The organism is Streptantibioticus silvisoli (assembly GCF_027947535.2).
GTDB classification, from domain to species: domain Bacteria; phylum Actinomycetota; class Actinomycetes; order Streptomycetales; family Streptomycetaceae; genus Streptantibioticus_C; species Streptantibioticus_C silvisoli.
Map to the genome: position 1 here is coordinate 1 of NZ_JAAGKO020000049.1, position 57,671 is coordinate 57,671.

Annotated in this window: 42 protein-coding genes and 2 pseudogenes (1 of these 44 running past the window's edge); 10 read left to right on the forward strand and 34 right to left on the reverse strand. The window is 75.1% G+C overall.

Going from position 1 to position 57,671, the window contains the following annotated elements; all coding sequences use genetic code 11:
* Positions 1 to 382: 382 nt before the first annotated feature.
* Positions 383 to 1,582: a type ISP restriction/modification enzyme gene (locus POF43_RS26820; RefSeq protein WP_271318716.1), complete on the forward strand. Its 1,200-nt coding sequence runs from the start codon at positions 383 to 385 to the stop codon at positions 1,580 to 1,582.
* A gap of 89 nt (positions 1,583 to 1,671) precedes the next feature.
* On the opposite strand, the gene POF43_RS26825 is transcribed toward POF43_RS26820, so the two are convergent.
* Together POF43_RS26825 and POF43_RS26830 are read right to left on the reverse strand one after the other, a co-directional pair.
* The gene (locus tag POF43_RS26825; protein ID WP_271325486.1) at positions 1,672 to 2,508 is read right to left on the reverse strand and encodes a class I SAM-dependent methyltransferase; all 837 of its coding nucleotides are present in this window, start codon (positions 2,506 to 2,508) and stop codon (positions 1,672 to 1,674) included.
* Between the two features lie 390 nt (positions 2,509 to 2,898).
* Entirely contained in the window at positions 2,899 to 3,159 is a 261-nt protein-coding gene (locus POF43_RS26830) for a hypothetical protein (protein WP_271318547.1), read from the reverse strand.
* Positions 3,160 to 3,938: 779 nt separating this feature from the next.
* Between POF43_RS26830 and POF43_RS26835 the strand changes: the two genes are divergently transcribed.
* Positions 3,939 to 5,471 carry a CoA transferase gene (locus tag POF43_RS26835; RefSeq protein ID WP_282704794.1) on the forward strand — a complete coding sequence of 511 codons (1,533 nt, stop codon included), beginning with the start codon at positions 3,939 to 3,941 and terminating at the stop codon, positions 5,469 to 5,471.
* A 246-nt stretch (positions 5,472 to 5,717) separates the two neighbouring features.
* Here POF43_RS26835 and POF43_RS26840 read toward each other — a convergent pair whose 3' ends face one another.
* The 6 genes from POF43_RS26840 to POF43_RS26865 form a co-directional block, all read right to left on the reverse strand.
* Complete coding sequence (locus POF43_RS26840; RefSeq protein ID WP_271325885.1) at positions 5,718 to 6,089, reverse strand: GntR family transcriptional regulator; 372 nt, start codon at positions 6,087 to 6,089, stop codon at positions 5,718 to 5,720.
* The gene (locus POF43_RS26845; RefSeq protein WP_271325884.1) at positions 6,086 to 7,246 is read right to left on the reverse strand and encodes a methyltransferase domain-containing protein; all 1,161 of its coding nucleotides are present in this window, start codon (positions 7,244 to 7,246) and stop codon (positions 6,086 to 6,088) included. Before POF43_RS26845 ends, POF43_RS26840 begins: the two co-directional genes overlap by 4 nt.
* 245 nt (positions 7,247 to 7,491) lie before the next feature.
* Entirely contained in the window at positions 7,492 to 9,243 is a 1,752-nt protein-coding gene (locus POF43_RS26850; RefSeq protein ID WP_271325823.1) for a carboxyl transferase domain-containing protein, read from the reverse strand.
* 156 nt (positions 9,244 to 9,399) lie between these two features.
* A complete protein-coding gene (locus POF43_RS26855) occupies positions 9,400 to 10,278 on the reverse strand; it encodes an esterase/lipase family protein (RefSeq protein ID WP_271325725.1) in 879 nt (292 codons plus the stop codon).
* A 262-nt stretch (positions 10,279 to 10,540) separates the two neighbouring features.
* Positions 10,541 to 11,599 (reverse strand): DNA polymerase Y family protein, encoded by a 1,059-nt coding sequence (locus POF43_RS26860; RefSeq protein WP_372516132.1) that lies wholly within the window; start codon positions 11,597 to 11,599, stop codon positions 10,541 to 10,543.
* 266 nt (positions 11,600 to 11,865) lie between these two features.
* Positions 11,866 to 15,453, reverse strand: a complete 3,588-nt coding sequence (locus POF43_RS26865; RefSeq protein ID WP_282704795.1) for a DNA polymerase III subunit alpha — start codon at positions 15,451 to 15,453, stop codon at positions 11,866 to 11,868.
* Between the two features lie 905 nt (positions 15,454 to 16,358).
* Between POF43_RS26865 and POF43_RS26870 the strand changes: the two genes are divergently transcribed.
* Complete coding sequence (locus tag POF43_RS26870) at positions 16,359 to 16,736, forward strand: RNA-binding S4 domain-containing protein (RefSeq protein WP_271317055.1); 378 nt, start codon at positions 16,359 to 16,361, stop codon at positions 16,734 to 16,736.
* Between the two features lie 130 nt (positions 16,737 to 16,866).
* On the opposite strand, the pseudogene POF43_RS26875 reads toward POF43_RS26870, so the two are convergent.
* From POF43_RS26875 to POF43_RS26900, 6 genes and pseudogenes are all read right to left on the reverse strand, one after another.
* Positions 16,867 to 17,208 (reverse strand): annotated as a pseudogene (locus tag POF43_RS26875) (tetrahydrofolate dehydrogenase/cyclohydrolase catalytic domain-containing protein); the annotation flags it as partial.
* A 99-nt stretch (positions 17,209 to 17,307) separates the two neighbouring features.
* On the reverse strand, positions 17,308 to 18,090 hold the full coding sequence (locus POF43_RS26880; RefSeq protein ID WP_372516133.1) for a cytochrome b/b6 domain-containing protein: 783 nt from the start codon (positions 18,088 to 18,090) through the stop codon (positions 17,308 to 17,310).
* A complete protein-coding gene (locus POF43_RS26885) occupies positions 18,074 to 18,790 on the reverse strand; it encodes a molybdopterin-dependent oxidoreductase (protein ID WP_271324911.1) in 717 nt (238 codons plus the stop codon). The genes POF43_RS26880 and POF43_RS26885 overlap by 17 nt, the downstream gene beginning before the upstream one ends.
* A 156-nt stretch (positions 18,791 to 18,946) precedes the next feature.
* Entirely contained in the window at positions 18,947 to 20,041 is a 1,095-nt protein-coding gene (locus POF43_RS26890; RefSeq protein ID WP_271324910.1) for a slipin family protein, read from the reverse strand.
* Between the two features lie 320 nt (positions 20,042 to 20,361).
* Positions 20,362 to 21,435: a S1 family peptidase gene (locus POF43_RS26895; RefSeq protein ID WP_271317052.1), complete on the reverse strand. Its 1,074-nt coding sequence runs from the start codon at positions 21,433 to 21,435 to the stop codon at positions 20,362 to 20,364.
* Between the two features lie 234 nt (positions 21,436 to 21,669).
* Complete coding sequence (locus POF43_RS26900) at positions 21,670 to 23,181, reverse strand: DUF5685 family protein (RefSeq protein ID WP_282704796.1); 1,512 nt, start codon at positions 23,179 to 23,181, stop codon at positions 21,670 to 21,672.
* A gap of 318 nt (positions 23,182 to 23,499) precedes the next feature.
* Between POF43_RS26900 and POF43_RS26905 the strand changes: the two genes are divergently transcribed.
* Positions 23,500 to 23,946 carry a cell division protein SepF gene (locus tag POF43_RS26905; RefSeq protein ID WP_271314909.1) on the forward strand — a complete coding sequence of 149 codons (447 nt, stop codon included), beginning with the start codon at positions 23,500 to 23,502 and terminating at the stop codon, positions 23,944 to 23,946.
* 611 nt (positions 23,947 to 24,557) lie between these two features.
* Here POF43_RS26905 and POF43_RS26910 read toward each other — a convergent pair.
* Entirely contained in the window at positions 24,558 to 26,381 is a 1,824-nt protein-coding gene (locus POF43_RS26910) for an MFS transporter (protein ID WP_271323134.1), read from the reverse strand.
* A 576-nt stretch (positions 26,382 to 26,957) separates the two neighbouring features.
* Between POF43_RS26910 and POF43_RS26915 the strand changes: the two genes are divergently transcribed.
* Positions 26,958 to 27,980 (forward strand): phosphatase PAP2 family protein, encoded by a 1,023-nt coding sequence (locus tag POF43_RS26915; RefSeq protein WP_271323133.1) that lies wholly within the window; start codon positions 26,958 to 26,960, stop codon positions 27,978 to 27,980.
* Positions 27,981 to 28,028: 48 nt separating this feature from the next.
* Here the strand turns inward: POF43_RS26915 and POF43_RS26920 are convergent, their stop codons facing one another.
* The gene (locus POF43_RS26920) at positions 28,029 to 28,244 is read right to left on the reverse strand and encodes an I78 family peptidase inhibitor (protein WP_271316641.1); all 216 of its coding nucleotides are present in this window, start codon (positions 28,242 to 28,244) and stop codon (positions 28,029 to 28,031) included.
* A gap of 530 nt (positions 28,245 to 28,774) precedes the next feature.
* On the opposite strand from POF43_RS26920, the gene POF43_RS26925 reads away from it, so the two are divergent.
* Positions 28,775 to 29,590 (forward strand): DUF8842 C-terminal domain-containing protein, encoded by an 816-nt coding sequence (locus POF43_RS26925; protein ID WP_271316640.1) that lies wholly within the window; start codon positions 28,775 to 28,777, stop codon positions 29,588 to 29,590.
* A gap of 268 nt (positions 29,591 to 29,858) precedes the next feature.
* The gene (locus tag POF43_RS26930; RefSeq protein ID WP_303658402.1) at positions 29,859 to 30,131 is read left to right on the forward strand and encodes a hypothetical protein; all 273 of its coding nucleotides are present in this window, start codon (positions 29,859 to 29,861) and stop codon (positions 30,129 to 30,131) included.
* 33 nt (positions 30,132 to 30,164) lie between these two features.
* Here POF43_RS26930 and der read toward each other — a convergent pair whose 3' ends face one another.
* The 4 genes from der to POF43_RS26950 all read right to left on the reverse strand — a co-directional run bounded on the left by der (position 30,165) and on the right by POF43_RS26950 (position 34,323).
* Positions 30,165 to 31,622: a ribosome biogenesis GTPase Der gene (gene der / locus POF43_RS26935; protein WP_271316638.1), complete on the reverse strand. Its 1,458-nt coding sequence runs from the start codon at positions 31,620 to 31,622 to the stop codon at positions 30,165 to 30,167.
* Between the two features lie 53 nt (positions 31,623 to 31,675).
* Positions 31,676 to 32,347 carry a lysophospholipid acyltransferase family protein gene (locus POF43_RS26940; protein ID WP_271316637.1) on the reverse strand — a complete coding sequence of 224 codons (672 nt, stop codon included), beginning with the start codon at positions 32,345 to 32,347 and terminating at the stop codon, positions 31,676 to 31,678.
* Positions 32,344 to 33,060 (reverse strand): (d)CMP kinase, encoded by a 717-nt coding sequence (gene cmk, locus POF43_RS26945; protein WP_271316636.1) that lies wholly within the window; start codon positions 33,058 to 33,060, stop codon positions 32,344 to 32,346. Before cmk ends, POF43_RS26940 begins: the two co-directional genes overlap by 4 nt.
* Positions 33,061 to 33,228: 168 nt before the next feature.
* Positions 33,229 to 34,323, reverse strand: coding sequence for a prephenate dehydrogenase (locus POF43_RS26950; RefSeq protein WP_271323132.1), 1,095 nt, complete (start codon positions 34,321 to 34,323; stop codon positions 33,229 to 33,231).
* A 228-nt stretch (positions 34,324 to 34,551) separates the two neighbouring features.
* Between POF43_RS26950 and POF43_RS26955 the strand changes: the two genes are divergently transcribed.
* Positions 34,552 to 34,914 (forward strand): DUF952 domain-containing protein, encoded by a 363-nt coding sequence (locus tag POF43_RS26955; protein WP_271317437.1) that lies wholly within the window; start codon positions 34,552 to 34,554, stop codon positions 34,912 to 34,914.
* Here POF43_RS26955 and POF43_RS26960 read toward each other — a convergent pair.
* From POF43_RS26960 to pyrG, 10 genes and pseudogenes are all read right to left on the reverse strand, one after another.
* Positions 34,898 to 35,998: an ADP-ribosylglycohydrolase family protein gene (locus POF43_RS26960; protein ID WP_271317438.1), complete on the reverse strand. Its 1,101-nt coding sequence runs from the start codon at positions 35,996 to 35,998 to the stop codon at positions 34,898 to 34,900. The genes POF43_RS26955 and POF43_RS26960 overlap by 17 nt on opposite strands.
* A gap of 55 nt (positions 35,999 to 36,053) precedes the next feature.
* A complete protein-coding gene (locus POF43_RS26965) occupies positions 36,054 to 37,091 on the reverse strand; it encodes a pseudouridine synthase (RefSeq protein WP_271317439.1) in 1,038 nt (345 codons plus the stop codon).
* A complete protein-coding gene (gene scpB / locus POF43_RS26970; protein WP_271317440.1) occupies positions 37,091 to 37,663 on the reverse strand; it encodes an SMC-Scp complex subunit ScpB in 573 nt (190 codons plus the stop codon). Before scpB ends, POF43_RS26965 begins: the two co-directional genes overlap by 1 nt.
* A 253-nt stretch (positions 37,664 to 37,916) precedes the next feature.
* Complete coding sequence (locus POF43_RS26975) at positions 37,917 to 39,101, reverse strand: segregation and condensation protein A (protein ID WP_372516134.1); 1,185 nt, start codon at positions 39,099 to 39,101, stop codon at positions 37,917 to 37,919.
* A 238-nt stretch (positions 39,102 to 39,339) separates the two neighbouring features.
* On the reverse strand, positions 39,340 to 39,933 hold the full coding sequence (locus tag POF43_RS26980; protein WP_271315877.1) for a hypothetical protein: 594 nt from the start codon (positions 39,931 to 39,933) through the stop codon (positions 39,340 to 39,342).
* A pseudogene (locus tag POF43_RS26985) lies at positions 39,930 to 40,874 on the reverse strand (ParA family protein); the annotation flags it as partial. The pseudogene POF43_RS26985 and the gene POF43_RS26980, both read right to left, overlap by 4 nt.
* Before the next feature lie 506 nt (positions 40,875 to 41,380).
* Positions 41,381 to 42,496, reverse strand: a complete 1,116-nt coding sequence (gene ald / locus POF43_RS26990; RefSeq protein WP_271315879.1) for an alanine dehydrogenase — start codon at positions 42,494 to 42,496, stop codon at positions 41,381 to 41,383.
* A 226-nt stretch (positions 42,497 to 42,722) separates the two neighbouring features.
* Positions 42,723 to 45,251 (reverse strand): tetratricopeptide repeat protein, encoded by a 2,529-nt coding sequence (locus POF43_RS26995; RefSeq protein ID WP_308217770.1) that lies wholly within the window; start codon positions 45,249 to 45,251, stop codon positions 42,723 to 42,725.
* Positions 45,252 to 45,375: 124 nt separating this feature from the next.
* On the reverse strand, positions 45,376 to 46,014 hold the full coding sequence (locus POF43_RS27000; RefSeq protein ID WP_271324318.1) for an NUDIX domain-containing protein: 639 nt from the start codon (positions 46,012 to 46,014) through the stop codon (positions 45,376 to 45,378).
* Positions 46,011 to 47,696 (reverse strand): CTP synthase, encoded by a 1,686-nt coding sequence (pyrG, locus tag POF43_RS27005; protein ID WP_303658403.1) that lies wholly within the window; start codon positions 47,694 to 47,696, stop codon positions 46,011 to 46,013. Before pyrG ends, POF43_RS27000 begins: the two co-directional genes overlap by 4 nt.
* Before the next feature lie 582 nt (positions 47,697 to 48,278).
* On the opposite strand from pyrG, the gene POF43_RS27010 reads away from it, so the two are divergent.
* Positions 48,279 to 50,108, forward strand: coding sequence for a glycoside hydrolase family 15 protein (locus POF43_RS27010; RefSeq protein WP_271316945.1), 1,830 nt, complete (start codon positions 48,279 to 48,281; stop codon positions 50,106 to 50,108).
* Positions 50,109 to 50,332: 224 nt separating this feature from the next.
* On the opposite strand, the gene POF43_RS27015 is transcribed toward POF43_RS27010, so the two are convergent.
* Together POF43_RS27015 and recN are read right to left on the reverse strand one after the other, a co-directional pair.
* Positions 50,333 to 51,466: a glycosyltransferase family 4 protein gene (locus tag POF43_RS27015; protein WP_271324868.1), complete on the reverse strand. Its 1,134-nt coding sequence runs from the start codon at positions 51,464 to 51,466 to the stop codon at positions 50,333 to 50,335.
* 726 nt (positions 51,467 to 52,192) lie between these two features.
* On the reverse strand, positions 52,193 to 53,920 hold the full coding sequence (gene recN / locus POF43_RS27020; RefSeq protein WP_271325063.1) for a DNA repair protein RecN: 1,728 nt from the start codon (positions 53,918 to 53,920) through the stop codon (positions 52,193 to 52,195).
* Positions 53,921 to 54,087: 167 nt separating this feature from the next.
* On the opposite strand from recN, the gene POF43_RS27025 reads away from it, so the two are divergent.
* Positions 54,088 to 56,202, forward strand: a complete 2,115-nt coding sequence (locus tag POF43_RS27025) for a serine/threonine-protein kinase (RefSeq protein WP_282704798.1) — start codon at positions 54,088 to 54,090, stop codon at positions 56,200 to 56,202.
* 162 nt (positions 56,203 to 56,364) lie between these two features.
* On the opposite strand, the gene POF43_RS27030 is transcribed toward POF43_RS27025, so the two are convergent.
* Both POF43_RS27030 and POF43_RS27035 read right to left on the reverse strand, forming a co-directional pair.
* Positions 56,365 to 57,315, reverse strand: a complete 951-nt coding sequence (locus POF43_RS27030; RefSeq protein ID WP_372516135.1) for an NAD kinase — start codon at positions 57,313 to 57,315, stop codon at positions 56,365 to 56,367.
* On the reverse strand, positions 57,312 to 57,671 hold the end of the coding sequence (locus POF43_RS27035; protein ID WP_271315206.1) for a TlyA family RNA methyltransferase. 447 nt of this gene lie beyond the right edge of the window; 360 of the gene's 807 nt are visible here — the last part of the coding sequence; the start codon falls outside the window, past its right edge; its stop codon occupies positions 57,312 to 57,314. The genes POF43_RS27030 and POF43_RS27035 overlap by 4 nt, the downstream gene beginning before the upstream one ends.

The following is a 57,671-nucleotide window of genomic DNA, read 5'->3' on the forward strand; positions in this document are numbered from 1 at the left end:
GGGTGCGGGGGCGGATGCGCTGGCGACGGTGGTGGTGATCGAGGAGGTGGCGCGGGTGTGTGCCTCTTCGTCGTTGATTCCGGCGGTGAACAAGTTGGGGTCGTTGCCGGTGATGTTGTCGGGTTCGCCGGGCGGCGGACGGGCGGGGTGGGGTGGGGCGGGGCGGTCGGATTATCGGGCGGTCGGGTGGTCGGGTCATCGGTGCGGCGGGTCCCCCGGTGCGGCGGCAGGGCACGGGACGGCAGGCGTGGGACGGCGGCGCAGGGGACGGCGTACCGGCGCGACGGCGGGAGGTGGGACGGCTGGGACGGCGGCGTGGCCCGGCGGCGGGGAGGTCGTACCGTGGAGGGCGTTCGAAGCCGGGAGGACGGGTGGGGGCTCGATGAGCGTGCGGGCGGTGCGGGACGACGCGCCTTCGCTGGACGACCTGATGCCCTGGTCCACCGGGCCGCTGCGGCTGGGCCGTTCCTGGGTCGCGGCACCGGACGCGCGGACGTTGCGGGCCCGCTGGGAGGCGCTGGCCGGCTGCGGCGACCCGGCCGAGCGGGCGCGGCTGTTCGGGCCGACCAGGACGCGTACCACCGGCAGCCGGGTGGCGCAGCTGCCCGGCCGGCGAACGGCGACGACGCGGTTCGCGACCGAGGACGGCCCCTGCCCGGAACCGGTACCGCTGCTGCGCGGCGGCTACGACCCGGGCCTGCTGATCCCGGACCACCGGCTCATCGACGCCGCCCGGCCGGAGTTGTGGCGGGTGGCGGACGCGGCCCAGTTCCACGTGGTCGACGCGGGCGGCGAGGTGGTGGTCAGCGCGGTGCTGCCGGACGGCCGGTCGGCGGCCGGCCGGGCGGGACGCGTGCGGCCGCTGTTCCGGCGGCCGGGCGGCCGGGAGCCCAACTGCGCGCCGGGGCTGCTCGACCTGCTGGCCGAACGGCTCGGGCGGCCGGTGACCGCCGCCGGGCTGCTGGCGTGGGTCGCCGCGGCGGCCGTCCCCGCCGCCCGCGGGAGCGCGGTACCGCTGCCCGCCTCGGGCGAGGTGTGGGACGACGGCGTCGAACTGGGCGGCCGGATCGTCGACGCGCAGACCCGCGGCGCCCGGTCCGGCACCCGGCCCAGACTGCCCGGCGGACGGCGCCCCTACGTCCGCGTGCCGCTGCCGGGCCGACCGCGCGAACTGGCCTACGACGCCGGCCAGGAGACGTTGTGCGTCGGCGACGGCCGGATCGCGCCGGTGCCGCGCGGGGCGTGGGACTTCCGGGCGGACGGCGTGCGGGTGCTCGACGCGTGGTTCGCCGCGCGCACCGGCGTTCCGGCGCCCGGCACCCTGGACGCGGTCGGCGTTCCGGCCGCGTGGCCGCCGGAGTGGACGTCGCAGCTGCTCGAACTGATCACGGTGCTCGGCCTGCTGGCGGCCCTGGCACCGCGCAGACGCGCGCTGGCGGACCGGCTGGCCGCCGGACCGCGGATCGGCACGGCGGACCTGCGCACGGCCGGCCTGCTGCCGGTACCGGCCGCGGCCCGCCGCCCGGCATCCGTCCTGGACCACCACGAGGAGGGCCCGGACGGGCAGTTGTCCCTGGTGTGACGGGCGGGGGGTCCCTGGTGTGACGGGCAGTTGTCCCTGGTGTGCGGGACGGGGGTGTCCTTGCTGCACGCTGCGGGGCCTGCGGCGGGTCAGGGGCGGGAGGCGCGCAGGGAGTACATCAGCGGGACGCGCGGGTGGCCGGCCGGGAAGCGGTACTCGCCGTCTTCACCGCGTTCGAGCACGGAGAAGCGCTCGAAGGCGGTCGCGTCGTGCTCGTGCAGGAACTCCACGCGCAGTCCCACCGTCCCCAGCGCGGTGATCACCTCGCCGAGGGTGTGGTCCCACTGGATGCTGACGGTCCTGGTGAGCGGCGGCCCGTCGGTGTAGGTGTACGGCTCGTCCCAGGCCTGGCCCGACGTGGTGAAGTAGTCCCGCTCGACGGTCCGGCCCTCCTCGTCGAGCATGTCGGTGAACGGGTGGAACTCGACGAGGTAGAGCACCCCGCGCTCGGCCAGCAACGAGGAGGCCACCCGGGCCCAGCGGGTCAGGTCCGGCAGCCACCCCAGGGCGCCGAGGCCGGTGTAGACGACGTCGAACCGCTCCCCGGCCAGCGCCCGCACGGCGTCGTGGACGTCCGCGACGACGAACCGCGCCCGGTCCGCCAGACCGATGTCGGCCGCCAGCCGCGTACCGACCTCGACGGCCGGCACCGAGAAGTCGAGACCCGTCACCTTCGCGCCCCGGCGCGCCCACGACAGGGTGTCCTGCCCCATGTGGCACTGGAGGTGCAGCAGGCTCCGGCCGGCGACGTCGCCCAGCTCGGCCGGCTCGAACGGCCGCAGCGTCGAAGCACCAGCCCGGAACCCGGCCAGATCGTAGAAGTCACTGGCCGCGTGCACCGCCACCCGGTCGTCCCAGTTGGCCCGGTTACGGTCCAGCCACCCCTGCTCGGTCGCGGGCACGGTCTCGGACGCGGTCGTTGCCAAGGGGGTCTCCGCCGACGCGGCCGTCCCGGAGTCGGCGGCCGGCTCGGACTTGGCCGTCCCACACGTGGTCATCGCCGACGCGTCGTCCCGGACTCGGTCATGGGACGCGACGGTAACGGGACCGGGGCGGCGGCGCACCGCATTTACCGGCACCCCGGGCGTACGACGCACCGCGCGGCGGCGGAGCACGGGAGCGGGCTGCGGAACGGGATCGACGGCACCGGGCCAGGGCGACCCGACCGGCGGCATCACCACCGTCATGCCCGACGGTATGTCGAACGTCCTAAGGCGTCGTCCGACGGAGCACGGGGGCGGGTCCGCGTCGATCCGGTCGGCGGGCATGCCGAGCGCGCGGCTACCGGCAGGGGGCCGGGCCGCGCGGACGGTGGATCAGTGCTGGTTGCCGAACAGCGAGCGGCGCAGCCGTCGCAGCGGGGCGAACAGGGAGACCCGGGCGCCGCGGTTCTCCCGCAGGTGGTCGGTCTGGCGGGAGGTCAGCTCACGCATCAGCATCGTGGCGTCGGCCGTCTCCCGGCGCGGGACGGCCGGGCCGCCGAGCACCGCGAGGTGGCGGTCGAGCCGCGCACTGGTCGCGCCGCTGCCACAATTGATGGCAGGCACTCGCGGCCTGCTGCGCGCTATCTGCTCCATTGGCGTTAACTCCCCACCCGTACGAGGGCACCCGGTCCGGGCAGAGCCACATTAGCGCCCCGCACCGTCAGCCGCGCATCCCATGCCTCGAAATGACCTATTCGTCAAGGGTGTTGACGCGGAATCCAAGGTGTTGACATGGATTCCGACCGGCGCGCGGACCCCGCGCCACGCCGCCCCGCACGCCCCGGCACCACCCGGGCGCAACGGTCCCCGTCACCGGCGGAGCCGACGGCCCCGACACGCTCCCGTACACCTCCGCCGAACCACGGTCCGACGGACGAACTCCGCGCTCCCTCTCATCCTTCCCCCGCACGCCCCCGTCACACGGCGACAGCGGAATCAGCGCGCGGGCGCCGCGTATGGAGCCGCGTATGGAGGGGATGCCGGGGGCGGGGGCACGCCATAGGCGGAGCGCGGGGAGCGGGAGGCACGCCCGCAGGCAGAGGGCCGACGTGGAGGGTGGCTGACGTGGGAGGCGTGCTGGCGGGAGGCGTGCTGGCGGGAGGGAGGGCTGGCGGGAGGGAGGGCTGGCGGGAGGGAGGGCTGGCGGGAGGGGTGGGTCCGGCAGCGGAGGGGAGTTGGGGCGGAGATGGGGCGTGCAGGGTGGAGGGGGCGCGCGGAGTGGAGGGGGCGCGGCGCGCGGCGGAGCACCGGCCGATCGTCCGCCCCCAGCCGGGCCGCGGCGGCCCGTTCGAAGCCGGTCCGGGGACGCGGCGGGGCGGTCCGGCGGGTGGCCTGCGCGACGGGAGGCGGTCTTCCGGGGGAGGATCGGACGCATGACACAACGGTGGGAATCGGCGACCGAGGAACTCTGGGGCCTGCTCGGCGGGGACGCGTCGGCCACGGCGTCGGTGACGTTCACGCTCCGGCCGGCGGACATCCTCCCCTCGCGGTTGCCGGTGGCGACGATGGCGCGTGCCGCGATCGCCGTCTGCGCGCTGGCCGCCGCCGAACTCGCCGCGCTGCGTACCGGCGGCCCGCTGCCGGCGGTCGAGGTGGACGACGGCGCGGTGGCCGCCGCGTTCACCAGCGAACGCCTGCTGCGCGTCGACGGCGCCGCCCCCATCGGATTCGCGCCGCACTCCGGCTTCTGGCCGGCCGCCGACGGCTGGGTGCGTACGCACGCCAACTACCCGCACCACCGCGACCGGTTGCTCACCGCGCTCGGCCTGCCCGCAGGCACCGACCCGGACGGCCTCGCCACCGCCCTGCGCGGCCTGCCCGCCGCCGCTGTCCAGGAACGCGCCTACGCCGCCGGCGCCCTGGCCGTCGCCGTGCGCGACGCCGCCGCCTCGGAGGCCACCGACCGCGGTCCCCTGCTGGAGACCGGCCGCCTGCCGGGTCCGCCCGCCGCGCCGCGGGTCTTCGGCCCGCTCCCGGCCGGGGTCCTGCTCCCCGCGCACGGCGTCCGGGTGCTCGACCTGACCCGCACCATCGCCGGGCCGATCGCCACCCGCACCCTCGCCCTGCTCGGCGCCGACGTGCTGCGCGTCGACCACCCGGCGCTGCCCGACGAGGCGGCCCACCTCGACAGCGGCTTCGGCAAACGCTCCACCCGGCTCGACCTGGACTCCCCGCCCGACCGTGCCGTCTTCGACGACCTGCTGGCCACCGCCGACGTCCTGGTCACCGGCTACCGCCCCGGCGCCCTGGACCGCTTCGGCCTGACCGCGGACCACCTCGCCCGGCGGCACCCCGGCCTCGTCATCGGCCGGCTCTCCGCCTGGGGACGGCACGGCCGGTGGGCGGACCGGCGCGGTTTCGACAGCCTCGTGCAGGCGGCCACCGGGATCGCCGTCACCGAATCCCGCTCCCCCGGCCGCCCCGGCGCCCTGCCCTGCCAGGGCCTCGACCACGCCACCGGCTACCTCCTCGCCGCCGCCGTCCTGCGCGCCCTCACCGCCCGGTCCACCGCGGGCGGCACCCGCACCGCCTCCCTCAGCCTCGCCGCGACGGCCCGCTGGCTGACGGAGGATCTGGTGGAACGCCGGGAGGGCGGGACGGGGGCCGGGACAGGGGCCGGGGCCGAGACCGGTGCCGGTGAGGTGGCGGACGGCGCGACCGTCGACGGGGACGTGGTCGGCGCGGCGGCTGGCGGGGACGTGGCCGGCGGTTCCGTCTTCGACCCGGCGCCGTGGCTGACGGAGGTGGACGCCGCGGCGGGGCGGATGACGTATGCCGTGCCGGCGGTGCGGTTCGCCGGCGGCCCGGTCAACTGGGCCACGCCGCCCGGCCGTTGGGGTGCGGACGCACCGGTGTGGCTGCCACGCGACGCCCCCGGGGACACACCGGCGCGGCCCCTGGCGTGACGGCACCCCGCCGACGCTCCGACGGTGAGGAACGACCGCGTCGGCCCCTCACCCTCCGACGCTCCGACGGACATCAGCAGCCTCCCGCGCCCGCCGGCCCAGGCCCCCACGGCAGCCCTCAGCCCGGCCCCGGAAGCCGTCGCCGCCCGCACGGCGCCAGGTCCGGTCGACGTCACCCGATCCCAGCCTCCGCCGACCCCAGCCCCCGCCGACGCCGGTCGACACCCACGCCAGCTACTACCGACGTCAGCCGTAGACCGCGCGCAGGGCGTCCTCGACGGCGGATCGGGCGGCGGCGTGGTCGAGGCCGAGGCGGTGGGCGGTACGGGCGAAGTCGGCGGCGGCCAGGGCGGTGCGGCGGTGCGCGGCGTCCCCCGCGGCGGCGATGAACGTGCCGTGGCGGCCGCGGGTCTCGATCACGCCGTCGGCCTCCAGGGCGCGGTACGCCTTGGCGACGGTGTTGGCGGCGAGGCCGAGGTCCTCGGCGAGGCCCCGGACGGTGGGCAGCCGGTGGCCGACCGGGAGGGCTCCGTCGCGGGCGCCGGCGGCGATCTGCTCGCGCAGTTGCTCGTACGGTGCGGTGGCCGAGGTCGCGTCGACGCTGATCTGCAAGGTCACGGGCGGTCTCCGGCGGGCTGGACGGGGGTGACGGAATCATTGTGCGGCAGGGCCACCGCCCGCGAGGGGCCTTCGGGGCTGTGGACGATCGTGTCACCCGCCTCGTGCAGGTGCAGGACGAAGCGGTCGCCGGCCCGGTAGGCGTCGAAGCCGGCGCGGCAGTAGGCGACCATGTCGTCGGGCAGCGCGTCGAGGGCGTACCAGCCGATGCCGGAGCACTTGCCGGGTTCGCGGTTGACCGGCTCGCCCTGCCACGCCCGCGCCTCGAAGAACCACCCGGTGCGGCTGTCGCCGTGCGGTGCGCGGTGCTGCATGACCAGGGCGACACGTATCGCGGAGGGGTCGATGACGACGCCGACCTCCTCCGCGGCCTCCCGGATCATGGCGGTGCGCACGTCCTCGCCGGCCTCGACGTGGCCGCTGGGCGCGTTGAGCAGGCCGTCGGCGTACCCGGTGCCGCAGCGGCGGGCGAGCAGGACGGTATCGTCCGGGCGGCGCAGGATCAGGTGGACGTCGACGATCTCGGCGTGCCGGCGCGGTGGCGGGGGGTGGATGACGGCGGCGTACCGCTCGTCGGCGACCGGGCGGCCCCACAACAGGCTTTCGTGCGCGAGCTGTTCGATCTCGGTGCGTGACGCGATCGGGGCGGCGAGCGCGGCGACATCGGCGGCGGTGAGACCTATCGGGTCGCTCTCGCCCCAGCGGCCCTCGACGAGGATCAGCCGGCCGCCGCGGCGCAGCAGCCGGGCCCAGCGGCGCAGCGCGTCGGCCGGGTCGGGCATCGCCCACAGCACGTGCCGGACCAGGACGGCGTCGAACCGGCCGTCGGCGACCGGCGGCCGGGCGGCGTCGCCGACCAGGACCCGGGCGTCGGTGGCGGCGAGCTTGGCACCGGCCAGCCGGGCCATCCGGGGCGAGAGGTCGACGGCGGTGACCCGGTGCCCCTGTTCGGCGGCGAGCAGCGCCATGCTGCCGGTGCCGCAGCCGAGGTCGAGGACGTCGGACGGCTCGTCGGGCAGCCAGGACCGCAGGCGTGCGGCCCAGCTCGCCCGGGTCGCCGGATCACGCATGCCGTGGTCCGGCTCGTCGTCGAAGGTCGCGGCGGCGGCGTCCCAGAACGCGGCCGTCGTGCTCAGTTCACCACTGTCCGTAGTCATGTAAAAGATCCTCGCACCCGGCACTGACAATCACCCCTGAGCCGCCTCCGGGCCGCCGCTGGGCCGCCCCCGCCCCCACCTCCGGGCCGCCCCGACCTGCCCCTGACCAGCCCCTGACCGGCCTCTGACCTGCGCCTGTCCGGCCTCCAACCGGCCCCACTCGGCCCCTGAGCTGCTCCCGACGTGCTCCCGACCTGTTCCTGAACCGCGGAAGGTCGTCCGTTCCCGGCCGGCGTGCGGCACGCTCACAGCCGTCGGTGGCGGGCCCGTCGGGCGGCGAGGCGGTCACCGGGAGGGACCGCGCGCAGCGCCGCGAGTTCCGCCCCGAGCACGACGCCGAGCCGCCGCAGGAACGGCACCGGATCGTCGGCGGCGTCCTCGCTGTCGTGCCGGGCGCCGCCGTACTCCTCCTCGACGACGCGGTCCACGATGCCGTGGGCCAGCAGGTCGGCGGAGCGGACGCCCTGGCGGGCCGCGACCTCGAAGGCGCGGTCCGTCGTCCGGTACAGGATCGCCGAGGCGCCTTCGGGCGGCAGCGGCGAGAGCCAGGCGTGCCGGGCGGCGAGCACCCGGTCGGCCGGGAGCAGGGCGAGTGCGCCGCCGCCCGCACCCTGGCCGAGCAGCAGGCACAGCGTCGGCGCGGACAGCGTCACCAGGTCGGCGAGGCTGCGGGCGATCTCGCCGGCCAGCCCGCCCTGTTCGGCGTCGACCGACAGCGCCGCGCCGGCGGTGTCCACCACGGTCAGCAGCGGCAGGCCGAGTTCCGCGGCGATCCGCATGCCGCGTCTGGCCTCGCGCAGTCCGGCGGGCCCCAGCGCGGGCACCGGTGCGCCCGGCGGCGCGGTGCCGGGTTCGGGGCGGTCGTGCCCCAGGACGACGCAGGGCGTGCCGCTGATCCGGGCCAGCGCCAGCAGCAGCCCCGGATCGCTCTCCCCCGCGCCCGTCCCGCTCAACGGCGTCACCTCGGTGGCCGCGATCCGCAACAGCGCCCGCACGCCGGGCCGTTCCGGCCGCCGCGACCGCCGGATCGACTCCCCGGCGTCCGGAACGGCACCGTCGGACGCACCGTCGCAGGCGCCGTCGGCGTCAACGGCCACTCCCTCGGCGGCAGCGGACGCACCGGCGGCGTCAACCGACGTACCGGCGGCGTCAACCGACGCACCCCCGCGAGCCGTTCCGCCCCCGAACGCGCCGCCGGCCGGCGCGTCCTCGCCGCCAGCAGACGCATCCGCGGCGTCAACAAACGCACCGCCCGCGTCAACCGACGCACCCCCGCGAGCCGTTCCACCCCCGAACGCGCCGTCGGCGGACACGCCCTCGGCCGGCGCCTCGTTCTCCCCGCACAGCACGTTCAGCGCGCGGCGGGCCACGGCGGCCAGGTCGCGGGTGGGCAGGACGGCGTCGAGCAGGCCGTGGGCCAGCAGGTTCTCCGCGGTCTGGACGCCGGAGGGGAACTCCTCGTCGTAGAGCGCCTGGTGGACGCGGGGGCCGAGGAAGCCGATGAGGGCGCCGGGCTCGGCGGCGGTGACGTGGCCGAGGGAGCCCCAGGAGGCCAGGACGCCGCCGGTGGTGGGGTGCCGGAGGTACACCAGGTAGGGCAGGGCGGCCGCCTTGTGCGCGGCGACGGCGGCGGCGACCTTGACCATCTGGACGAAGGCGATCGTGCCCTCCTGCATGCGGGTGCCGCCGGAGGCCGGTGAGGCGAGCAGGGGCAGGCGTTCGCGGGTGGCGCGTTCGACGGCGAGGGTGAGGCGTTCGCCGGCGTCGACACCGATGGAGCCGGCCAGGAAGCCGAACTCGCAGGCCACCAGCGCCACCCGGCGGCCGGCGATGCGGCCCTCGCCGGTGACGACGGACTCGTCGAGGCCGGTGCGCAGCCGGGCGCGTTCCACGGCGGCGCGGTAGTCGGGGTCGGCGGGCAGCGAGGTCAGGGGCTCGTCCCAGCCGTGCCAGGTGCCGGGGTCGACAAGGGCCTGCCACAGATCGCTGACGGTCATCCCGGACTCGCCTCTCCGCAGGTGGGGTCGGCCTCCCACCCTCGCACAGCGCTCCGCCCGCCGCGGACGTCGGTGTCGCGGCGGGCGGGGGCGCGGCGGGCGGCCGGGCGGGCGGGTCCCGCGAAGGGGGTCGTCCCGGCGGGCCGCCCGGGTCCGTTACGGCAGGTCGCCGGCGTCCGCGCAGGTGGTCGTGGTCGCGGTGGCCGGGTCGAGGGCGTTGGCCACCTCGTGGAAGGCGATCAGGTCGGTGGTGCCGATCAGCACGTGCTCGAAGACGTCGACCGGGCACAGGTCCTGGAGCAGCACGTTGTGCACGTCGGGGCCGGTGAGGAACTCCGACTGGTACGGGGTGACGACCTCGTCGGTGTCGGTGGCGATGACGGTGTACTGCACGCCGGGAACGGTGTCGCCGCCCGCGTTGAGCTTCTGGAGGAACGGGGAGTCGGACAGCTGGTCGGTCAGGCCGGGGGTGACGTCGCCGATCAGGGCCTCGGCGCCGGGGACCTTCTCGGCGATCTTCTGCAGACCGTCCAGCGTGGTGCCGTGGTTGTCGGGGGCCAGGCCGATGAGCGCGTTGACCTTGGCGGCGCCGCCGAGGAACTTCAGGTAGTAGCGCGGCATCATGCCGCCCTGCGAGTGGCCGACGAGGTCGACCTTGGGGGCGCCGGTCGCCGCCAGGACCTTGTCCACCTCGTCGGACAACTGCTGGGCGGAGGCGTCGATCGGGCCGAGTCCGCCGAACGCGCCGAGCGAGTCGATCATCCCGTAGTCGAACGAGAAGACGCAGTAGCCGCGGTCCTCCAGGTAGGGGGCCAGCACCTCCCAGTTGTCGGTGCCGTTCTCGAACGTGCCGTGCACGAGCACCACCGGGCGCGGGTGGTCGGCGGACGGCTTGCAGTTGTAGTCGTTCCAGCCGGAGTTGTCGGCGGCGCTGGCGGGCGCGGCGGTCGCGGTGAGGCCGGCCAGCGCGAGGGCGAGCGCGGGCAGGACGGCCAGCAGGCGGGTGCGGCGGCGCCGCCCCGGGGAGAGCTTCATCTGATCTCCTCGCAGGTCAGAGTGGGGGGTGGAGCACCGGCCCGGAGAACCGGGAATGCATGTGACGCGCATCACATGGACTTACGCCTGGGTAACGTTACGTTCGAGTAGCAAAGCGGGGGAAGTTACGTGCCGGTAAAACTTTCGGCATTCCGCCCCGCCCGCCCAACCTCCTTGTACGGCCGCCGGGTTGACGACTCCGGCCCGGCCACGGCGGCGGGCCGCACGGCGGGCGGGGGTTCGGACGGGCGCCGGGCGGGCGTCAGGCGGAGCGGCGCGGGAGGCCGGCCAGGGAGGCCGGGCCGACCAGCAGGCCGGGCCAGCGGGCGGCGATGCGGTCCGTCACCGACTCGGCCCGGCGGATGTTCTCCGCCCGCGGGTCGAAGGTGAGTTGCCGTCCGGTCCCGGCGGCCCCGGTGAGGTCCTCGGCGCGCAGCGCGACCGCGGTGACCCTGGCCCGTTGCAGCCGCAGGGCGTCGTGCAGCGCGTAGGCGGCGGTGGCCAGCGCCGGGGTGTGCGCGGTCGGTTCGGGGAGCGCGCGGGTACGGGTGGTGGCCGACCGGTCGGCGTACCGGACGGTGAGGGTCAGGCCGCGGGCGACCTGGTCGTCGGCGCGCAGCCGCAGGCCGAGTTCGGCGGCGAGCGCCAGCAGCGCGCGGTGCCGCCGGCCGGGGTCGAGTTCGGGCCGGTCGAAGCGGTGGTCGGCGCCCACCGAACGGGCCGGGGCGTTCGGCGACACCGGGGTCGGGTCGGCGCCGTGGGCGCGGTCGCGCAGCAGCCGGCCCAGCCGCGCCCCCAGCAGCCGCTGCACGGTGGGCAGCGGCGCCGCCGCGAGCCGGTCGACGGTGTCGAGGCCGTAGTCGCACAGCGTCCTGGCGGTCTTCGGCCCGACGCCGTGCAGCGCGCCGACCGGTTTGCCGTCCAGGAACGCCGCCGCCTCACCGGGGCCGCCGCCCACCGCCCGGACCGCGCCCGGCGGACCGTCGTGCGCCGCCATCCGGGCCAGCAGCGGGTTGGCGGCCACCCCGACCGTGCAGTCCACGTCGTAACGGGCCAGCGCCCGCACCCGGATCAGCGCGCCGAGTCCGGCCGCGTCCCGGCCGAAGTACCGCGTGCTGCCGGTGACGTCGGCGAGCGCGGCGTCCGGCGGCAGCGCCTCGACGACCGGCGTGATGTCACGCAGGACGGACAGCAGCACGTCGAACGCGGCGGGCCCGCCGGCGGCCGTGCACACGTACAGCACCTGCCGCCCGACGGCACCACCCTCCCCCGGCTCCGGTCCGGCTTCCGCCGCCTCAGCCCCGGCTTCCCCCAGCTTCACCTTGGCTTCCCGCGACTGCGTCCCGGCTCCCTCCGCCTCCGGTCCGACTCCCCACGGCTCACCCCCGGCTTCCCGCCGCACGGCACCTTCCGCCGGCTCCGGCCCGATTCCCCGCGGCCCAGCCCCGACCACCTCCGCCTCAGCCCCGGCTCCCCCCGGCCGCACGGCACCCTCCCCCGGTCTCCGGCCGCCTCTCCGTGCCTCAGCCCCGGCTTCCCGGCGCCGCACGACACCCTCCGCCGGCTCCGGTCCGCCCTCCCCCGGTCTCATCCCGCGCTCCCCTGGCTGGAGTGCCACAGCTTTCTTCCGGTGGCGGCCTGTTCGCCGGGGGGCTGGAGGTCGGCCCAGGGGTGGAGTTCGTAGCCGGTCGGCAGGTGGATGGACCGGCCGGGAGGCCGGGCGGGGTCCGGGGCCGGCCGGGCGGCGCCGTCGGCGTCCGTCCCGGGGGCGCGGGGCGCGGCGGGCGGGGGCGCGGCCAGGGTGGTGGCGACCGCCTCCAGGCCGCCGGTGCGGCGCAGTTCGGCGAGGTCGGCGAGGTTCCAGGCGGCCTGGCCGACGACGGTGAGGCTGCGCGGGCCGCGCCGCTGGACCACGCCGCGCACCAGCAGCAGCCAGGAGTGGAAGACGGTGTGCGCGCAGGCTTCGTGGCTGTCGTCGAAGAACGCGAGGTCGACCAGGCCGGTGCCGTCGTCCAGGGTGAGGAAGATGACCCGGCGCCCGGAGCGGATCGGCGGGGTCTGGGTGGCCGCCTTGGCGCCGGCCACCAGTACCGTCTCGCCGTGCCGTGCCTCGCGCAGCCGTCTGGCCGGCGTCGCGCCCAGCTCCCGCAGGAACGCGTGGCGTTCGTCCATCACGTGCCGGGAGGCGTCCATGCCGAGGATGCCGAGTTCGGCCTGCGTGCGGTCCCGGTCGTCCAGGTCCGGCAGGCCGGCCGCCGCGACCGGCGCGCCCGGTTCGGCGTCCGGCAGCGCGAGCTGCCCGGCCCGCGCGGCCGCGTCGCGGCCCCGCTGGAGTTCGGCGACCTGGAGCAGCAGGTCGCGGCGGTTGGCGGTGGAACCGGCCAGGAAGGAGTCCAGCGCGCCCACCCGCACCAGCCGTTCCAGCACCGGGCGGCTGGGCCGGGCCCGTTGCCACAGGTCCCGGGGCGAGGTGTACGGGCGGCCGGCGACCAGCCGGGCGGTCTCCTCCTCGCTGATGCCGTGCACGTCGGACAGCGCGAGCCGCAGGCCCCAGACGCCCGACCGGGGTTCGATACCCGACCCGGGTTCGACATCCGACCCGGGTTCGACGCCCGGCCGGGATTCATCGCCCGGCCGGGGTTCATCGCACACCAGTTCGATCTGATAATCCGCACCGGACGCGTTGACGTCCAGCGGCAGCACCGGCACGCCGCGCCGCCGGGCGTCGGCGAGCAGCAGCCGCTTGGGATACATCCCCGGATCGTGCGTGAGCAGCCCGGCGTAGAACGCGGCCGGGCGGTGCGCCTTGAGCCAGGCCGACTGGTAGGTCGGCACCGCGAAGGCGACCGCGTGCGCCTTGCAGAAGCCGTAGGAGCCGAACGCCTCCAGGATCTGCCAGGTGCGGCGGACCTGTTCGGTGGTGCTGCCGCGCTCCCGGGCCGCCGCCGCGAACCACGCCCGCACCCGCCCCTGCCGCTCCGGGTCGGACAGCGCCCGGCGCTTCTCGTCCGCCTCCGCGAGCGAACAGCCGGTCAGCACGTGGAGCATCCGGATGACCTGCTCGTGGAAGACCACCACGCCGTAGGTGTCGCCCAGCACCTCGGCCAGCGCGGGGTGCGGGTACTCGGGCCGCGCCCGGCCGTGCCGCGCCTCGATGAACGGCCGGACCATGTCGGCGGCGACCGGTCCCGGCCGGAAAAGCGATATGTCGACCACGATGTCGTGGAAGGTCGACGGCTGCATCCGGCCGACCAGGTCGCGCTGGCCCGGCGACTCGATCTGGAAGCAGCCCAGCGTCTCGGCGGACCGGATGAGCCGGTACGTCTCCGGGTCGTCGGCCGGCAACCGGTCCAGGTCCAGCCGTTCACCGCCGGCCCGGGCGATCTCCTGGACCGCGTGCGCCATCGCCGACTGCATCCGCACCCCGAGCACGTCCAGCTTCAGCAGGCCGAGCACCTCGACGTCGTCCTTGTCGAACTGCGCCATCGGCAACCCCTCCCCGCTGGTCGGCATCACCGGCGTGCGGCTCAGCAGCCGCGCGTCGGACAGCAGCACGCCGCACGGGTGCATGGCGATCCCGCGCGGCAGCCCGTCCAGCGCCTCCACCAGGTCCCACAGCCGCCCGCCGTACCGGTCGGCGTACCCCTGCGCGTCGACGGCGCGCAGCTCGGGCAGTTCGGCGAGCGCGGCGCGGGCGTCGCGGGCCCGGATGTGCGGGAACGCCTTCGCCAGCCGGTCGACGTCCTGCGGGTCCATGCCGAGCGCGGCGCCGACGTCGCGGATCGCGTGCCGGACCCGGTACGTCTCGGGCATCGCGACGGTGGCGACCCGCTCGGGTCCGAAACGGTCCAGGATCGCCCGGTAGACCTCGATGCGGCGGGCGGACTCCACGTCGATGTCGATGTCGGGCATCGCCACCCGGTCCGGCGAGAGGAAACGCTCCATCAGCAGCCCGTGCTCCATCGGGTCGGCGGCCGCCACGCCCAGCAGGTGGTTGACGAACGAGGACGCGCCCGATCCGCGGGCCGCGACCCGGATGCCCAGGTCACGGGTGTCGTCGACCACCCGTGCGACGGTGAGGAAGTATCCGGCCAGGCCCAGTCGCCCGATGACGCGCAGCTCGTCCTCCAGCCGGTGCCAGCGGTCCCGGCGGTCGGCGCCCAGGTCGTACCGTCCGGTGATCATGGCCGCGGTGCACCGGGACCGCAGCACCCGGTCGGTCCCGCGCCGCCCGGCGCCGACCAGCTCCGGCTCGGGGAAGTGGACGCGGTGGGTGCCGATGTCCTCCTCGGGGTCGACCGCGCAGGCCGCGGCGGTCTCCTCGGTCATCCGCAGCAGGCGGTGCCCGGTGTCCCGGCGGAACCCGGCCGCCTCGGCGACCCGCTCGGCGATCCGGGCCATCGTGCCGGCGTCCTTCAGCCATGCCTCACCGCTGTCCAGCCGCTCCGGCCGCCGGGTGTCGACAGGCACCAGCAGCCGGGCCGCGTCCAGCACGTCGGCGACCTCCCGCTGGCCCGGGTCGGCGTAGCGGACGGCGTTGGTCAGCACCGCCCGGATGCCCCGCTCGACGGCGAACCCCAGGGTGCGGGCCGCCTGCCGCACCGACCCCGGCCCGGTGCCGGTGCGGCCGTGGCAGACCACTTCCAGCCGCAGCGCGTCGCCGTACCGCTCGCGCCACGGCGCCAGCCGCCGCTCCGCCCGGTCCGGCCGCCCGGCGGCCAGCTCCCGGCCGACCTCGGAGTCCGGCCCGAGCAGGACGGTCAGGCCCGCACCGGTGAGGTCCGCCCACTCCGGCCGCACCGGCGTGCCGCCGCGGTGGGCCGCGGTGAGCAGCGCGCACAGCTCCGCCCACCCCGCCGCGCCGTCCCGGGCCAGGAAGACGGCACGCGGCGCCGACTCGTCCACGAACGCGCCGCCGCGCACCGGCGTACGGCGCCGCGCACCGCCGTCCGCCGGCTCCGCGGCCGGCACCGCGATCCCGGCCCCGAACACCGGCCGCACCCCGGCCCGCGCGCACGCTTCGGCGAACCGGACGGCGCCCGCCACGCCGTCCCGATCGGTCAGCGCGAGCGCGTCCATCCCCCGCTCGGCGGCCCGCTCCGCCAGCGCCTGCGGGTGGCTGGCGCCGTACCGCATCGAGAATCCCGAGACGGTATGGAGATGCGTAAAGCCCATGGAACGCACCTCCCGATCCTCACCGTCGTCCCCTTCGCACTCCCCCGGCCCGCCCTCCGGACCTGCTGCTTTCCACCATAGACCACCTATCGAATATCCGTTCGACTCGAATGAGTGAAGTGAAGTCTCAGGGGGTTGACCCTCCGGGGCGGGGCGCGCTTTCTCCGGGGGTGGGGGCGGGGGCGCTCCGCGGGGGCTTCTCCGGGGGCGGGGGTGCATCTCCGGGGGCGGGGAGCTCCGCGGGGGCGAGGGACTCCTCCGGGCGGAGGGGCTTCCCCCGGGCGGAGGTGCTTCCTCCGGGGCGGAGGGCTCCGGGGGCAGGGGTGCTCCTCCGGAGCGGGGGCTCACCCCCGGAGCGGGGCCGACGGTTCGCGCCGGAAGCCGGAGGCGGGGCTGACGGCGTTCACCGGTCCCCCTCCGGCGCGGGACCACCGGAGGACGCTCGTCGGCAACGGACGCGGCGTCGGACAACGGCCGGCGGACGCGGCGTCAACACGGGCGCGGCGTCAACGGTGTCGCCGGAACCGGCCTCTCCGGAGGGAGTTGGCGGCTCCCGCGGGAAGCGGTCACCGCCGGACCGATCGGATGCGGGGACGCGGCGGCGTTCGCCGGAGGACGTCCCCGGCGCCGGGGACGGCCGTTCCCTCCAGCGCCGCTCCCGTCGGCGGCACTCCCGTCGGCGGCACTCCCGTCGGCGGCACTCCCGTCGGCGGCACTCCCGTAGACGGCGCTCGTCAGCCTGCTCCCGCCGTAAGAGACTCCCCCGCCCCGCACTCCTCCACCACCACGCCCGACCACCAGCCCGACCCCCGAACCCCGCCACCCCGCCCCCTTCGAGCGAAGCCCCGCGTACCCCCCGGGAAAAAGCCTGGGAGGTGGTCCGGGGCTCGACTAGAGTCGGTGGCATGGGGTCGGACGAAGCGCCCGTGCGGGTGGACAGCTGGATCTGGTCGGTGCGCCTGACGAAAACCAGGTCGCTGGCGGCCGCCGAGTGCAAGGCCGGCCACGTGCGGATCAACGGGGAACGGGTGAAGCCCGCGCAGCCCCTGAAGACCGGCGACGAGGTGCGGCTCTTCCACGCCGGGCGGGAACGCGTGGTGGTCGTCTCCCGGCTGATCCGCAAGCGGGTCGGGGCGCCGGCCGCCGCGGAGTGCTTCGTCGACAACAGCCCGCCCGCGCCGCCGCGTGAGGACGTCCTCGCCCTGGGGGTCCGCGACCGCGGCGCCGGCCGTCCCACCAAGCGCGACCGCCGCGACATGGAACGCCTGCGCAGCCCCCGCTGACGCGTTCCCCGCAACCCGACGCACCCGAGCCGACGTCGGACGCCGACCGCCCCACGCCACACACCGTCAGGCGGGCCGTCCCCACGTCGTATGCCGTACGCCGTACCCCGCACGCCGTCAGATGCCGTACACCGCACACCCCATGCCGTAAGACATCCGCCGCACGTCGTCCGGCGGGGTCGACCCCGTAGGCGTCGAGCAGCCGCATGATCCCGCCCGGGGTGCAGGAGGCGGAGCCGGGGTGGCCGAACGCCATCGCGGTGAACGACCGCATGGTCACGCCGTCGACGTCCTTGGCCGGATCGATCGCCTCGAACGCGGCCCGCTCATCGCTGTGCGCCGGCACGGGGTGCTGCAACAGGATGCCGTGTACCGACGGATCGGCCGACAGCGCGCGGACGGCCGCCACCAGTTCCGCCGTGGTGGTCGCCGCCGGCAGCGGCAGGTGCCTGAGTCGATGCCCGCCTTGGCGTACTCCGCCCCCGCACCATAAGCCCCCGGGCGGCGGGGCCGGGTCGTGGAACACCCGCACGGCGCGCGGCGAAAGCCCCGCGCCGTGGCCGACGGGGCGTCACTCGCCGGGTGGCGGGTTCTCCTTCTCCCACAGCGGGTGTTCGCGGCGGGCCCAGCGGCGGTCGGCGAAGCCGGTGCGCAGGGCGCGACGGGCGTCGGGGTCGCGGACCGCCATGCCGATGTGGCCGATGACCAGCACGCCGATGAAGATGGCGAGCCAGTCGTGCACGAAGGTCGAACCGGTGCGCCACACCAGCGGGGTCAGGTACGGGAACCACATGACGATGCCGGTCCCCAGCATGACCAGCACGGCGCCGGCCATGAAGGACGCGTACAGCTTCTGGCCGGCGTTGAACTTGCCGGACACCCGCGGTCCGGGGACGCGGCGCACGGCGCGGCTGAGCCAGCGCCAGTCGTAGGTGGCGAAGCGGTTGAGGCGGTCGAGGTCGGCGCGGAACGCCTTGGAGGCCAGCCCGGCCAGCAGCGGCAGCGGCAGCAGGACGCCGGACCACTCGTGGACGATGACCAACAGCCGCCGCCGTCCGACGAGTTCGGCCAGCGCGGGCAGGTAGAGGAACGCGGCGGTGACGATGGCGACGCCCATGAGCGCGGCGCTCGCGCGGTGCACCCACCGCTCGGCGGTGGTGAACCGGCGCAGCAGGTCCGGCGGCACGCCGTCCTCCGAGGAGGAGGCCGCGGCGGAGGCGGAGGCGGAGGCGGAGGCGGCGGCGCCCACGGTGCCGCGAACGGCGCCGCCGGGGCCTGTACCGCTGCCCGTGCCGGCGCCGCTGCCTGCGCCCGTGCCGGTGCCGCCGCCCGCGCGGTCAGGAAGTCGGGTCATCGTCGCGTCCGTTCGATTTACCGACCCAGGCGTCGACGTCGTAACCGTAGTGCTCCCAGTAGCCGGGCTCCACGTGGTCGGTGACGGTGATGCCGGAGAGCCACTTGGCGGACTTGTAGAAGTACATCGGCGCCGCGTAGAGCCGCACCGGGCCGCCGTGCGCGGCGGTGACCGGCTTGTCGTCCATGCGGTAGGCGGCGAGCATGTCGGGGCGGCGGGCCTGGTCGAGGGTGAGGCTCTCGGTGTAGACGCCGTCGAAGCAGGTGAAGCGCAGCGCCTTCGCGCCCGGCTGGACGCCGGCCTTGTCCAGCAGGTCCGACAGCTTCACGCCGGTCCACGCGTAGTGCGGCACCCGCCAGCCGGTCACGCACTGCACGTCGCGCACCAGGCGGGTGCTGGGCATGGCGTGCAGGTCGGCCAGTGAGTACGAGCCGGGGCGGTCGACCAGGCCGTCGACGGTGAGTTTGTAGTCCTGGTCGGAGCGGTGCGGGATGGACTCCGAGACGGAGTAGAAGCGGAACCCGCCGCCGCCGGGCAGCAGGCCGGTCACCCCGGTCGGGTCCCTGGAACTGATCTGGGCCAGCAGGTTGTCGTAACTGTTCTGCACGTACGAGCCGGTGGCGGCGCCGAGCACGCCGAGGCCCAGCACCCCCAGCATCACCCGCCGGCCGACCGGTGCTCCCCTGCCATCCTTCGCCATGTACCGATTCGACCACTTCGACGTCGGGGCGACCAGCGGATACCGGCTTCGCGGCCGGTTCGTCAGCCTTCCGTAATACCTGTGAACCTTGTGGGCGCCGCGGATCGTGTGGTGGCGGCGGAGCGGGCGGGACGACCGCCGGGTACGCGGCCGGGCTCAGCCGCTCCCGGAGCCGGGGGTCGCGGAGCCGGGGCCGGGGCCGGGGCCGGTCTCCGGGCCGGGGGCGGCGAAGCCGGTGCGGTCGGCCTCGGAGGGGGTGCCGGAGGAGTCGTCGGACCATTCGTCCGGTGAACGTTCCGGGGCGGACCGGCCCTCGGCCAGCGGGTCGATCATCGGACCGGGGCCCAGCTCGCCGGGGTCGTAGGCGGAGACCGCGGGCAGGTCGGGCCCGGCCTCCACCTCCTCGTCCCCGTCGTCGTGGTGGGTCACGGCCGCCGGCGGCACGGGTGCGGCCGCGCCGTTTCCGCCGCCGTCGTGTCCTGAGCGTTCGCCGCCGTTCTGCCCGGAGCGTTCCAGGAAGCGCAGCAGTTCCACGGGGAAGGGCAGCACCAGGGTGGAGTTCTTCTCGGCGGCGACCGCGGTGACGGTCTGCAGCAGCCGCAGTTGCAGGGCGGCGGGCTGGTCGGCCATGACGGCGCCGGCCTGGGCGAGCTTCTTGGACGCCTGGAGTTCGGCGTCGGCGTTGATCACCCGGGCGCGGCGGTCCCGGGCGGCCTCGGCCTGGCGGGCCATCGAGCGCTTCATGGTCTCCGGCAGCGAGACGTCCTTGATCTCCACCCGGTCGATCGCCACGCCCCAGGCGAGCGCCGGGCTGTCGATCATCAGCGCCAGGCCCTCGTTGAGCTTCTCCCGGTTGGACAGCAGGTCGTCCAGGTCGCTCTTGCCGATGATGGACCGCAGCGAGGTCTGGGCGACCTGGAGCACGGCGTAGCGGTAGTCCTCGACGTTGATGACGGCGTCGATGGGATGGACGACCTTGAAGTAGACGACGGCGTCGACCCGGACGGTGACGTTGTCGCGGGTGATGCCCTCCTGGGAGGGGATGGGGACGGTCACGATCTGCATGTTGACCTTGACCATCCGGTCGACCCCCGGGATCAGCACGCTGAACCCCGGCGACCGGACCCCGGAACGCAACCGGCCCAGCCGGAAGACCAGCGCGCGTTCGTACTGTTTGACGACCCTGGCGCCGGTCAGCAGCAGCAACACGGCGACGGCCAGGACAGGTATGACGATGTCGACGACCAGCATCACGACCCCCAGTCGTGGGCGCCGTCGCGGTCCGAGGACATCACGGCCGGTCAGGCGCTCGCGGGATGTCTTCCCCCTTCACGGTACGCCCGCGGCCCCGGATCGGCGCCCCTCAGGCCGGACGCGGGCCGTGAGGGGCACCGGGGGCGCGGCACGCCGGCCGCGCGGGACCTGGCAGCGGATGAACCGGATGGGGCGGAACGCCGGCCGCGCGGGGACGCAGCAGCGGGTGACGGCGTACGTCGGGCCGAGCGGGACGCCGCAGCGGACGAGCCGGTACGCCGGGCGACCGGACGCCACAGCAGCGGGCGAGGCGTGGCTCAGCCGAGCGAGACGCCGTAGTGGGTGAGGGCGGCGGTGACCGGCTGGAAGAACGTGGTGCCGCCGGTGGTGCAGTCGCCGCTGCCGCCGGAGGTGAGGCCGAGCGCGGTGCCGCCGTCGTAGAGCGGACCGCCGCTGTCGCCGGGTTCCGCGCACACGTCGGTCTTGATCAGGCCGTCGACCACGTCGCCGTCGCCGTAGTCGATGCTGGCGTCCAGCGCGCCGACCGTGCCGCTGTGCACGCCGCTGGTGCTGCCGCGGCGGGTGACGGACTCGCCCACGTAGGCGTCGCCGGCGGTGCCGATCGTCTGGTCGCCGACCGTACTGGGATGCTCCAGCGCGGTGTTGTCGTAGCGGACCAGGGCGTAGTCGCTGCCGGGGAAGGTGTAGCCGGTGGTCGGGCCGATCTTCGTGGTCTGGCCCTGATCGGTGTACCAGGTGGCGACGGCCTGCCCGCAGTGCCCGGCGGTCAGGAAGTAGTAGGTGGCGCCGTCGTGCACGTTGAAGCCGAGCGAGCAGCGGTACCCGCCCCCGTAGATCGCATCGCCGCCGCTGAGCAGGGTCTGGAAGCGGCCGGCGACCCGTTCGACCCGGACGGCCTTGCCGTAGCCCTTGGCGGCGGTCCGCAGCCGGGTCAGCTCGGCCGGGGTGAGGCGGCTGTCGGCGGTGACGACGAGCTGGTCGGCGCGCGGGTCCGGGGCCCAGGCGGTGCCGGCGATGCCGAGGGTGCGCACCGCCCGCCCGGCCGCCCGGAGCCGCGCGCCGGAGTACGCGACGTGCCGGGGAACCGCGCCGGCGGCCCGCACCGCGTCGGCGGCGGCGTCGGAGGTGACGTTGACGACGGTGGCCGCGGCGGCCGGGTCGTAGTAGGCACCGGCGGTGGCGGTACTGCCGAGGTTCTGGGTGAGCCGGGCGACGGAGGCCGGGTTGGCGTCGACCGGGTCGGCGGCCGGCGCCGCGGTGGCCGCGGGCAGCACGAGGGCGCCGGCCACGGCCAGCCCCACGGCGGCCGCGGCGGCGGTGCGGACGCGCGGGGTCAAGACGGTGCGGCGGGCGGTGTGCGGGGTCCTCACTCGTTCCTCCTGCGGGGGTGGAGGGGCCGCCCTCCGCGACGGCCCGTCGGGCCCGCGGGCCGCGTCACGGACGTCCGCCGGGCGGACAACGGCACTCGGCACGGTCGACACCAGGCCGTCACCTTATGACGAATCATCAGCTTTCGGATGATTCCGACGGTCTGTCAGTCAGGTGGCCGACACGGCGGAACGGACCACCGGGCCACCGACCGGCAGGCGGCGCCGCCCGCCCGTTCAGCAACCCGTTCCGCACTCGCAGCACTGGGCGCACTCCAGGCCGCCCTCGCAGCAGTCACAGCAGTCCACGTCGCCGCAGTCGCAGTCGCAGTCGCGGCACCAGCCGGACCGGGGCTCGCCGCTCCACGGATCGCGATAGGCACCGCGGCAGCACACCTGGCACGTGCAGCACATCCCCAGCCAGATCGAGCACCCCCGCAACGTCCCGCGCCGCGGCGGCGGTTGGGGCGGCACCCGGCCGGGCCCACCGAACCGGTCTCCGGGGCCGAACGGACCACGCGGGCCGCCGACCCCGCCCCCGGAGCCGAACGGACCGCCGGTGCCGCCGAATCCGCCCCCGGAACGGAACCCGTCCCCGGGGCCGCCTGATCCGCCGATCCCGCCCCCGGAGCCGAACGGACCGCCGAACCCGCCCTCCGGCCCGAACGCACCGCCACCGCCTGCGAACGGCTCACCGGGACCGTGCGCCCCGCCGTGCCCCGCCCCGTACGACGTCCGCCCCGAACCGTACGACGCCCGCCCCGATCCGACCACACCGCCGAACGCCCCCGCCTCACCGGCCGCCCGGTCGTGGGGAACGCCGCCGGGCACCCCGCGGACGCCGTGGCTCCCCGGCTCGCCGGGAACCCCCCGCACCCCGAGGACCCCGCAGGGCCCCGTACCGAAGACGCGGTCGACGGAGCGGGCGGGTTCGTGGGCGAGGAGGGTGTGGGCGAGGCGGCCGTCCTCGAAGGCGACGTCGCGCAGGGCGAGCCGGATGCCGCGCACCGCGTCGTCGCAGAGCCGGCGGACCTCGGCGAGGTCGGTGCCGGTGGCGGCGATCGGGTTCCAGGCGCCACCGGCCCGGTCGGCGGCAAGGTCCTCGACGGCGTCCAGCAGGTGGGCGAGACGGCCGAACAGCCGGCCGGCCTCGGTCAGCGGCGGCACGTTGCCGGGCCGGCCGGCCAGCACCGCGGTGTGGGCGAAGGCGGCGGCAGTGGCCGTCCCGGTGGGCTCGGTGACGGTCAGCAGCGGGGTGCCCACTCCGGCGAGCGCCTCGACGCCGGCCTGCCGGTCCACCGCGTCGAGCAGGACCGCGGTGTCGAACCCGACGCCGGCGCCGGTGCCGGCGCCCGCGCGGTCCCAGCGGTCGGCGACCCGGCGGGCCGCGGCGGCCACCGGGCGGCGGCCCAGCAGCCCGTCGCGGTCGGCGACGTGGTCGCGCACCTTCGCCGACGCCAGCAGCAGCGAGACGGCGGCCGCCAGCCGGGCACCCTCCCCGGTGGCCACCGGCGCGGTGCGCATCGCCCGCAGCGGGCACGGCCCGGCCGTCCGGCGCCCGCCGGCCCGAGCCGGTGCCTGCGCCTCCACGAGCACGGATATGACGAGTCCGTCGTAGTTGGTGGCCACCCGGGCGAGTTGGCCGTGGTCGTCGCGCAACGCCAGGCACAGGCCGCACAGGTGCGCGGTCCAGGAGACGGCGAGATGTTCGGACATCCGATGCCGACACGGTCGTATGATCCCGAACAACGCATATCCTCCCTGCGTGTCGCTACGGCCACGACGTCGCAGGTCATGCTAGCGAGCGGCGCCCGTCGGAGGGCTCGTCAACTCACTGGACCGAACAGCCGACTTCGATCACTCTTCCGTGAAATCCCGGGCATATTTTTCCTGGCACCCCGTCACGACGCCCGGGGCGGGCGCCACCTGATGCCAGGCCATGTCCCGCTCTGCACCAGAACAGTCACGAATCGATCGTGGGAGGGATTTCCCCTTGGCGCATTGTCAGCATCATGGTCAACCATAGGAGGGCGGACGGTACGGACCGCGCGGTGAGAGGAGGCGTCCATGGGTTCGGTGCGAAAGGCCAGCGCTTGGCTGGGACTCGTCGACGACAGTGACGACGGGCGTTATTACGACGAGGAGTACACGGACTACAACGAGGAGTCCGAGCCCGCCGACGCGTGGGTGACCGATCCGCGGGTGCGGGTGGCCGGTGAGGCGGCCCAGGACCGGGGCCGCCGGATCGCCACGCTCACCCCGGAAAGCTTCCGGGACGCGCGGGTGATCGGCGAGCTGTTCCGCGACGGCATCCCCGTGATCGTCAACCTGACGACCATGGACCCGGCCGACGCGAAGCGGGTGGTGGACTTCGCCGCCGGGCTCACCTTCGGCCTGCACGGATCGATCGAACGGGTGGCGACCCGGGTGTTCCTGCTCACACCGGCCGCCTACCGGGTGGTCAGCGGCGACCAGGCCGGCCGCCGCTCGGACGGCTTCTTCAACCAGAGCTGACCGCCCCGGGCCCCGGCGCGACCGCCGGGACCGGGGCCGTCGCGCACGCCTGGAGCGGGCCAAACGTCACCCGGGTGATACGCCGTGATCCGCTCTCCGCGATCACGCGCCGACCGCCCGGGCCCGAACGGCCCCGGCGGCCGGGCCACGCCCCCGGCACGGTTCTCCCACCTCACGGACACCGCATCCGCCCACGACACGCACGATCCGGTTCCGCCGCCAGCCTCCGGCTCCGGCTCCGGCCAACCCGGTCAACGGCCCCGCGATCCCCCGGCAACCGCCGCCCGGCCCGCGGCAGCGGCCAACGGTCAACGGCCCCGGCACCGGCACCAGCCCCGTGAGTCCCGGCATCTGCCGCCCGGCCTCCGGCCCCGGCCCCACGATCAACAGCTCCGGCTACGGCTCCCGTCCCCGCGATCCCCCGGCAACCGCCGCCCGGCCTCCGGCCCAACGATCAACGGCTCCCGGTCAACGCCCCCGGCCACCGGTCCCGATCAACGGCCGCGGTCGGCGCCCCCGGACCGCGCTCCTCACCCCGCCGGACGGCGGCTCTCCGTTCAGCCCCGGCCACCGCGCCGAACGCGGCCCACCCCGCCGAACACGGCTCTCCGTCAGACGCGGCTCTTCGCACCGACGCGCCCCTCGGCCTGCGCCCCAACCCGTGCGGCCTCCGCCCCGGACCCCGTCGCGGCCTCGTCGGTGGGTTCGGCGGACCCGGTGGGCCCGGCCGGCTCTGCGGCCTCCGTGCCGGGCTCGGAGGTGCCTCCGCAGGCGTTCGCGTGCGGATCGGCGCTGCCGTCGAAGGCGCGCGGCAGGCGCAGCGCGGCGGCGGCTCCCAGCAGCAGCAGGACGGCGCTGACGACCAGCGTGACGTGCAGGCCGTGCACGAAGGACTGGCGGGCGGCGTCCCGCAGGACGGCGCCGGGGCGGCCGCCGAGCTGGTGGGACAGGTCGTAGGCCTCGCCGAGCGAGTGGCCGGCGCCCCGGCTGTCGGCGCGCGGCACCCCGGGCAGGTGGCGCACCCCGGGCGCGTAGAACGCGTTCATCACACTGCCGAGCAGCGCGATGCCGAGCCCGGCGCCGAGCTGGTACGCGGTCTCGCCGATCGCCGCGGCGCCGCCGGCCTGCCCGGCCGGGCATTCGCTGAGCATCGACTCGTACGCGCCGAACAGCGTGGTCTCCAGGCCGAAGCCCAGCAGGACGAAGGCGGCCGTCAGCAGCAGGGGCCGGTCGTGCTCGCCCATGACGGTCAGCGCCAGCACGGCGGACGCGGTCAGGGTGAAGCCGGTCACGACCATCAGCCGGGGGCCGACCCGGTGCAGCACCTTCGAGCCCAGCAGGCCGGCGGCCATCGCGGCGAAGGTCAGCGGGAGCATGCGCAGGCCGGTCTGCATGGGGTGCAGCCCCAGCACCAGCTGGAGGTACTGCACCGCGATCAGTTCCAGGCCGACCAGCGCGAGCATGGCGACGACGATGCAGCCCACCGACGTGCTGAACGCCGGCCGCGAGAACATGCTCATGTCGATCAGCGGGTGTTTCAGCCGGCGCTGGCGGCGCACGAACAGCACCAGGAGCGCGACGCCCACCACCAGGGACACCAGCGTGGGCGGGTCCAGCGGGCTCGCGCCGGCGCCCAGCCGCTTGATGCCGACGATGGCGCCCAGGATGCCCAGGCCCGCCATGGCCGCGCCCAGCAGGTCCCACGGCCCGTCGCGGTCGCCGGTGGACTCCGGCACCAGCCAGCGGGCCAGCGGCCAGATGGCGGCCATCAGCGGGATGTTGATCAGGAAGACCGATCCCCACCAGTAGTGCTGGACCATGAAGCCGCCCAGTACCGGGCCGACGGCGGCGCCCACCGCGGCCACCGCGCTCCACAGGCCGATGGCCAGCGCGCGTTCCCTACGGTCGGGGAAGACCTGCCGGACGATGGAGAGCGTCGCGGGCATGATCATCGCGCCGCCGGCCCCGAGCAGCGCGCGGGCGCCGATCAGCACCGACGCGTCGGAGGCCATCGACGCCACCGCCGAGGCGACGGCGAACAGCGCGTATCCCAGCAGCAGCACCCGGCGTCGGCCGACGCGGTCGCCGAGGGTGCCGAAGAGTATGAGCAGCGAGGCGGCGGCCAGCGGATAGGCGTCCACGATCCACAGCAGCTGCACCGGTCCCGGCCGCAGCGCCTCGGTGAGCGCGGGTATCGCCACGTGCAGGACGGTGGAGTCCAGCGCGACGAACAGCAGGCTCACGCACAGCACCAGCAGCACGGTCCAGCGGTTCGCGGGGCCGGCGGGGGCCGGGGCGGCGCCGGGGCCGCCGGGCAGGGCGCCGTCCGGCGAGACACGCTGCCGGGGCGTGCCGCCCGGCGGGGACCCGGCGCGACGGCCCGGAGTCGCGGGGGCCTTCGACTTCCAGGATCCGGCCGTGGTGGTCCCGGCCATGCAACACCTCCGCAATCGAGCGCTCGCGTCCGTCGGGAGCCGGGGCGCCCTGCCGTGTTCCCTGGGGACTCCGGCGGAAAAGAGGGCGAGTCGGCCGCCACCCTACGCGAACGGACCCCGCCGGCGGGGTGGCGAGCGGCTCCCGGCCGGGGGCCTGTCCCCCGGTACTACGCCGTCGGGCCGCCGTCGCCCATGGGTCGGGCAGCAGCCTGCCACGTGGTGTTTGTCACACGGTGGCCGGCGGCCCGGGCGGCGGGCGGTGCGCCCGCCCGGGCCCGGCGGGCGCCGGAGCACCCGGTCCGGGTCGGCCGGCGAAATCCCGTCGCCCTCGGCAGCGTCCGGCGGGAATTACGCAGGTCATCATTCACAGGATTCTCCGAGGAAATGCGGGGCAGGAAATGCCGTGGCCCCGGCAGGGCCGTCGATCGCTCCGCCGCGGCGATACCCCGGTGGAACCCCGGCGAAAGTGGAAATGGTGAGACGGCACCCTTGGCGTGACAGTTGCCACATCACATCGTCATCACGAACGTGCTTCTTCGGCCGAACACTGCCGTCACACGCTGTAACGTCCCTTGAGTGCGTACCGACCGAATCGTCGCCAGCCCGACGCAGGAGCGACCCGACGACCGCGAGGTCCCCGGGATGAGCCGAACGCGCCTCGTGCTGTTCGGCACCACGCTGGTGGCCTACGCGGCCACCGTCGTCGCCGTGCTCGCGAACACCGCGCTGGTGCGGCTGGACTGGCAGGTCATGCTGTTCCGGCCGTACAAGCAGTGGCCTCGGTTCCACGCGTTCCTGGACTACTTCGTGGTGCTCGGCCAGCGCGGCCCGACCGCGGTGCTGGTGGCCGCCTGGCTGGGCTGGCGCACCTACAAGCAGCGTTCGCTGCGGCCGCTGCTGGTGCTGGGCACCTCGCTGCTGCTGCTGAACATCACCGTCGGCGCGGTCAAGTACGGCCTGGGCCGCCTCGGTCCGCACTACGCCACCAGCGTCGGGTCCGCCGAACTGTTCATGGGCGGCGACATATTCCCCTCCGGTCACACCGCCAACGCCGTGGTGACCTGGGGCGTTCTGGCGTATCTGGCCTCCACGCCGTTCGCCCGGCGGGTCGGGTCGGTCATCAGCGCGATGCTCGCCATGGGCGTCGGCATGACCACGATCTACCTCGGCACGCACTGGGTCAGCGACGTGCTCAGCGGCTGGTGCGCCGGCCTGCTGGTGCTGCTGGCCCTGCCGTGGTTCGAGCCGGCCGTCGCGCGCGCCGAGGAATGGCTGATGGGGCTGCTGCGCCGGGTGCTGCCCGCCCGCCTCACCGGTGCCGTCGAGGCGCCCGCCGTCGTGCCGGCGGCCGGCCAGGGCGCGCCGGAGCAGGAACCGGCCCCGGCCTGCGGCACGGTCCGCGCGGGCTCCGCGCCCGCCGCCGCGGCCACCGCGGCCCGCGGCACCGCCACGCACCACAGCGGCGTACGCCCCCACGCCGGCCGCTACGAACGCCCGACGCCGCCACCGGGTGCCAACCGCCGGCCGCATCCGGAACGCCCCGCCCGCCCGGCCACCCCGCCGGTGCCGGTGGTGCGCGGCCGGGGCGGCCCGGCCTGACCCGGTCCGCCGCCGGCCCCGCCGCCGATCGGCCCGGCAGCCCTGCCGTCAGCCCCGCCAGCAGCGGGTGACGGCGCCGTCGGCCACGGTGAGGTTGAGCCGGCCGGCGACGTATTCCAGCGTGATGACGGCGTCCGGCGGCAGGACGCGCACGGTCCGCCAGCCGGCGTCCGCGGCGCGTTCCCGCGCCCGGCCGGGGTCCAGGCCGACGTAGGCGTCCAGGTCGTCGTGCGGGTCCTGGGGGATCCCGGGCAGCGGTGTCATGAGCCCCACGGTAGGCCGGACAGCGCCCGGAACGACCGCGCCACGTCACACTTGTGTCACAGTGCGCCGCGAAACGTTTGACATGCGGCATTCACCCGAACGACGGGTGACGCCCGCCCGGATACCGACGACTCCCGCGGCCGTCCGAATTCGACGCGGCGTCAGATACGGCGGCAATTTCCTAAAGCATTGTCGCTGCTCCCGGACGGCTTCGAACGGTTAATACGGGAACGGTATTGCGGGGCATCAAACGGAATCCGCGTTCCGCACGACGGCGCACGCGCACACGTCCTTCACAAAATTGCGGCGAGGGTGCGTCCGTTTTCGTCCCGGACATCCGCCCGTACCGGCGGACCGTTCGACGTGGAGTGATCGATTCCGCCGGAACGGTCACCGTGAGCGCCCGGTGTACCGCCCGCCCACGGTGACGTTCCGCCGCGAGCGTGACCCCGGCGGTGGGTGGCCCGTTGTCACGGTGAGCCGGACGTCCCGCGCTCACCGTGACCGCACCGCACCCCGAGGAGTCATCCGTGCCGCCCTTGCTCGACGTCAGCGACGAGGTACGCGCCGAGATCGGCGATGCGGAGGCCGAACGCCTGCTCGCCGGCGAGAACGCCCCCGGCCCCTACGACTGCACCTCCTGCCGCACCCCCGGCGACACCAACCAGGAACGCACCAGCACGGTGCTGTTCGTGGGCGAGGAGACCGCGGTCCTGGCCTTCGCGCACGCCACCTGCATCCCGTCCCAGGTCGTCCCGGTCTCCGAGGAGCAGGTGCGGTCCGCCGTGCGCAGCATCAACGGCGACGCCGCGATGGCCGCCGGGGCGCCGGCCGCGCCCTCGGTGCCCGCGCAGGGCGGTGGCCAGGACGTGCCGCGGCAGGCGGTGCTGGGCATCACCTGCGGCCTGGTGCTGTGCCAGGGCAGCCTGTACCCCGCGCTGGTCATCGAGCCGACCGGGCCGGTCGGCCGGCCGGGCAGCACCGCGGACGACGAGTTCCTGCTGCTGCTGCACGAGGAGGGCTTCCACCCCGTCCTCGGCCTGGAGACCGCCCCGCCGCGGCTGCCGGGCTGGTCGGTGCTGCTGGCGATGGGCAAGCTGCACGCGGTGCTCCAGGGCGGCACCAACAGCCGCAACTCCACCGCCTGGTGGCAGGCCCACCAGCCGCTGTCGGTCAGCGACGGCTGGCGCAGCGCGGCCAACCGCACCAACGAGGTGTTCGTCTACGCCGCGCCGGTCGGCACCATCGGCCGCCAGCCGCGCGAGGACCTGATGCGCGACGCCCTGGACCGCGCCGCCGCCCGCGGCCTGCTCGTCGGCGGTGTCATGCCGCTGGCCGGCACCTGACCGACGGCTGCGGCCCCCGGCGCCCGCACGGCCCCGTCGGCGGCCTCACCCGTCAGGAGGCCGGGAAACTCCCCCACCCGGGCGTTCCCGGCCTCCTGACGCCGTCCAGGGCGTTCTCGGCGGCGCCGGGGCTGTCGGGGCCGGACGGGCGAGGGAATCGTCATTTCGCCCCTTTGGCCCGCATCCTGGCGGTCGTGGCGATCGTTGGCGTCATGTGCACACCTACGACGCCTTCGCGCGACCCCCCTACCCCTCGCCGATCCCGCCGATGCGCGCGCCGCATGACGCCGTCGCGGGTTCGGGGACGCCGATCTACGACGCGTTGTACTCCGAGTGGCGCAGACTCTTCCGGGCCCTGCCGTACGACCGCACCGGCGAGGAGAACTTCGAGGTGCACGCGCTGTTCCGCGGCTGGCTGCCGGCCTGCGACCACCGGTCGGCCCCGGTGCCGCACGGCAACGGCCGGCACCGCGAGCAGGGGCCCGCGGCGCTGCCGCCGGGACCGTCGGCCGCGCACACCAATCGCATGCGCGGCCTCTAGGCGAGCCGGTGGACGCCGTGACCGGCGCGGACGTTACTTCTTGCGTCCGCGCTTCTCGCGTACCCGGACCGAGACCTGGATCGGCGTGCCCGCGAAGCCGAACTCCTCGCGCAGCCGGCGTTCGATGAACCGCCGGTAGCCGGCCTCCAGGAAGCCGGAGGCGAAGAGCACGAAGCGCGGCGGGCGGACGCCGGCCTGGGTGCCGAACAGGATGCGCGGCTGCTTGCCGCCGCGGACCGGGTGCGGGTGGGCGGCGACCAGCTCGCCGAGGAAGGCGTTCAGCCGCCCGGTGGACACCCGGGTCTCCCAGCCGGCCAGCGCGGTCTCGATCGCCGGGACCAGCTTCTCCATGTGCCGCCCGGTGCCCGCCGAGACGTTCACCCGGGGCGCCCACTGCACCTGGACGAGGTCCTGCTCGATCTCCCGCTCCAGGTAGTAGCGGCGTTCCTCGTCGACCTTGTCCCACTTGTTGTACGCGATGACGCAGGCACGGCCGGCGTCGACGGCCATCGAGATGATCCGCAGGTCCTGCACCGAGATGCTGTCGCTGGCGTCGATCAGGATGACCGCGACCTCGGCCTTCTCCAGGGCGGCGGCGGTGCGCAGGCTCGCGTAGTAGTCGGCGCCCTCCTGGAGGTGGACGCGGCGCCGGATGCCGGCGGTGTCCACGAACTTCCAGGTCTTGCCGCCGAGCTGGATCAGCTCGTCGACCGGGTCGCGGGTGGTGCCGGCCTGCTCGTTGACCACGACGCGGTCCTCGCCGGCCACCTTGTTCAGCATGGAGGACTTGCCGACGTTGGGGCGGCCGATGAGCGCGATCCGGCGCGGACCGCCGAGGACCTCGCCGAACGTCAGCTTGGGCGCCTCCGGCAGCGCCTCGATGATGGCGTCGAGCAGGTCGCCGGTGCCGCGGCCGTGCAGTGAGGAGACCGGGTGCGGTTCGCCCAGGCCCAGCGACCACAGCGTCGCCGCGTCGGCCTCGGCGCTGGGGCCGTCGACCTTGTTGGCGGCCAGCACGACCGGCTTCTTGGCCCGGCGCAGCAGCCGCACCACGGCCTCGTCGGTGTCGGTGGCGCCGACGGTGGAGTCGACGACGAAGACCACGGCGTCGGCGGCCTCGATGGCGAACTCGGCCTGGGCGGCGACGGAGGCGTCGATGCCCAGCACGTCCTGCTCCCAGCCGCCGGTGTCGACGATCTTGAAGCGGCGGCCGTTCCAGTTCGCCTCGTACGTCACGCGGTCCCGGGTGACCCCGGGCTTGTCCTCCACGACCGCCTCGCGGCGGCCGATGATCCGGTTGACGAGAGTCGACTTGCCGACGTTGGGGCGGCCGACGACCGCCAGCACCGGCAGCGGCCCGTGGGCGGCGTCGGCCAGCTCGTCGGCGACCTGCTCCGGGTCGAAGCCCTCCTCGGTCGCCAGCTCCATGAACTCGGCGTATTCGGCGTCGCCGAGCGCGCCGTGGTCGCCGTACTCGTTCTCGTGGTCCATGAAGTCTTCCTCGTCGTCCAGCAGTTCGGGGTGGGGCGGCGGGCCCCGGTGGTTCAGTGGCGCCCGGTGGCGCGGTGCGCGTACTCCAGGTGCCCGGTCAGCCGTTCCTGGAGCCGGACCGTCGCGGCGTCCAGCGCGGACCGGGTGCGGCGTCCGGTGCCGTCGCCGGGGTCGAACGGGTCGCCGAAGACGATGTCGATCCGGCCGCGCAGCGGGGGCAGCGGTGGTATGACCCGCCCGGTGCGGTCGCTGCCCAGCACCGCCACCGGGACCACGGGCGCGCCGGAGCGCAGGGCGAAGTACGCCAGCCCGGCCCGCATCTGGGCGAAGTTGCCGCCGCCGCGGGTGCCTTCGGGAAATATGCCGAGCACACCGCCGCGTTCCAGGACGCCGAGCGCCGAGGTCACCGCGTTGCGGTCGGCGGCGTTGCGGTCGACCGGCAGCTGCCCTATCGACCGCAGGAACGGGTCGAGCGGGCCGGCGAACGCCTCCCGCTTGACCAGGAAGTGCACCGGGCGCGGCGCGGTGCCCATGAGCACCGGGCCGTCGACGTTGTGCGCGTGGTTGCCGGCCAATATCACCGGGCCGGTCGGCGGGACGCGCCAGGCGCCGAGCACCCGGGGGCGCCACAGGCCGTTGATGAGCACGATGCCTATCCGGCGGCCGACGGCGGCGCCGCGCGGGCCGGGGGCCGGCGCGGTCGCCGGGGCCTGCGCCGGGCTCATCGCACGGCCCGCTTCTCCTCGATCAGGGTGACGACGCACTCGATGACCTGGTCGAGGGACAGGCCGGTGGTGTCGACCTCGACCGCGTCGTCCGCCTTGATCAGCGGGGAGGTCTTGCGGCCGGAGTCGGCGGCGTCGCGGCGCACCAGCGCCTCCTGGGTCGCGGCCATCGACTGGCCGCCCTTCAGCTCACCGTTGCGGCGGGCGGCGCGGGCCTCGGCGGAGGCGGTGAGGAAGATCTTCAGCGTGGCGTCCGGCAGCACGGTGGTGCCGATGTCGCGGCCCTCGACGACGATGCCCTGCGCGGCGTGGGCGGCGGCGCAGCGCTGGGCGTCCACCAGCCGCCTGCGTACCTCGGGCACGGCGCTGACCGCGCTGACGGCGGCGGTGACCTCGGGGGTGCGGATCGGGGCGGAGGCGTCAGCGCCGTCGACCGTGATGGTCGGCGCCTTCGGGTCGGTGCCGGAGATGATGACCGGTTTGGTGGCGGCCAGCGCGATCTCGTCCGGGTCCTCGACGTCTATCCCGTTCGACAGCATCCACCAGGTGATGGCGCGGTACTGCGCGCCGGTGTCGAGATAGCTGAGGCCGAGCTCCGCCGCGACCGCCTTCGACGTGCTCGACTTGCCCGTACCGGAGGGGCCGTCGATGGCGACGATGACCGGAGATTCCACTGTGCGGGGCCTTCCTCGGGCGCGGTACGGGGCGTTCATGCGGATGGCGCCCGCGGTGGGCGCCGTCGGGAGCCGGGCCGGCGGAGCCGGGAGCCCTCACTTGCTAGGTTACCGGCCTTCGGCGCCACCGCCTTACCACGGACGGCCCACCCCGCCCCCTGCCCCGGCCGCCGGATCACCGCCGGATCGCACCGGACCACTGCCGGATCACTGCCGGATGGACCAACCGCGCTCGCGCAGCGCGACGCCGAGGACGGGGGCGCTGCGCGGCTCGACCATGAGCTGGGCCAGGCCGGCCTGCTGGCCGGTGGAGTGCTCGATGCGGACGTCCTCGATGTTGACCCGGGCGGCGTGGGCGTCGGCGAAGAGCCGGGCCAGCTCGCCGGGCTGGTCGCCGATGAGGACGGCGACGACCTCGTAGGCGGCGGGGGCGGTGCCGTGCTTGCCGGGGACCCGGACCCGGCCGGCGTTGCCGCGGCGCAGGACGTCCTCGATGCCGGCGCCGCCCTCCTGGCGCTTGCCGTCGTCGGCGGACTCCATGGCGCGCAGGGCGCGGACGGTCTCGTCGAGGTCGGCGGCGACGGCGGACAGCACGTCGGCGACCGGGCCGGGGTTGGCGGACAGGATGTCCATCCACATGCCGGGGTCGGAGGCGGCGATCCGGGTGACGTCGCGAATGCCCTGGCCGCACAGCCGCACGGCCGACTCCTCGGCGTGCTGGAGGCGGGCGGCGACCAGGCTGGACAGCAGCTGCGGGGTGTGCGAGACCAGGGCGACCGCGCGGTCGTGCGCCTCGGCGTCCATGACGACCGGGACGGCCCGGCACAGCGCGACGAGTTCCAGGGCGAGGTTGAGCACCTCGGTGTCGGTCTGCGCGGTGGGGGTCAGCACCCAGGGCCGGCCCTCGAACAGCTCGGCGGTGGCCGCCAGCGGCCCGGACCGCTCCCGGCCGGCCATCGGGTGGGTGCCGATGTACTGGGTGAGGTCGAAGCCGAGGCCGGCCAGGTCACGGCCGGGGCCGCCCTTGACGCTGGCGACGTCGAGGTAGCCGCGGGCCAGCCCGGCGGACTGCGCCTCGGCCAGGGTGCGGGCGACGTGCGCGGGCGGTACCGCGACGACGGCCAGGTCGACCCGGCCCGGCGGCTCGTCGACGACGCCGGCGCCGAGCGCGGCCGCGGTGCGGGCGGCGTCCGGGTCCTGGTCGCGCAGGTGGACGGTGACCCCGCGGGCGGTCAGCGCCAGGGCGGCCGAGGTCCCGATCAGTCCGGTGCCGATGACGGCGGCGGTACGCATGACGGTCATCCTCCCGCACCGCCGGGCCGCCGCGCGCGACGGGCCGCATGCCGGACGGGCCGCCCGCGCGGGTCCGCCGGCCCGGTCGTCCGGCCGGGGGCGGGCCGCGCCGACGGGCGCGTCCGGCCGCGGCGCCGAACACCGCCCGGCCGCCCGCCCGTTCGCGACGACGGAACCCGCCACGGCGGAACGCGGAACACCGGGCGCGACCGGCCCCGGAAGGGGTAGAACGTCGGCATGATTTTCCACGTGGTTCCGCTCGACGACTGGCTGCGCAACCCGGACCGGCCCTACGCGCCGCCGGGCCTGGCGGCGGACGGCTTCGTGCACTGCTCGCCGGACGAGGCGACGGCGCTCGCGGTGGCGGAGGCGTTCTACCGGCAGGCGGCCGGGCCGCTGATGGTGCTGCTGATCGACGAGCACGCCCTCGACTCCCCGGTGCGCTGGGAGGCGCCCGAGCCGGCGCCGCCGCCCGGCAGCGCCGCCGGCGTGCTGTTCCCGCACATCTACGGCCGGGTCAACCGCGCCGCGGTCGCCGGGATGCTGGAGGTGCGGCGGGATGCCGGCGGCCACCCGACCGGGCTCAGGGCCTGGTCGTAGCCGCCGCGTCCCACAGCGCGCCGAACGCCAGGAGTTCGTCACGGTGTTCGAGGCGCTCGATCCAGCCGGCGGGCCAGGCGCCGGCCCCGTGGCGGGCGCCGGCGAAGGCACCGGTGAGGCAGGCGAGGGAGTCGGAGTCGCCGGAGGTGCAGGCGGCGCGGCGCACGGCGGTGACCGGGTCGTCGGGGAAGAGCAGGAAGCACAGCAGGCCGGTGGCCAGCGCCTCCTCCGCGATCCAGCCGGCACCGGTGGCCAGGCAGGGGTCCGTCTCGCGGTCGCCGGCGGCGACGGCGGCGTCGAGGCGGTCGAGGGCGGCGAGGCAGTCGTCCCAGCCGCGGGCGATGTACGCGCCGGGGCCGGCGTCCCCGGCTTGCGCCCACAGGTCGCCGAGCCAGCGCTCGTGGTGCACGCCGCGCTGCTGGTGGGCGTAGTGCCGCAGGGCGGCGGGCAGGGCCGCCGGGCTGGTGCCCTCGTTGAGCAGCCGCACCGCGCGGGCGGTCAGGTCGGAGGCGGCGAGGCCGGTGGGGTGGCCGTGGGTGAGGCCGGACTGGAGCTGGGCGAGGCCGGCGCGCTGCTCACCGGTGAGGCCGGGCACCAGGCCGACGGGCGCGACGCGCATGTTGGCGCCGCAGCCCTTGGAACCGGTGATCGACGCCCGCTGCCAGGGCAGCCCGGCGTCCGCGCGCAGGGTGCGGCAGGCGGTGAGGCAGGTGTTGCCGGGGGCGCGGTTGTTGTCGGGGGACTCGAACCAGGCGATGAACTGCTCGCGCAGCAGCCGGGCGGTCTCGCGCGGCAGGACGTCCCCGCGCCCGGTGCCCCGGGCGTCCCGGGGGTTCTCGGCACCCTGGGTGTTGTCGGCGTCCAGGGTGTCGGCGTCCTGGGCGATCTGGGCCGCCGACCGGTGCAGCGCCCGCGCGACGGCCAGCGTCATCTGCGTGTCGTCGGTGATGAACGCCGGGGCCGGCAGGTCCATCTCCCGCCACGGCCCGCACTTGGCCAGGATGCCCCTGATGTCGTTGAACTCGGTCGGAAAGCCCATCGCGTCGCCGATGGCCAGTCCGAGCATCGCCCCCGTTGCGGTCATGTCGTCAGGTTATCGACAACGCGCGCGGGCTCACGGGGGCGATCGGGGGACGGTGTTACAGGCCGACTTCCTGAAGGAGCATGCCGACCTCGGTGTTGGTCAGGCGGCGCAGCCAGCCGGACTTCTGGTCGCCGAGGGGGATCGGGCCGAAGCGGGTGCGCACCAGCTTCTCGACCGGGAAGCCGGCCTCGGCGAGCATCCGGCGCACGATGTGCTTGCGGCCCTCGTGCAGCGAGACCTCGACCAGGTAGTTCTTGCCGACGTTCTCCACGACGCGGAAGTGGTCGGCGCGTGCCCAGCCGTCCTCCAGCTCGATGCCGTCCTTGAGCCGCTTGCCCAGGTCGCGCGGGATCGGGCCCTGGATGGCGGCGACGTAGGTCTTGATCACGCCGTACCGGGGGTGGGTCAGGCGGTGCGAGAGCTCACCGTGGTTGGTGAGCAGGATGATGCCCTCGGTCTCGGTGTCGAGCCGGCCGACGTGGAACAGCCTGCTCTCCCGGTTGTTGACGTAGTCGCCGAGGCACTGGCGGCCGTCGGGGTCCTCCATGGTGGCGACCACGCCGGCCGGCTTGTTCAGCGCAAAGAACAGGTGGGCCTGGGTGGCGACGGTCAGCCCGTCCACCTTGACCTCGTCCTTGTGCACGTCGACGCGCAGGCCCTGCTCGGCGACGATCTTGCCGTTGACCTCCACGCGGCGCTGCTCGATCAGCTCCTCGCAGGCGCGGCGCGAGCCCATGCCGGCCCGGGCCAGCACCTTCTGGAGCCGCTCGCCCTCCTGCTCGGCGCCGGGGAAGGTCTTGGGCAGGTCGGCCTTCGGCCGGTCGTGCCGGGCCCGGTTGCGCTCCTCGATCTGCGCCTCCAGCTCACGCGGCCGGGCCGGCTTGCCCCGGTTCGCCTTCGCCGTTCCCTTCGCGGGGCCGGCGGGCCGGCGGGCCGGGCCCTTGCGGGGCTTGTCCTCACCGGGGGTGCCGCCCACGTCGTAGCGGCGTTCCTCGGGACGGGGGCGCCCGGCGCGCTTCGCCTTGTCGTCGCGCTGGCCCCCGCCCGCGCCACGGTTGTTCCGGTTTCCGCTGTTACCGCTACTGCTTCGCATCAGGTTTCCGTAGTCGAGTCCGGGTCGAACGACGGAACGCCCTCCAGGGAGTCCGCCTCGACGGCGTCCGCCTCCGGGAGGAACGGTGCCAGTTCGGGCAACTCGTCCAGGCCGCGCAGGCCCATCCGCTCCAGGAAATAGTTCGTCGTCCGGTACAGGATCGCACCTGTACCGTCCTCGGTCCCACTTTCCTCCACCAGACCCCGCTGGAGCAGGGTCCGCATGACCCCGTCGCAGTTGACCCCGCGCACCGCGGAGACCCGCGAACGGCTGACCGGCTGGCGGTAGGCGACCACCGCCAGCGTCTCCAGCGCGGCCTGCGTCAGCCGGGCCTGCTGGCCGTCGAGCACGAAGCGTTCGACGGCCGGCGCGTAGGCGGGGCGGGTGTAGAACCGCCAGCCGCCAGCCACCAGCCGCAGGTCGAAACCGCGGCGCTGCCGGGCGTACTCGTCGGCCAGCTCCCGCAGGGCGTCGGCGATCTGGCGCCGGGGGCGTTCCAGCAGCCGCGCGAGGTGCTCCTCGGTGGCCGGCTCGTCGACGACCATCAGGACCGCCTCCAGAGCCGGCCCCAGCGCGAGCCCGGCGACGTCCGGCGGGGCGGGGTCTTCGGCGGGGGCGTCTTCGACGGAGGCGGGGCCTTCGGCGGAGGCGGGGTCGGCGACGGAGGCGTCTTCTGCGGAGGCGGGGTCGGCGGCGGAGGCGGGGTCGGCGGCGGAGGCGTCCTCACCGGTGAGGTCCCGTGGCGCGGCGGCGTCCTCGGCGGTGGCGGCCCGTGACGCCGCGGTGTCCCCGGTGCCGGCCGGGGCGTGCTGCGGGGGCCGCGGGTCAACGGTCATGGTCGCTGTCCTTCCTGCGGGTGACTGCGGGGGCCGGCGCCGGGGCGGCGGTCTCCGGGTCGAACTCGTCGGTCACCGACGGTGCCGGGTCGTCCCCGGTGCCGCCGGTCCAGCGCACCAGCAGGACGCCGAGGGCCTCCTCCTGGTCGAGGGCCACCGCCTTCTCGCGGTACAGCTCCAGCAGCGCCAGGAACCGGGCGACGACGGTGAGGGTGTCGGTGGCGCCGGCGCTCAGCGTGGCGAAGTCGGCGGTGCCCAGGTCGCGCAGCAGGGCGACGACGACCCGGGCCTGCTCGCGGACGCTGACCAGCGGGGCGTGGATGTGGTCGACGTAGACCTGCGGGCGGGGCTTGGGCTGCATGGCCTTCACCGCGAGCCTGGCGAAGTTCTCCGGCCCGATGCTGATGACGACCTCGGGCAGCAGTTCGGCGTGGTGCGGTTCCAGGCCGACGGTGCGCGGGTGGTTCAGGGCCTCGGCGGCCAGCCGGTCGGCGAAGATCTCCGCGATCCGCTTGTACGCCCGGTACTGCAACAGCCGGGCGAAGAGCAGGTCACGCGCCTCCAGCAGCGCGAGGTCGTCCTCGTCCTCCACGTCGGCGACCGGCAGCAGCCGGGCCGCCTTCAGGTCCAGCAGCGTGGCCGCGATCACCAGGAACTCGGTCGCCTGGTCCAGGTCCCAGTCCGGCCCCATGGCGTGGATGTGCGCGATGAACTCGTCGGTGACCCGCGACAGCGACACCTCGGTGACGTCCATCTTGTGCCGCGAGATCAGCTGAAGCAGCAGGTCGAAGGGCCCCTCGAAGTTCTTCAGCCGAACGGTGAACCGCCCGTCGTCCACAACGGGATCGGCCGCCGGGCCGTCGCCGGGACGGGCCGCGGGGTCGGCCGGCGGCTCGGCCGCCGAACCGGGCGCGGGGCCGGGCGCGGTCGCGGGGCCGGTCGGCGCGCGCTCCTCGGCGGTCCGCTCGGGCGACCCGGCCGGCGCCGGAACGCCGACGGCCCGCCCGGCCGGCTCGACCCGCTGCTCCGGAACGACCCCGGCCACCGGTACGGCCTCAGCCACGTCCCCCGATGCGGCCGACGGCTCCAGCGCGGCCGACGGCTGCTCCGGAACGGCCCCGGCCACCGGTACGGCCTCAGCCACGTCCCCCGGCACGGCCGACGACTCCGGCACGGCCTCCTGCCCCGACTCCGGTGCGGCCGACGACTCCGCCTCCGGCTCCGCCTCGCGCTCCGGCTCCGAGGGCCGTGGAACCGGCGGCGGGGGGACCGGGGGAACCACCGGCGCCGACGGCGGGCCGAGTGCGCCGCGGCCCAGGGGGCGTCGGCGGGCTGGCGGGCGGTCGGCGGCGGTCATCTCGGGCACATTACCGCGTATCCCCGCAGGACGGCCGGGCCGGCCGCGCGACCGGTCAGCGCCCGCGCAGCCTCCGGACCAGGATGCTGGCGTCGCCGCGCGACTCCAGATCGGCGAGTACGACGGCCACCGCCTCGCGCACGATGCGTCCCCGGTCGACGGCCAGACCGTGTTCGCCGCGCAGCACCAGCCGCGCGTGTTCGAGGTCCATCAACTCCTCGGCGGAGACGTAGACGGTGATCTTCTCGTCGTGGCGTTCCCGGCCGCTGGGGCGGCGGTTGGGGGCCCGGCGTTCGCGGCGGCGCTGCTGGGCGGTGTGTTCCTGGCCGCGGCGCGGCGCGGGCGGGACGGCGGACTGCCCGTCGTCGCCCGCGGCGCGGGTGTGTTCGGCGGCGGTGTCGTCCGGCGCGGGGGCGCCGGGCGGCGGCGGTTCGTGGTCGGCGCGGGGCGCCGGGCGGTCGGCGCCGGCCGGTGCCGGGGCGCCGGGCAGCGGCTCCTGGCCGGACCGGGCGGCCTCGGTGGCGGGCCCGGGGACCTGCCGGGTCCGGTCGGCGGCCGGGTCCGCGCCGGAGTGCTGCCGGGGAGTGGACGACTGGAGGGCCATGCCCCCGGTGGTGCGGAACAGTTCGTCGGCCCCGGGCAGGCTCACTCGGCGTGGCACCGGGCGAGCACCTCCCTGGCGAGCTGGCGATAGGCGGCGGCGCCCACGGAGTTGGAGGCGTAGGTGGTGATCGGCTCGCCGGCCACCGTGGTCTCCGGGAAGCGGACGGTGCGTCCGATGACGGTGTGGTAGACGTGGTCGTCGAAGGCCTCGACCACCCGGGCCAGCACCTCGCGGCTGTGCACGGTGCGCGAGTCGTACATGGTGGCCAGGATGCCGTCGAGCTGGAGCTCGGAGTTGAGCCGCTCGCGGACCTTCTCGATGGTCTCGGTCAGCAGGGCGACACCGCGCAGCGCGAAGAACTCGCACTCCAGCGGAACGATCACCCGGTGCGCGGCGGTCAGCGCGTTGACGGTCAGCAGGCCGAGGGACGGCTGGCAGTCGATGATGATGTAGTCGTAGTCGGGCAGCAGCGGCTTCAGCGCGCGCTGAAGCGTCGACTCGCGCGCGACCTCGCTGACCAGCTGGACCTCGGCGGCAGACAAGTCGATATTGCTGGGCAGCAGGTCCATGCCCGGCACCGCGGTCTTCAGCAGCACCTCGTCGGCGGCCATCCCCCGCTCCATGAGCAGGTTGTAGACGGTGAGGTCCAGCTCCATGGGGTTGACGCCCAGGCCCACCGACAGGGCGCCCTGCGGGTCGAAGTCGACCAGCAGGACCCGGCGGCCGTACTCGGCCAGCGCCGCGCCCAGGTTGATGGTGGAGGTGGTCTTGCCGACGCCGCCCTTCTGGTTGCACATGGCGACGATCTGGGCCGGCCCGTGCTCGTTGAGCGGGCCGGGGATCGGGAAGTACGGCAGCGGGCGGCCGGTCGGGCCGACGCGTTCGCGGCGCTGGCGGGCCGCGTCCGGGGCGAGGGTGGCCGCGTACTCCGGATCGGGTTCGTACTCGGCGTCCGGGTCGTAGAACTGACCGTCCGGCAGCTCCTCGTCGTAGACCGACAGGGAGCGCACCTCGCCCGGGGCTCCGGCGCGGCGGGCCTCGAAGGTGCGGACCGCGACCGAGCCGACCGGCTCCAGCACGTCGGTTCCCGCCCGATGGACGGCCTCTCCTGGTTGAGCACCCCCGGGAGCAAATGTCGACTCATTCACAAGTCGTCTTACCTCCTTGGTGACCAGGAAATTTCTCGACAGGTCAGCGTGACACCTTGCCGACGCCTGGCGACTCTATGGCGTGTCGGCGGCCTTCAGCAACACAATCCGCCGGAGAGCGCCCGATGTGTCGGGAACCCAACACCCGTCTGTCAAGGGCGTACACACCGCGCACCCGGGGGTTCACCCGGTGCGATTTCGCGGGTGTGGTCATGTTCCGGCAGGTTGGCGGCAGTTGTGCCGCTTGACCGCCCGGTTCGCCCGCAGGCGTGAACACACCTTCGGCCGGACCCCGTGGAACAGGGCCCGGCCGATGGTGACTTGTTGACAAAGTGTTGACGCGATCAGCCGAGCAGCGTGCCCAGTTCGACGACCGGCAGACCGAGCGCCTCGCCGACCGAGGGGTAGACGACCTGTCCCTCGTGGGCGTTGAGCCCCTTGGCGAGCGCGGCGTCACGGCGCAGCGCCTCGCGCCAGCCGCGGTTGGCCAGTTCCACGATGTACGGCAGCGTGGCGTTGGTCAGCGCGTGGGTGGAGGTGTTGGGCACCGAGCCGGGCATGTTGGCGACGCAGTAGAAGACCGAGTCGTGCACGGTGAAGGTCGGCTCGGCGTGCGTGGTGGGGTGCGAGTCCTCGAAGCAGCCGCCCTGGTCGATGGCGATGTCGACCAGCACCGAGCCCGGCTTCATGCGCGAGACCAGCTCGTTGGTGACCAGCTTGGGGGCCTTGGCGCCGGGGATGAGCACCGCGCCGACCACCAGGTCGGCCTCCACGACCGCGCGCTCCAGCTCGAAGGCGTTGGAGACGACGGTGGAGACCTTGGTGCCGAAGACCTTGTCGGCCTCGCGCAGCTTGCTGATGTCCTTGTCGAGCAGCGTGACGTGGAAGCCCATGCCGACGGCGATCTGGGTGGCGTTCCAGCCGGAGACGCCGGCGCCGATGACGACGGCCTTGCCGGGGTTGACCCCGGGCACCCCGCCGGGCAGCACGCCGCGGCCGCCGGCCGCGCGCATCAGGTGGTACGCGCCGACCTGCGGGGCGAGCCGGCCGGCCACCTCCGACATCGGGGCGAGCAGCGGCAGCTGGCGGCCCGCGGTCTCGACGGTCTCGTAGGCGATCGCGGTGGTGCCGGAGGCCAGCAGCGCGTCGGTGCACTCCCGGGAGGCGGCCAGGTGGAGGTAGGTGAAGAGCGTCTGGCCCTTGCGCAGCCGGTGGTACTCCTCGGCGACCGGCTCCTTGACCTTCAGCAGCAGGTCGGCGGTGGCCCAGACCTCGTCGGCCGTCCGGAGGATCGCCGCGCCGGCCGCGGTGTACTCCGCGTCGGTGATCGACGAGCCGAGCCCGGCCTCCCGCTCCAGGAAGACCTGGTGGCCGTTGCGCACCAGCTCGTGCACGCCGGCCGGGGTGATGGCGACCCGGAACTCGTTGTTCTTGACCTCGCGGGGGATACCGACCTTCACGTGGATCACGGTCCTTGGGGATGGGAGGAGATAGACATCAGGACATTTCCGCGCATGACGGTAGACATCCGACTCGCCGCTCCATTGCGACTGACTGAAGTCTAATGAAGGAGGACGCCGTGTCCAGCCTTACAATGTGACTATTTTCTGTCGGACTATTGGCAGATTCGCAGGCCATGATCGGCGGGAGCCGTTCGCACCCGTCCCGCGGGCCGCGCCCGGCCCGTCATCCGGTGCCGCGACCGCCCGCCCCGCGCGCCGTCCCCCCGCGGGGCGCCCGCCCCTCCGGGGCCGCCGGACCGCGCGCCGGCCGCGATCCGTCCAGCAGCACCGCCGCCGCGTCCCGCTGCAACCGGGCGCCCGCCGGGTCGCCGAGCCGGTCGAGGGTGTCGGCCATCACCAGCAGCACCAGGCCCTCGACCCGGGCGTCGGCCGCCTGCCGGGCCCAGTGCAGCGCCTCGTGGCCGCCGCGCAGCGCCTCCTCCGGCCGGCCGGCCATCAACTGCGTGCGGGCCGCCTCGCCCAGCGCGGCCGCGTACCCGGCCGTGTCGCGCAGCCGGCGGTGCACGGCCGCCGCCGCCCGCCACTCCCGCAGCCCCGCGGTGAACCGGCGGTGATCGCGGTACAGCTCGCCCAGCCTGCCGTGCACGGCGGCCACCTCGGCCAGCTCGCCGCGGGTCTGGCGCAGCGCGAGCGCCCGGCCGAACCAGTCGGCGGACCGCTCCGGGTCGCCGAGCCGCAGGTAGGCGCCACCCAGCGCCTCCAGCGCCCGGCCGGTCGTCGTCGGATCGTCGGCAGTACGGGCGGCGTCCAGCGCGGTCCGGTACCGGCCGACCGCCTCCTTGACCCGGTCCGCCGCCATGTCGAGGTCGGCCAGGTTGATCAGCGCGGCGGCCCGGTCGCGCGGCAGCCCCCGGCGTTCGGCGATCCGCAGCAGCAGGCTGTGCAACGTGTACATGGCCGGCCCGGTCTCCTGCGCCGTGCCGTCGTCGTAGGCGTCCAGCGCGCGGACCAGCGCGGTGATCAACCGCCGTGCCAGCGTGTCGAGTTCACCGTCGTCCGCCGCGATGGCCGCCGCGTCGAGCAACTGCGGGCGGCGGGCGGCCAGCCAGACCTCGGCGTCGTGCCGGGAGGCGAACCGCACCGCGCGCGGCAGGTCCTCCGCCCGGCGCGCGCCCTCCTCCTCGTCGCCGGCCATCGCCCGGCAGGACTGCACCAGCCGCACGGTGCGTTCCAGCATCCGCGCCCGGGCCAGCCGCACCTCCTCGGGCCGCTCCCCGGTCCGCACCAGCGACGCCAGGTGCGGCGCCAGCCACCCCGGCAGCCGGTAACCGTCGACGTCCGGGCGGACCAGGCCGTGCGCGGCGAGGTCGAACAGCGTCTCGCGGGCCACCTCGGGCGTCGTGCCGGCCAGCGCGGACGCCACGTGCGCGTCGGCCAGCCCGCCGGGGGCCAGCGCCAGCAGCCGCAGCATCCGCGCGGTGGCCGCCGGGAAGGTGCCGTAGACCAAGTGGAACGCCCGCATCGCCGGACCGGACGGCGGCTCGGCGGGCGCGGGCGCCGGCACCGCGGACGGCATCCACCGCACCCCTCCCCCGGGCGCGTCGCCGGTCAGCGGCACACTCGCACGCGGTACGCCGAGCACCGGGTGCCCCCGCGCGGCGGACTGCCCGCCGGGCGCGGCGGGGGACGGCACCGCGGAGGCCGGCCCGGCGGCGCAAGCGGAGGAACCGGGAGGAGCCGCATCTGCCGGTACGTGCGGCGCCGGGACGCCGGACTGCCCGGCGGCGGAACCCCCGGCCGCGGCGGGCACCGGATACGGGCCGTCGAACGGGGAGGCCGCGGGATACGAACCCCCGGCGCAGGCGTGACGCGTGCCCGCCGCACTCGCCGCGGAGCCACCGGCGCCCGCGGCGTGGTGGCCGTGCGGGCCCGCCGCCCCCGGCCCCGCGGCGTGCGGGCCGGCCGGCGACGGGTGCGCGGCGTGCGGCGGCGGCCCGGACAGCTCCCGCAGCGCGCGGACCGCGTCGGTGACCGCCTTGCCGGGGCGGGCCGCGAGCCAGCCGCCGACCATGCGCAACGCCGCCGGGTTGCCCGCGCAGGTCTCGGTCAGCGTGCGGGCGGCGGTGGGGTCGACGGTGACCCGGATCTCGCCGATGACCGCGGACAGCAGGTCGACGCCCGCCTCCGGTTCCAGGCCGCCGAGCGTGCAGGGCCGCACGTCGGGGACACCGGACAGCGGTCCGGCGGCGGTGGCGACCACCAGGCAGCCGGGGCCGGCCGGCAGCAGCGGCAGGACCTGGTCGGCCCCGGTCGCGTCGTCCAGCAGCAGCACCGCGCGGCGGCCGGTCAGCGCGGCGCGCAGGGCGGCGGCCGGGTCCTCGCGGTACGCCCCGGACGCGGGGAGCAGGCCCGGTGCGGCGGCGAGCAGGACGGCGGCGGCCCGGTCGGACGGCACCGGTTCGCCGTGGTGATCGGTGAGCCGCGCGTACAGCACACCGTCCGGGTAGCGGCCGGCCAGCGAGCGGACCAGCCGGGCGGCCAGCGCGGTGCGACCGGAACCGGGCCGGCCGGCCACCAGCAGCACCCGGCAGGTGGCGGCGGGCCGGCCACCGAGCGCGTCGAGCCCGGGACGGTCGATGTCGGCGCGCAGTTCGGCCAGTTCACGGCGTCGTCCGGCGAAGTACGGCGGACCGGCCGGCAACTGCGCGCGCCGCTCCGCCGGCCCGGCGCCATCCGCCACCTGATCCGGCACGCGCCCACTCCCGTCTGCGTCCGGGCGGCCACCGGCCACCCGCGAGGTCCGACGTACGGAATGTAGTCGACCCTCCGGCCCGGACCGGGGAAACGGTCCGGGCCGGAGGGCCGATGATCACCCGTCAGGCGGTGAAAGGGCGGGCCGGCCACGGCGCGTCGGCCGGGCGCAGCGCCGCGATCCCGTCACCGGCCCCGGCCGCGGCGAGCGCGAGGACGCCGGCGACCAGACAGGAGTTGTGGAGTTCACCGGAGATGACCGCGCGCACCAGGTCGGCGAGCGGGACGCGGGCGTACTCCAGGTCGGCCTCCTCCGCGGAGACCTCGTACCGTTCCCCGGTCGCCTCCGACAGGCCCCGGGCCAGGAAGACCCGGACCGCCTCGTCGGAGCCGCCGGGGCTGTTGAAGATGTCGACCAGCACCCGCCAGTCGGCGGCCTCGGTGTACGTCTCCTCGAACAGCTCGCGCCGCGCGGCGACCACCGGGTCCTCGCCGGGCACGTCGAGGATGCCGGCCGGCAGCTCCCACAGCTTGTGCCGCACCGGGTGGCGGTACTGGCGCAGGACCAGCACCCGCCCGTCGTCGTCGAGGGCCAGGACGGCGACCGAGCCGGGGTGCACCTGGTAGTCGCGGCGGGCGGTGGAGCCGTCCGGCATGGTGACGACGTCGCTGCGCACGCCGGTGACCTTGCCGGTCCACGGCACGTCGGTCGCGGTGACCGGCCATTCCTCGGCCGTGTCGCGCAGCCCGTCCGCGCCGGTCACGCGCCGGCCTCCTCAAGGCGCCGCACGGCGGCGGCGACCAGGCCGGCGAACAGCGGGTGCGGGCGGGTCGGGCGGGACTTCAGCTCCGGGTGGGCCTGGGTGGCGACCAGGTAGGGGTGGACCTCGCGCGGATACTCGACGTACTCGACCAGCTTGTTGTCGGGCGAGGTGCCGCTGAAGACGATGCCGGCCTTCTTCTCCAGCTCCGCGCGGTAGGAGTTGTTGACCTCGTAGCGGTGCCGGTGGCGTTCCTCCACGTAGGGCTCGTTGCCGTAGACCTCGCGGACGATGGAGCCCTCGGCGAGCTTGGCGGGGTAGATGCCCAGCCGCATGGTGCCGCCCATGTCGCCCTTGCCCTCGACGATGTCGAGCTGCTCGGCCATGGTGGAGATGACCGGGTGCGCGGTGGCCGGGTCGAACTCGGTGGAGTTGGCGTCCTGGATGCCGGCCAGGTTGCGGGCGGCCTCGATGACGACGCACTGAAGACCCAGGCACAGCCCCAGCAGCGGGATGCCGTGTTCGCGGGCGTAGGTGACGGTGGCCACCTTGCCCTCCACGCCGCGGTCGCCGAACCCGCCGGGCACGCAGATCGCGTCGACGCCGGCCAGCTGTTCGGCGGCGCCGGCCGCGGTGCCGCAGTCGTCGGAGGTGACCCACTTGATGGTGACGCGGGCGTTGTTGGCGAAGCCGCCGGCCCGCAGCGCCTCGGTGACCGACAGGTAGGCGTCCGGCAGGTCGATGTACTTGCCGACCAGCGCGACGGTGACCTCGTGCGCGGGGTGGTGGACCCGGCGCAGCAGGTCGTCCCACTGGGACCACTCCACGTCGCGGAACGGCAGGTCGAGGCGGCGCACCACGTAGGCGTCCAGGCCCTCGGCGTGCAGCACCTTGGGGATGTCGTAGATCGACTTGGCGTCGATGGCGGCGACCACCGCGTCCTCGTCGACGTCGCACATCAGGGAGATCTTGCGCTTGATGGCGGTGGGGACCTCGCGGTCGGCGCGCAGCACGATGGCGTCGGGCTGGATGCCGATGCTGCGCAGGGCGGCGACCGAGTGCTGGGTGGGCTTGGTCTTCAGCTCGCCGGACGGGCCGATGTAGGGCAGCAGCGAGACGTGCACGAAGAAGACGTTGTCCCGGCCGACCTCGTGGCGGACCTGGCGGACCGACTCCAGGAACGGCAGCGACTCGATGTCGCCGACGGTGCCGCCCACCTCGGTGATGACCACGTCGACGTCGTCGGTGGCCATCCGGCGGATGCGGGACTTGATCTCATTGGTGATGTGCGGAATGACCTGCACGGTGTCGCCCAGGTATTCGCCGCGCCGCTCCTTGGCGATCACCGAGGAGTAGACCTGGCCGGTGGTGACGTTGGCGGAGCCGTCGAGGTCGACGTCGAGGAACCGCTCGTAGTGGCCGACGTCCAGGTCGGTCTCGGCGCCGTCGTTGGTGACGAAGACCTCACCGTGCTGGAACGGGTTCATCGTGCCGGGGTCGACGTTCAGGTACGGGTCGAGCTTCTGCATCGTGACCCGCAGGCCACGCGCCTTGAGCAGGGCGCCCAGGCTGGAGGCGGTCAGCCCCTTGCCGAGCGAAGAGGCCACACCCCCGGTGACGAAGAGGTGCTTGGTCGTCGTGTTGGTACGGCGGTGAGCAGCCGTGCCGGGGTGCGGCTGTGCCAAGAGGGGCTCCCGTGGTCGCGAGGTGAGAGTCGGACGGCTCCGGCGGTGCGGTCGCCGTCGCGGCGGTTCAGTGGTTCGGCCCACCGGCCCACGGGCTACCAGGGTATCAGCGCCCCTGTCCGGTCCGGTCCGGCGGAACCGCCGATTTCGCCCCGGACCCCCGCGACACGCCGACCGCGTTCGTATGAAGTAATCGGCCGCGGCGTTCGGATCTTGTCCGAAGTGATGGTCGGACGTCCTACCGCCGAGCCGTAGGATGCTCCCAGTTGGCGCGGCGGCACACCGGGCGACGACTGCCACCCGACCGGCTCCGCCAGGCCTCAACCGAGACTCGCGTGTCCCCCGGTCCCCACGTCGTATTCTGCTCGGACACATCGTTGTGAGCCGGCCGGACGGTACCGCCGCCCGCCCCCGTCGCCGCGATGCCCGCACGGCGTGCCGGACCGGGGCGCAGGGCTCACCAGCCACGGGGGCACCGGAGCCAGGTGCGCCGCGGCCATGCCGCCGGGGACCCCACGCGTCCCGCGGGACTTCACAGCTGTTCGACAAGCTCTGCTTGTCACTGTTCGACTGGAGATGCACGTGGCCGGGCGCATCGAGGACTACGCACTCATCGGCGATATGCAGACCGCCGCACTGGTCTGCCGCGACGGCACCGCCGATTGGCTGTGCCTCCCCCGCTTCGACTCCCCCGCCGTCTTCGCGGGGCTGCTCGGCACCGACGACCACGGTTTCTGGCGGGTGGGCCCGGCCCACACGCCGCAGACCGGGCCGCCGGCCGCGACCCGCCGCCGGTACCGGGGCGACTCGCTGGTGCTGGAGTCGGAGTGGGACACCGACCGCGGCACCGTCCGCGTCATCGACTTCATGCCGCCGCGTGACGGCGCGCCGCAGCTCATCCGGATCGTGGAGGGCGTCAGCGGCCGGGTGCCGATGCGCTCGGCCCTGCGGATGCGCTTCTCCTACGGCTGGGTCGTGCCGTGGGTGCACAAGGTGGACAGCTCCGACGCCGACGACGCGCCCGAGGGCCGTACCGTCGCGGTGGCCGGTCCGGACTCGGTGTGGTTCGACACCGATGTCCCGACCTACGGTGAGGACCTGACGACCTACGCGGACTTCACCGTCGCCGAGGGCGACCGGATCGCGTTCACCATCAGCTGGGAGCCGTCGCACAAGCCGGCGCCGCCGCTGCCGGACCCGGAGGGGTCGCTGACGGCGACGGAGGACTTCTGGCGCGAGTGGGTGGCGCAGTGCACGTACCACGGCCCGTACCGGGACGCGGTGATCCGTTCGCTGATCACGCTGAAGGCGCTGACCTACGGCCCGACCGGCGGCATCGTCGCGGCGCCGACCACCTCGCTGCCGGAGGACATCGGCGGCGTGCGCAACTGGGATTACCGCTTCACCTGGCTGCGGGACGCGGCGATCACCTTGTCGTCGCTGCTGCGCACCGGGTACCGCGAGGAGGCCCGCGCCTGGCGCGAGTGGCTGCTGCGCGCGGTGGCCGGCGACCCGGAGAACCTCCAGATCATGTACGGCATCGCCGGTGAGCGGGAGCTGGGCGAGCAGGACCTGACCTGGCTGCCCGGCTACGAGAACTCCACCCCGGTGCGGGTCGGCAACGGCGCGGCCCACCAGCTCCAGCTGGACGTCTACGGCGAGGTCAGCGAGGCGCTGCACCTGGCGCACATGACCGGTCTGGCCCGCAACGACTACGCCAGCCTGCTCCAGCTGAAGCTCATCCACTACCTGGAGGAGCACTGGCAGGAGCCGGACGAGGGCATCTGGGAGGTGCGCGGCCCGCGCCGGCACTTCACCCACTCCAAGGTGATGGCCTGGGTGGCGGTGGACCGCACCATCAAGCTCATCGAGTCCGGCGAGGCCGACGGCCCGCTGGAGCGGTGGCGCGAGCTGCGCGAGGACATCCACCGCGAGGTGTGCGAGAAGGGCTACGACCCGGACCGCAACACCTTCACCCAGTCCTACGGGTCGAAGGAGCTGGACTCCTCACTGCTGCTGATCCCGCAGGTGGGCTTCCTGCCGCCGGACGACAAGCGGGTCATCGGCACGATCGAGGCGATCCAGAAGGAGCTGACCGTCGAGGGCGGCTTCGTGGTGCGTTACCCGACCGAGGGCGGCGACGAGGGCGTCGACGGCCTGCCGGGTGACGAGGGCGCGTTCCTGGCCTGCTCGTTCTGGCTCGCCGACGATCTGGCGATGATCGGCCGGGTCGACGAGGCCCGCCAGCTGTTCGAGAAGCTGCTGTCGCTGCGCAACGACCTGGGCCTGCTGGCGGAGGAGTGGGACCCGCGCCTCCAGCGCCAGGTCGGCAACTTCCCGCAGGCGTTCAGCCACGTGCCGCTCATCGACACCGCCTTGCGCCTGACCGCCTCCGGCGCCTACGGCGGCTGACGGCCGGCCCCACGACGCGAAGACCCCCGGCCCCGGGCACGACAGGGCCGGGGGTCTTCGCGTCCGGGGCGTCTCCAGGCGGCGTTCGGCGGCCGGTGACGCGCGGGTGGCCGGTGGCCGGTGACGTACGAGGGCGGGCCGGCCGGTGACGTACGGCGGTGTGCGGGCCGGCGCGGTCGGGAACGGCCCGGCCGGTGCGGTCAGGAACGGAGATGTCGGCGCGGTCAGGAGCGGGCGGGCGCGTGGGTCAACTCGTCGTAGACGCTGAGGATCTGCGCGATCGTGTCGTCCTGCGTCGGCCAGGTGGCCGCCTGGACGCGGCCCTCGGCGGACAGCCGGGCGCGCAGCGCCGGATCGGCCAGCAGGCAGGACACCGCCTGGGCCAGTGCCTCCGGGTCGTCCTTCGGCACCAGCACGGCGGCGTCGCCGACCAGCTCCGGCACCGCGCCGACCGCGGTGGCCACCAGCGGCACCCCGGCACGCATCGCCTCGTGCACGATCAGCGGATACGACTCGAACCGGCTGGGCAGCACCACCAGGTCGGCGGCGGCCAGGAGTTCCGGCACGTCGTCGCGGTGGCCCAGCAGCCGCACCGGCAGGTCCTCGGCGTCGACCCGCCCCTGCAACGCGGCCCGGTCAGCGCCCTCCCCCGCCACCACGACCGTCGGCCGGGGCCGCAGCCCGCCCCACTCGCGGGCCGCGTCCAGCAGCAGATCGTGCCCCTTGTGCGGCTCCAGACGGCCGACGCTGAGGATCAACGGGCCGTCGAGCGCGCCGAGTCCGGCCCGGGTCTTGTCCGCCTGCGGCCCGGCGGGACGCACCCTGGCGCGTTCCGGCGGGAACGACACCGGCGCCAGCCGCGCGTCCCGGGCCCCCAGACCGCGCACCTCGTCGACGATGCCGGACCAGGCACCCAGCACCACGGTCGCCGCCCGCGCCACCCGCCGCTCCAGCAGCCGCAGCAGCCCCGCCCGGGTGCCGCGCACCGGCAGCCCGGCGTGCCAGGTCACCACCAGCGCCGGACCGCCCGCACCGCCGGCCAGCGCCAGGGAGGCCAGCATCGCCGCGTGCAGCCCGTGCGCGTGGACCACGTCGGCGCCGTGGCAGGCCGCCCGCAGCGCCGCCACCGCCATCGCCTCGTCCCGCGGCGCCGGACGCTCCGGGATCTCCACCGCGGTGAAACGGACACCGGTGCGCTGGAAACCGTGGGACTGCGCCGCGCTGGACGGCCCGCACACCGTGACGTCCACCCCGCGCGCCACCAGACCGCCGGACAGCGAACTGACGTGCCCGGCACCGTTGGCCCCGAGCACCTGGACGGCGCGCAGCGGCCCGCGGGGGGTAAGGGTGCTGGTCACGGCGGCTGTCGGCTCCTCGAAGTGGCAGGGAAGCGGCGGGCGGACACCCGGGCGGGGGAACCGGGCACGGACATCGGCGGACATCGACGGACATCGGCGGGCGGGAACCGGGCAGGATCGCGGCGGCCCGGCGGGAGCCGCCGGGGACCGCGGGACGCCGACACGCACTCAACGCCTCACGGCGCCGACTGGTGCCCGGCGGGACGAACGGGATCAGCCGGGTGACCCTGGCCGTCGCTCCCAGGATGCCAGCCGCCCCCGGCCCGACGGCCCATGCTGCCGCCCCGCACCGGATCGCCCTCACACAAATCACCCGTAAGAGTGGCAGCGTGAAAGCCTCCCGCCGCCTACCCCGTTTTCCGCCGCACCCTACATTTCCCTGCGGGGCACCGCACGGTTCCTGCGGGGCATCGCACCGGTCCCCTGCCGGACATCGCCCCGGTCCCGTGCGGGCATCGCCCCGGGCCCGTACCGACCATCGCACCGGTCCCGTGTCGGTTATCGCACCGGTCCCGTGCGGGCATCGCACCGCTCCCGCGCCGACCATCACACCGGTCCTCCGCCAGGCATCGCACCGCTCCCGCACCGACCATCGCACCGGCGCGCCGCAGCCCCCGCCGACGGAGCACCGGTCGGCGCGCCCTCAGCGGCTGAGCACCCGCCGGCGGACCCGCCCCCGCGGAGAGCCCGCCCACCGAGAGCCCGCCCATGGCGAACCCGCCCGCGTCAGCGGGACGCCCGGGCCGCCGCCAGCAGTTCCTCCGCGTGGGCGCGGGCGGTGTCGGAGTCCTCCAGGCCCGCCAGCATGCGGGACAGCTCGCGGACCCGTTCCTCACCGTCGAGGATCTTCACGCCGCTGGAGGTCACCGAGCCGTCGTTGGTCTTCTCCACCAGCAACTGCCGGTCGGCGAAGGCGGCCACCTGGGGAAGGTGGGTGACCACGACGACCTGCGCGGAGCGGGCCAGCCGGGCCAGCCGCCGGCCGACCTCGACCGCCGCCTTGCCGCCGACACCGGCGTCCACCTCGTCGAACAGATAGGTCGGCACCGGGTCGGAGCCGGCGAAGACCACCTCGACCGCGAGCATCACGCGGGAGAGTTCACCACCGGAGGCGCCCTTGGCGATCGGCCGCGGCGGCGCGCCCGGGTGCGGGGCCAGGTGCAGTTCCACCTCGTCGGCGCCGTGCGGCCCGTACCCGACCCGCCGGCCGTCCACCTCGACCCCCTCGGGGTCCTCGGTCTGCCGGATCTCCACCGTCACCCGGGCGTGCGGCATGGCCAGTTCGGCCAGTTCCGCGGTGACCGCGCCGGCGAACCGCCGGGCGGCCTCGGTACGGGCGTCGGTCAGGGCCTGGGCCAGCGCGCCGAGTCCGGACCGCAGCGCGTCGCGTTCCACGGTCAGCGCGCCGATCCGGTCGTCGTCGCCCTCCAGCTCCGCCAGCCGTCGCGAGCCCTGCTCGGCCCAGGCCAGCACCGCGTCCAGGCCCTCACCGGTCCGCCCGTACTTGCGGACCAGGTGCGCCAGCACCGAACGGCGTTCCTCCACCACCGCCAGCCGCAGCGGGTCGGCGTCCAGGTTGTCGGCGTAACCGGACAGCTCACCGGCCACGTCGGCGGCGAGGATGCCGATCTCGCCCAGCCGCTCGGCCAGCGCCGACAGCGCCGGGTCGTGCGCCCGGACCGCCTCCAGCGACCGCTGCGCGCCGGCCACCAGCCCGGCCGCGTCGACGCCCTCCGGGTCCTCCGGGTGGCCGGCCAGCGCGGCGTGCGCCAGCGCGGCGGCCGACGCCAGTGCCTCGGCGTGGCCCAGCCGTTCGGCCTCGGCGGCCAGTTCGGTGTCCTCACCGGGCAGCGGTTCGGCGGCGGCGACCTCCTCCAGGCCGAACCGCAGCAGGTCCGCCTCCTGGGCCCGGTCCCGCGCCCGGGTGGTCAGCTCCTCCAGCTCGCCGGCCACCTCGCGCAGCCGCCGGTACGCGGCCGCGTACTCCACCAGCGGACCGGCCACCGCGTCACCCGCGTACCGGTCCAACGCCTGCCGCTGCCGCGCCGGACGCAGCAGGCCCTGCTGGTCGGTCTGGCCGTGCACGGCCACCAGGTCGTCGGCGAGCTCCCCGAGCAGCGCGGCGGGCACCGAACGGCCGCCGACGTGTGCCCGCGACCGCCCCTCGGCGGAGATCGTGCGGCTGATCAGCAGCGCGCCGTCGTCCAGTTCGGCGCCGGCCTCCCGGGCCCGCGCGGCGGCCGGGCCGTACGGATCCACTCTGATCCGGCCCTCCACCACCGCGGCCTTGGCGCCGATCCGCACCAGCGCCGCGTCCGCCCGGCCACCGAGCAGCAGCCCGAGGCTCGTGACGACCATGGTCTTACCGGCGCCCGTTTCACCCGTGACCGCGGTGAACCCCGGCGACAACTCGACCACGGCGTCGTCGATCACGCCCAACGACCGTATCCGCATCTCCTCCAGCACGACCATGACGATACGAGGTCCGCGGCCCCCGGCGCGACGCGCGTCCCCCGCGGGGCCGCGGAAGCCACCGATGGCGGCCCGCTGCCGCTATCGTCGGACGGTGGACCGTCGGCGGTACGGTCGCCGCGCGAGCGGCGCGAGCTGACGGGGGCGGTATGGAGGCGCTGGAGCCGGAGGACCCGCGGCGGACGGGCGATTACGTCCTGCTGCGCCGGCTCGGGGCGGGCGGCATGGGCCGGGTCTACCTCGGGCGCACCGCGGGCGGCCGGACGGTGGCCGTCAAGACCGTGCGGGCGGAGTTCGCCGCCGACCAGGACTTCCGCGACCGGTTCCGCCGCGAGGTGGCCGCCGCCCGGCTGGTCGGCGACCGGTGGACCGCGCCGGTGCTGGACGCCGACACCGAGGGCCCGCGCCCCTGGGTCGCCACCGGCTACCTCCCCGGACCCGATCTGGCCCGCGCCCTGGAGGAGTTCGGGCCGCTGCCGACGTCCGCGGTCCGCACGCTGGGCGCCGGTCTCGCCGAGGCGCTGCGCACGATGCACGGCCTGAACCTGGTGCACCGGGACGTCAAACCGTCCAACGTGCTGCTGACGCTGGACGGACCGCGGCTGATCGACTTCGGCATCACCCGCGCGCTGGACGCCACCACCGCGCTGACCCGGGCCGGCCTGATCGTCGGCTCGCCCGGCTGCTTCGCGCCGGAACAGGCCAGGTGCGAGGCGGTCGGCCCGGCCGGCGACGTCTTCTCGCTGGGCGTGGTGCTGGCCTACGCGGCCACCGGACGCATGCCGTTCGGCGACAGCCCGTCGGCGGCCGTACTGCTCTACCGGGTGCTGCACGAGCCGCCCGACCTCGACGCGGTGCCGGCGGGGCTGCGCGACCTGACGGCCGCCTGCCTGGCCAAGGACCCCGCCGACCGCCCGTCCGCCACCGCGGTACGCGACCGGCTCGCCACCCCCGACCCCCGCACCGCCCACGCCACCCCCGGCGGTGGCTGGCTCCCGCCCCGGATGTCGGAGGCCCTGGCCCGCCGAGCGGTCGACCTGCTCCACCTCGACGCGGACGTGGGCGCTGACGCGGAAGCCGGTGCGGGCCCGGGCGCGGACGCCGGCGCGGGCTCCGGGGCGGGCTCTGACGCGGAGGCGGGCGCGGCTTCCCGGGCGGACGCGGACGCCGGCACGGACCTCGGCACCGGCCACGGTCCTCGCCCCGGCCACGCTCCCCGGCCCGCCTTCGGTCCTCCGGCGGTGTTCGGCGCCGCGGCGTACGGCCCGCCACCCGCGTACGGGCCCGCGGCGCACGGTGAGGTCCCGGGCGACGGCTTCGGCCACGGCTCCGGCGCCGGGGTCCGACCACCGGTCGGCCCGGGCGGACGGACCGGCACGGACGCGCGGACCGGCCAGCACGGACGGGCCGGACTTGACGCGCGGACCGAACCGGACCCGCGGCCAGGCGAACCGGACACCCGGACCCAACCGGACCGGTGGACCGGTGAACCGGCCCTGCGGACCGGAGAACCGGACACCCGGACCCAACCCGAGACGCCGACCGCGCCGGAGAAGCAATCGGCGCCGGAGAAGCAGTCAGCGCCGGAGAAGCAGTCGGCGCCGGAGAAGCAGTCAGCGCCGAAGAAGCAGTTGGCGCCGGAGAAGCGGTCGGCGCGGGTGAAGCGGGCCTCCGCGCTGGTGATCGGGCTGGCGGTCTGCGGGGCGGGGCTGGGGTGGTGGCTGTCGCCGGGCAGGCCGGGCACGCCGCACGCGGGCCCGACAGGCAGCAGCAGGCGCCTGTCCGGCGGCGAGGTCCGCGCCGGGAGCGCGGCGCCGTCCGGCAGCACGCCCCCCTCCAAGAACGCGCCCCCTTCCGGGAACGTCCCCCTCGCCGGCCGGACCGTCCCCTCCGGCGGCGCCGCCGCGCCGAACCCGCCGGCCGGCGACATCTCCGCCGGCTACCTCGGCACCTGGAGCGGGAGCGTGGGCGACGGCGACACGTCCTCGCCGTTGCGGATCACCATCGCGCAGGGCTCGGTGGGCGACCCGGTGGGCCGGATCGACTCCCCCGGTTCGGACGACGGCTGCCGGCTGACCGCGTACCTGGTCTCCGCCGACCCGTCCCACCTGGTGCTCAGGCCGCCGCCCGGCGACGAAGGCGACGACGACTGCGACGACGTCACGGGGTCGGACGACGATCCGGCGGAGCACTTCACGCTGCGCGGCTCCCGGCTGCACCTGGCCGTGGACGACGCCACCGCCGACCTGGTCCGGCAGCGCTGACCCGACGCCACCGGCCCGACGGCACCGATGCGGGACCGACGCGGGACCGGCTCGGCGGCAACGCGGCACCGACGCGGGACCGACGCTGACCCGACGCGGCAGCACCGACGCGAGCGCCCCGGCACCGCCGAAGCGGACCGGGGCGCCGGCGGACCGTGCCGGTCAGCGGGGTGCGCCGCGCCAACCGCCCACCGGCAGGGCGAACTTGGCCACCAGCCGGTCGGTGAACAGCGCGTGGTGCAGCCGGGCCAGCCGGACCGGCACCTCGCCGCGCCGCACCTCGACCCGGGCACCCGGCGGCAGCGGCACGGTACGGCGGCCGTCGCACCACAGCACGCCCTGCAAGGTGGTCGTCTGCACCTCGACCGCCAGCACGGAGGCCGGCGACGTCACCAGCGGCTTGGCGAACAGCGCGTGCGCGCTGATCGGCACCATCAGCAGCGCCTCGACCTCGGGCCACACCACCGGGCCGCCGGCCGAGAAGGCGTAGGCGGTCGAGCCGGTCGGCGTCGCGCACACCACGCCGTCACAGCCGAACGCGGAGACCGGGCGGCCGTCGACCTCGATGACCACCTCCAGCATCCGCTCGCGGGCCGCCTTCTCCACCGACGCCTCGTTCAGCGCCCAGTCGGTGTGCACGACCCGGCCGTCCGCACGGACCAGCACGTCCAGCGTCATGCGTTCCTCGACCTCGTACGCCCGGGTGACGACGCGGTCCACCACCTTGTCCAGGTCGTCGCGTTCGGCCTCGGCGAGGAAGCCGACCCGGCCCAGGTTGACGCCCAGCATCGGCACCCCGGAGGCGCGGGCGAACTCGGCACCGCGCAGCAGCGTCCCGTCGCCGCCCAGCACCACGATCAACTCGCAGCCCGCGGTGGCCGACTCGCCCTCCTCCACGACCTCGACCGGCGCGGGCACCGGCAGGTCGGCGGCCTCCTCGCGCAGGATGCGCACTCCGATGCCGGAGCGCAGCAGGCCCTGCACCACCCGCTCGGCACTGCGTACGGCCGCCGGCCGCCCGGTGTGGGCGAGCAGGAACACCGTCCGCCGCTCGGTACCGCCCCCGGCCGGCAGGTCCGGGTTGTTCTTCGACGTGCTCAACGATCCGCTCAACGCGGCCCCTCCGCTACGGCTCGGTCCACATCGGCCGGGTCGAGTTCCGGTGCCCCGGCGCGAAGCCACAAGAAGTACTCGACATTGCCGGACGGTCCCGGCAGGGGTGAGGCGGTGACGCCGAGCACTCCGAGCCCGAGCGCGGCCGCCTGACCGGCCACCGTGCGCACCGATTCCGCCCGCAGCTCGGGCCGGCGCACGACTCCGCCGGTCCCCAGCCGATCCCTACCCACCTCGAACTGCGGTTTGACCATCAGAACGAGATCCGCCTCCGGCGCGGCGCAGCGCACCAGCGCGGGCAGCACCAGACCGAGCGGGATGAACGACAGATCGCCCACCACCACGTCGGCCGGCAC

Excerpts from the sequence above, each read along its gene's own strand:
- POF43_RS26820 (WP_271318716.1), top strand. The coding sequence starts at position 383 with ATGAGCGTGCGGGCGGTGCGGGACGACGCGCCTTCGCTGGACGACCTG.
- POF43_RS26830 (WP_271318547.1), bottom strand. The coding sequence starts at position 3,159 with ATGGAGCAGATAGCGCGCAGCAGGCCGCGAGTGCCTGCCATCAATTGT.
- POF43_RS26835 (WP_282704794.1), top strand. The coding sequence starts at position 3,939 with ATGACACAACGGTGGGAATCGGCGACCGAGGAACTCTGGGGCCTGCTC.
- POF43_RS26845 (WP_271325884.1), bottom strand. The coding sequence starts at position 7,246 with ATGACTACGGACAGTGGTGAACTGAGCACGACGGCCGCGTTCTGGGAC.
- POF43_RS26850 (WP_271325823.1), bottom strand. The coding sequence starts at position 9,243 with ATGACCGTCAGCGATCTGTGGCAGGCCCTTGTCGACCCCGGCACCTGG.
- POF43_RS26855 (WP_271325725.1), bottom strand. The coding sequence starts at position 10,278 with ATGAAGCTCTCCCCGGGGCGGCGCCGCCGCACCCGCCTGCTGGCCGTC.
- POF43_RS26865 (WP_282704795.1), bottom strand. The coding sequence starts at position 15,453 with ATGGGCTTTACGCATCTCCATACCGTCTCGGGATTCTCGATGCGGTAC.
- POF43_RS26870 (WP_271317055.1), top strand. The coding sequence starts at position 16,359 with ATGGGGTCGGACGAAGCGCCCGTGCGGGTGGACAGCTGGATCTGGTCG.
- POF43_RS26880 (WP_372516133.1), bottom strand. The coding sequence starts at position 18,090 with ATGACCCGACTTCCTGACCGCGCGGGCGGCGGCACCGGCACGGGCGCA.
- POF43_RS26885 (WP_271324911.1), bottom strand. The coding sequence starts at position 18,790 with ATGGCGAAGGATGGCAGGGGAGCACCGGTCGGCCGGCGGGTGATGCTG.
- POF43_RS26890 (WP_271324910.1), bottom strand. The coding sequence starts at position 20,041 with ATGCTGGTCGTCGACATCGTCATACCTGTCCTGGCCGTCGCCGTGTTG.
- POF43_RS26905 (WP_271314909.1), top strand. The coding sequence starts at position 23,500 with ATGGGTTCGGTGCGAAAGGCCAGCGCTTGGCTGGGACTCGTCGACGAC.
- POF43_RS26910 (WP_271323134.1), bottom strand. The coding sequence starts at position 26,381 with ATGGCCGGGACCACCACGGCCGGATCCTGGAAGTCGAAGGCCCCCGCG.
- POF43_RS26920 (WP_271316641.1), bottom strand. The coding sequence starts at position 28,244 with ATGACACCGCTGCCCGGGATCCCCCAGGACCCGCACGACGACCTGGAC.
- POF43_RS26930 (WP_303658402.1), top strand. The coding sequence starts at position 29,859 with ATGCGCGCGCCGCATGACGCCGTCGCGGGTTCGGGGACGCCGATCTAC.
- der (WP_271316638.1), bottom strand. The coding sequence starts at position 31,622 with ATGGACCACGAGAACGAGTACGGCGACCACGGCGCGCTCGGCGACGCC.
- POF43_RS26940 (WP_271316637.1), bottom strand. The coding sequence starts at position 32,347 with ATGAGCCCGGCGCAGGCCCCGGCGACCGCGCCGGCCCCCGGCCCGCGC.
- cmk (WP_271316636.1), bottom strand. The coding sequence starts at position 33,060 with ATGAACGCCCCGTACCGCGCCCGAGGAAGGCCCCGCACAGTGGAATCT.
- POF43_RS26950 (WP_271323132.1), bottom strand. The coding sequence starts at position 34,323 with ATGACCGTCATGCGTACCGCCGCCGTCATCGGCACCGGACTGATCGGG.
- POF43_RS26955 (WP_271317437.1), top strand. The coding sequence starts at position 34,552 with ATGATTTTCCACGTGGTTCCGCTCGACGACTGGCTGCGCAACCCGGAC.
- POF43_RS26960 (WP_271317438.1), bottom strand. The coding sequence starts at position 35,998 with ATGACCGCAACGGGGGCGATGCTCGGACTGGCCATCGGCGACGCGATG.
- POF43_RS26965 (WP_271317439.1), bottom strand. The coding sequence starts at position 37,091 with ATGCGAAGCAGTAGCGGTAACAGCGGAAACCGGAACAACCGTGGCGCG.
- recN (WP_271325063.1), bottom strand. The coding sequence starts at position 53,920 with ATGCGGATACGGTCGTTGGGCGTGATCGACGACGCCGTGGTCGAGTTG.
- POF43_RS27025 (WP_282704798.1), top strand. The coding sequence starts at position 54,088 with ATGGAGGCGCTGGAGCCGGAGGACCCGCGGCGGACGGGCGATTACGTC.